At 61.3% G+C, this 40,460-nt stretch carries 38 protein-coding genes and 1 pseudogene; 19 read left to right on the top strand and 20 right to left on the bottom strand.

Annotated features, from left to right (window positions below; all coding sequences use genetic code 11):
* Nucleotides 1-428: 428 nt before the first annotated feature.
* The 4 genes from NKJ18_RS30165 (at nt 429) to NKJ18_RS30180 (ending at nt 3,615) form a co-directional block, all read left to right on the top strand.
* Nucleotides 429-944, top strand: coding sequence for an SLATT domain-containing protein (locus NKJ18_RS30165; RefSeq protein ID WP_352761175.1), 516 nt, complete (start codon nt 429-431; stop codon nt 942-944).
* Entirely contained in the window at nt 941-2,263 is a 1,323-nt protein-coding gene (locus tag NKJ18_RS30170) for a reverse transcriptase domain-containing protein (protein WP_352761177.1), read from the top strand. The genes NKJ18_RS30165 and NKJ18_RS30170 overlap by 4 nt, the downstream gene beginning before the upstream one ends.
* Nucleotides 2,264-2,389: 126 nt before the next feature.
* A complete protein-coding gene (locus NKJ18_RS30175) occupies nt 2,390-2,725 on the top strand; it encodes an antibiotic biosynthesis monooxygenase family protein (protein WP_031208674.1) in 336 nt (111 codons plus the stop codon).
* On the top strand, nt 2,725-3,615 hold the full coding sequence (locus tag NKJ18_RS30180) for an alpha/beta fold hydrolase (RefSeq protein WP_502906190.1): 891 nt from the start codon (nt 2,725-2,727) through the stop codon (nt 3,613-3,615). Before NKJ18_RS30175 ends, NKJ18_RS30180 begins: the two co-directional genes overlap by 1 nt.
* Nucleotides 3,616-3,660: 45 nt before the next feature.
* Here NKJ18_RS30180 and NKJ18_RS30185 read toward each other — a convergent pair whose 3' ends face one another.
* From NKJ18_RS30185 to NKJ18_RS30210, 6 genes are all read right to left on the bottom strand, one after another.
* On the bottom strand, nt 3,661-4,275 hold the full coding sequence (locus tag NKJ18_RS30185; RefSeq protein ID WP_352761182.1) for a LysE family translocator: 615 nt from the start codon (nt 4,273-4,275) through the stop codon (nt 3,661-3,663).
* A gap of 107 nt (nt 4,276-4,382) precedes the next feature.
* Nucleotides 4,383-5,189, bottom strand: coding sequence for an ABC transporter permease (locus NKJ18_RS30190; RefSeq protein WP_352761184.1), 807 nt, complete (start codon nt 5,187-5,189; stop codon nt 4,383-4,385).
* Complete coding sequence (locus NKJ18_RS30195) at nt 5,189-6,022, bottom strand: ABC transporter permease (RefSeq protein WP_023701874.1); 834 nt, start codon at nt 6,020-6,022, stop codon at nt 5,189-5,191. The genes NKJ18_RS30190 and NKJ18_RS30195 overlap by 1 nt, the downstream gene beginning before the upstream one ends.
* Nucleotides 6,023-6,043: 21 nt before the next feature.
* Nucleotides 6,044-7,159: an ABC transporter substrate-binding protein gene (locus tag NKJ18_RS30200; RefSeq protein WP_023689052.1), complete on the bottom strand. Its 1,116-nt coding sequence runs from the start codon at nt 7,157-7,159 to the stop codon at nt 6,044-6,046.
* 82 nt (nt 7,160-7,241) lie between these two features.
* Nucleotides 7,242-8,333, bottom strand: coding sequence for an ABC transporter ATP-binding protein (locus NKJ18_RS30205; RefSeq protein WP_352761186.1), 1,092 nt, complete (start codon nt 8,331-8,333; stop codon nt 7,242-7,244).
* Nucleotides 8,334-8,436: 103 nt separating this feature from the next.
* The gene (locus NKJ18_RS30210) at nt 8,437-9,333 is read right to left on the bottom strand and encodes a LysR substrate-binding domain-containing protein (RefSeq protein ID WP_023705214.1); all 897 of its coding nucleotides are present in this window, start codon (nt 9,331-9,333) and stop codon (nt 8,437-8,439) included.
* Nucleotides 9,334-9,416: 83 nt separating this feature from the next.
* On the opposite strand from NKJ18_RS30210, the gene NKJ18_RS30215 reads away from it, so the two are divergent.
* Entirely contained in the window at nt 9,417-11,018 is a 1,602-nt protein-coding gene (locus NKJ18_RS30215; protein WP_352761189.1) for a zinc-binding metallopeptidase family protein, read from the top strand.
* Between the two features lie 19 nt (nt 11,019-11,037).
* Nucleotides 11,038-11,970, top strand: coding sequence for a dimethylarginine dimethylaminohydrolase family protein (locus tag NKJ18_RS30220; protein WP_023711883.1), 933 nt, complete (start codon nt 11,038-11,040; stop codon nt 11,968-11,970).
* A gap of 323 nt (nt 11,971-12,293) precedes the next feature.
* Here the strand turns inward: NKJ18_RS30220 and NKJ18_RS30225 are convergent, their stop codons facing one another.
* The 3 genes from NKJ18_RS30225 to NKJ18_RS30235 all read right to left on the bottom strand — a co-directional run bounded on the left by NKJ18_RS30225 (nt 12,294) and on the right by NKJ18_RS30235 (nt 13,797).
* Nucleotides 12,294-12,455: an FCD domain-containing protein gene (locus tag NKJ18_RS30225; protein ID WP_352761191.1), complete on the bottom strand. Its 162-nt coding sequence runs from the start codon at nt 12,453-12,455 to the stop codon at nt 12,294-12,296.
* A gap of 237 nt (nt 12,456-12,692) precedes the next feature.
* The gene (locus NKJ18_RS30230) at nt 12,693-13,115 is read right to left on the bottom strand and encodes a hypothetical protein (RefSeq protein ID WP_352761193.1); all 423 of its coding nucleotides are present in this window, start codon (nt 13,113-13,115) and stop codon (nt 12,693-12,695) included.
* Nucleotides 13,116-13,245: 130 nt separating this feature from the next.
* The gene (locus NKJ18_RS30235) at nt 13,246-13,797 is read right to left on the bottom strand and encodes a cytochrome c (protein ID WP_352761195.1); all 552 of its coding nucleotides are present in this window, start codon (nt 13,795-13,797) and stop codon (nt 13,246-13,248) included.
* 531 nt (nt 13,798-14,328) lie between these two features.
* On the opposite strand from NKJ18_RS30235, the gene NKJ18_RS30240 reads away from it, so the two are divergent.
* The 9 genes and pseudogenes from NKJ18_RS30240 (at nt 14,329) to NKJ18_RS30280 (ending at nt 24,557) form a co-directional block, all read left to right on the top strand.
* A complete protein-coding gene (locus tag NKJ18_RS30240; RefSeq protein WP_352597538.1) occupies nt 14,329-15,843 on the top strand; it encodes a tlde1 domain-containing protein in 1,515 nt (504 codons plus the stop codon).
* A gap of 208 nt (nt 15,844-16,051) precedes the next feature.
* Nucleotides 16,052-16,631: pseudogene (locus tag NKJ18_RS30245) on the top strand (ThuA domain-containing protein).
* A gap of 103 nt (nt 16,632-16,734) precedes the next feature.
* Nucleotides 16,735-17,793 (top strand): Gfo/Idh/MocA family protein, encoded by a 1,059-nt coding sequence (locus NKJ18_RS30250; RefSeq protein WP_023831103.1) that lies wholly within the window; start codon nt 16,735-16,737, stop codon nt 17,791-17,793.
* Nucleotides 17,794-17,814: 21 nt separating this feature from the next.
* On the top strand, nt 17,815-18,216 hold the full coding sequence (locus NKJ18_RS30255) for a GFA family protein (RefSeq protein ID WP_023738664.1): 402 nt from the start codon (nt 17,815-17,817) through the stop codon (nt 18,214-18,216).
* Between the two features lie 197 nt (nt 18,217-18,413).
* Nucleotides 18,414-19,079, top strand: coding sequence for a hypothetical protein (locus NKJ18_RS30260; protein ID WP_023670314.1), 666 nt, complete (start codon nt 18,414-18,416; stop codon nt 19,077-19,079).
* Nucleotides 19,080-19,086: 7 nt separating this feature from the next.
* Nucleotides 19,087-21,765: an OmpA family protein gene (locus tag NKJ18_RS30265; protein WP_352761198.1), complete on the top strand. Its 2,679-nt coding sequence runs from the start codon at nt 19,087-19,089 to the stop codon at nt 21,763-21,765.
* 11 nt (nt 21,766-21,776) lie between these two features.
* A complete protein-coding gene (locus NKJ18_RS30270) occupies nt 21,777-22,271 on the top strand; it encodes a Rab family GTPase (protein WP_023670316.1) in 495 nt (164 codons plus the stop codon).
* A gap of 3 nt (nt 22,272-22,274) precedes the next feature.
* Nucleotides 22,275-23,345 (top strand): adenylate/guanylate cyclase domain-containing protein, encoded by a 1,071-nt coding sequence (locus NKJ18_RS30275; RefSeq protein WP_023670317.1) that lies wholly within the window; start codon nt 22,275-22,277, stop codon nt 23,343-23,345.
* 144 nt (nt 23,346-23,489) lie between these two features.
* Nucleotides 23,490-24,557 carry a cyclic nucleotide-gated potassium channel gene (locus tag NKJ18_RS30280; RefSeq protein ID WP_023684786.1) on the top strand — a complete coding sequence of 356 codons (1,068 nt, stop codon included), beginning with the start codon at nt 23,490-23,492 and terminating at the stop codon, nt 24,555-24,557.
* A 207-nt stretch (nt 24,558-24,764) separates the two neighbouring features.
* Here NKJ18_RS30280 and NKJ18_RS30285 read toward each other — a convergent pair whose 3' ends face one another.
* The 8 genes from NKJ18_RS30285 to NKJ18_RS30320 form a co-directional block, all read right to left on the bottom strand.
* A complete protein-coding gene (locus NKJ18_RS30285; RefSeq protein WP_023670319.1) occupies nt 24,765-25,493 on the bottom strand; it encodes an amino acid ABC transporter ATP-binding protein in 729 nt (242 codons plus the stop codon).
* A 70-nt stretch (nt 25,494-25,563) separates the two neighbouring features.
* Nucleotides 25,564-26,238: an amino acid ABC transporter permease gene (locus tag NKJ18_RS30290; RefSeq protein ID WP_023684787.1), complete on the bottom strand. Its 675-nt coding sequence runs from the start codon at nt 26,236-26,238 to the stop codon at nt 25,564-25,566.
* Entirely contained in the window at nt 26,235-26,912 is a 678-nt protein-coding gene (locus NKJ18_RS30295) for an amino acid ABC transporter permease (protein WP_023695534.1), read from the bottom strand. The genes NKJ18_RS30290 and NKJ18_RS30295 overlap by 4 nt, the downstream gene beginning before the upstream one ends.
* Before the next feature lie 136 nt (nt 26,913-27,048).
* A complete protein-coding gene (locus tag NKJ18_RS30300; RefSeq protein WP_023684789.1) occupies nt 27,049-27,837 on the bottom strand; it encodes an ABC transporter substrate-binding protein in 789 nt (262 codons plus the stop codon).
* Between the two features lie 108 nt (nt 27,838-27,945).
* Nucleotides 27,946-29,109: a saccharopine dehydrogenase family protein gene (locus NKJ18_RS30305; RefSeq protein ID WP_023733917.1), complete on the bottom strand. Its 1,164-nt coding sequence runs from the start codon at nt 29,107-29,109 to the stop codon at nt 27,946-27,948.
* Nucleotides 29,106-29,615, bottom strand: a complete 510-nt coding sequence (locus NKJ18_RS30310; protein ID WP_023670324.1) for an Lrp/AsnC family transcriptional regulator — start codon at nt 29,613-29,615, stop codon at nt 29,106-29,108. The genes NKJ18_RS30305 and NKJ18_RS30310 overlap by 4 nt, the downstream gene beginning before the upstream one ends.
* Before the next feature lie 199 nt (nt 29,616-29,814).
* Nucleotides 29,815-30,978, bottom strand: coding sequence for an acyltransferase family protein (locus NKJ18_RS30315; protein ID WP_352761200.1), 1,164 nt, complete (start codon nt 30,976-30,978; stop codon nt 29,815-29,817).
* Between the two features lie 171 nt (nt 30,979-31,149).
* Nucleotides 31,150-31,875: a 3-keto-5-aminohexanoate cleavage protein gene (locus NKJ18_RS30320; protein ID WP_352761203.1), complete on the bottom strand. Its 726-nt coding sequence runs from the start codon at nt 31,873-31,875 to the stop codon at nt 31,150-31,152.
* A gap of 201 nt (nt 31,876-32,076) precedes the next feature.
* On the opposite strand from NKJ18_RS30320, the gene NKJ18_RS30325 reads away from it, so the two are divergent.
* Both NKJ18_RS30325 and NKJ18_RS30330 read left to right on the top strand, forming a co-directional pair.
* Nucleotides 32,077-32,499 (top strand): OsmC family protein, encoded by a 423-nt coding sequence (locus NKJ18_RS30325; protein ID WP_023670326.1) that lies wholly within the window; start codon nt 32,077-32,079, stop codon nt 32,497-32,499.
* Between the two features lie 44 nt (nt 32,500-32,543).
* Entirely contained in the window at nt 32,544-33,083 is a 540-nt protein-coding gene (locus NKJ18_RS30330) for a carboxymuconolactone decarboxylase family protein (protein ID WP_023695530.1), read from the top strand.
* Between the two features lie 46 nt (nt 33,084-33,129).
* On the opposite strand, the gene NKJ18_RS30335 is transcribed toward NKJ18_RS30330, so the two are convergent.
* On the bottom strand, nt 33,130-33,588 hold the full coding sequence (locus tag NKJ18_RS30335) for a hypothetical protein (RefSeq protein ID WP_050586866.1): 459 nt from the start codon (nt 33,586-33,588) through the stop codon (nt 33,130-33,132).
* A 65-nt stretch (nt 33,589-33,653) separates the two neighbouring features.
* Between NKJ18_RS30335 and NKJ18_RS30340 the strand changes: the two genes are divergently transcribed.
* Both NKJ18_RS30340 and NKJ18_RS30345 read left to right on the top strand, forming a co-directional pair.
* Entirely contained in the window at nt 33,654-34,397 is a 744-nt protein-coding gene (locus tag NKJ18_RS30340) for a 2OG-Fe(II) oxygenase (protein WP_023805622.1), read from the top strand.
* Between the two features lie 378 nt (nt 34,398-34,775).
* Nucleotides 34,776-36,398, top strand: a complete 1,623-nt coding sequence (locus NKJ18_RS30345) for an ABC-F family ATP-binding cassette domain-containing protein (RefSeq protein ID WP_023689031.1) — start codon at nt 34,776-34,778, stop codon at nt 36,396-36,398.
* A gap of 45 nt (nt 36,399-36,443) precedes the next feature.
* On the opposite strand, the gene NKJ18_RS30350 is transcribed toward NKJ18_RS30345, so the two are convergent.
* Together NKJ18_RS30350 and NKJ18_RS30355 are read right to left on the bottom strand one after the other, a co-directional pair.
* Nucleotides 36,444-39,065: a bifunctional diguanylate cyclase/phosphodiesterase gene (locus NKJ18_RS30350; protein ID WP_023827696.1), complete on the bottom strand. Its 2,622-nt coding sequence runs from the start codon at nt 39,063-39,065 to the stop codon at nt 36,444-36,446.
* A gap of 262 nt (nt 39,066-39,327) precedes the next feature.
* Entirely contained in the window at nt 39,328-40,221 is an 894-nt protein-coding gene (locus NKJ18_RS30355) for a hypothetical protein (protein WP_352761205.1), read from the bottom strand.
* Nucleotides 40,222-40,460 lie beyond the last annotated feature (239 nt).

Raw genomic sequence — 40,460 nt, forward strand, 5'->3', positions numbered from 1 at the left:
ACACTCCTTCCAAGGCACCTTGCTCTCCTTGCAAAGGGCCGAAAGTGTAACCCATGTCTCCGGAATGAACTGTCACCCATCTCTCGGGAAGGGCACATTTTATGCTACAAGGGTCTCGCCGTCAGGCGTGACCCTCACTCACAAGGAATTTGCGCCCTGATCTTGCTTTGTGAGAGCTTTTGTAATCTATTTTCAGTGGGGTACGGACGGAGCAGGTGAAAGCTTGCTGGCTCGCGAGGGTCACTGTTACTAAGTGAGGCTTCGGCCTTAGCAATCAGCTGCATTCGGGCAACCGAGTGCTTAGTTATCCTTTGAGAAATTGCGTCCGTACCTCTTGGAGCTCTGATGTCGGAAGTAAGCCCCAAGACCGAAAATATAGAGGACAAGATCTGGATCACATCTCGCGTGAGATGATCTCAGAAGCGCGGATGCTGCGCAACAACAACTGGTCGCTATTTTTGCTAGCATATTATTCGGTTTTCACCGTCGTTCTTGCGGTATTCCCAAAATATTTCGAGGCGTATTTTGTTTATTTTGATGGCATATCCGTAGCTGCTTCGGTGGCCGTTCTGGTGGCGTCCCTGGTGGTTGGTGGGTTTCGCTTCGAACGAACGGCGTCGCTGTTTCGTGATTGCTACCTTGCCTTGCAAAAACTTACGGACAGCGACGTTGATACAAATGCGAAGCGGCAGAGATATTCCGACATTCTACAAATGTGCCCGAATCACTCCAATGGGGACTACTACGACTTTATGGTTAGCCATACCTATCTGAACGGAAAAAGGGTCTGGAGCGCGGGTGAAGAAGTGAAATTTACACCCAACATGGTAAGATCGTACTATTTTCGTCAAATGGTTTTTTGTGTTCTAATGCTTTGCTTGGTTGCCGTACCTTTGGCCTTCGTTCTAGCCCCCCTAATTGCACCGATGGCAAAGGTTGCATGACGCCGCGCGAGCACTTTAAGAAGCAATTTACACCGACCAGCCTCAAGGCGATTTTTGAGGATCGCATTGTCCACACTGGTACTACTGGCAAGGACGGAGTTTCTCCAGCCGCGTTCGGGCAAATTATTGACAGTGAGATCAGTCGCATATTAGCGAAGGTTGGAAGTCGTTCGTACCGATTCACGACGTATAGACAAAAGCTCGTCCTGAAAGGCGCAGGAAAAGCTCCTCGCGAAATTTCTATTGCTACCGTTCGCGATCGAATTGTGCTTCGCGCGATCAATAATATCCTGATTGAATGCTTTTCAGATAAACGGCAAGCTGCTCCGCACCACTTCATACATGAAATATCTCAACTTATTGGACCTCTTGGTGACGAATTTTCGTTTGTTCAAGTAGACGTGCGGGACTTCTATCCAAGTATTTTACACGAAAAACTAATGGCCAGGCTTCGGTCGCGAATAAGGACCGTAGATCTCTTGGAATTGATCGAAGGGGCTATCCGCACGCCGACGGGATCGGCCAATTCCTCGCAGGTCACGTTAGCGGGTGTTCCGCAGGGCCTTAGCATCTCTAACATCCTGTCAGCGATCTATATGACCCGCTTCGATGACATGATGCACTCTCGCCACTCGTATTTTCGATACGTAGATGACATCATTGTCGTCTGTAAAACAGATCAGGCAAAGAAGACGTTTTCGTTTGTTGCTAAGCACTTGGAAAGGATTGGCCTCCTTTGCCATGAGCCGGCCAAGAATAGCAAGAGTAAGATCGTACCTTTAAGCGTCGGCGTCGATTATCTCGGGTACTATATCCGCCCCAAAGCAGTTTCTGTTCGGAATTCATCTTATCGGCGCATGATGGAAAATATCATGGCTGTTTTGACGGCTGCGAAACACACTACCAACAGCATAAAAATATTAAGGCGCCTTAATATAAAGATTACTGGATGCGTTTTTGAGGAAAAACGACTTGGGTGGATGTTTTTCTTTTCCATGACCACCGACCTCAGGCAGTTGCGAAGATTGGACGAATTTGTCTCCCAGGCATGGGCGAAAGCCGGAATGGAAAAATTCGGAAGACCCAAGACATTCGTCAAGTCATACCACGAAATACGATACCGGCTTAATAAGACGAAATATATACCGAAGTTTGATGAATATACACAAGAGCAGAAAGCGGCACTGATAGCTGATATGGAGGGGAGAGAGGTAGAGGAAGTTCTCAGGTGGTCAAAAGAGCGTATAGATCGGACATTTGCGAAGCGAGTAAAAAAGGAGGCTTCGAAATTGGAGAAGGACATTACTCCATTTAGCTAGGACTTGGTAAATTTGTGAATTTACTAACGGAAAAGGCCTCAGGCATACGGCCTTTTCAGGCCGGTGGTTACAAGGTTCGAATCCTGTCGAGGTCGGAACGCCGCTCGTGTTCAAGCGTTACGGCTGATGGCACCGAAAACCCCGACCATTGCGCGCATCTGGCGCGGCAGGACCTCGCCCGACAGGGCCGACGCCTATGAGCGCTACAATTACGAGGCTGGTATCAAGCCGCTGATCGAGAAAGCGCTTGGCGTGCAGACTTTTCGCGAGGACACGCCGACGCATTCGGAATTCATCACCATCTCCTATTGGGAGAGCGTCGAGGCGATGGCCGCCTTTACCGGCGGCGATCCGCAAAGCATCCACCATCTCGACCGCGACAAGGAGTTCCTGATCGAATTGCCGAAGGGTGTCCAGGTGCTGCGAATCCGTTCCAGCCACGGACTGGTTGGCGGCAGCTGATGTTTGCGGGCTTTGACGCCAGGACCGTTCAAATGGAGGAGACATCGATCTTCGTCAGGGCCGGTGGCTCAGGGCCGCCGCTGCTGCTCCTGCATGGCTTTCCCGAAACGCATGTTATGTGGCGGGACATCGCCGTGGCATTGGCGCCGCACTTCAGCGTGGTTGCCGCCGATCTGAGAGGCTACGGCCAAAGTGGTTGTCCGGCTTCCGGAGCCGATCATGCCGCCTATTCCAAACGAGCGATGGCGCGCGACATGGTGCAGGTTATGGACGTTCTCGGCTTCGACCGCTTCACGGTTGCCGGCCATGACCGTGGCGGTCGCGTCGCCTACCGGCTGGCGCTCGACCATCCCGAAACCGCGTCGAAGGTCGCCGTTCTCGACGTCATCCCCACGGCCTCCGCCTGGGATCGGGCCGATGCCAGGCTGGCGCTGGCCTTCTGGCCGTGGAGCCTGCTCGCCCAGCCGGAACCGCTGCCTGAGCGCCTGTTGTCCGCAGCACCCGACGCAGTTGTCGACAATGCGATCGCCGGCTGGGGCTCGGCTCCAGATGCTTTTCCCGCTGAGGTCAGGGCCGCCTATATCGAGGCGCTGCGTGATCCCGCCCATGCCCACGCCATCTGCGAGGAATATCGCGCCGCCGCAGGCATCGACCGCGAGCACGACGCGCAGGACCAGGCTGATGGCTGTCGCATCAGATGCCCGCTGCTTGCGCTCTGGAGCGGCGAGGGCGGGTTGGAAAACTGGTATGCGGAGGAAGGTGGCCCGTTGGCGATCTGGCGGCAATGGGCTGATAACGTCGGAGGCGGCTCGGTCAAGGGTGGGCATTTCTTCCCGGAAGAGCACCCCGAAGACACGGCTGCAAGGCTGTCGAGATTCTTCGCAAGCTGACGGCGGACCGATTGCTAAATCCGGCCCTGTGTAGTCCTGTGTCGGCTATCTCAGATGCCCGAGGGATTGCAGGATCAAAGTGCTCGAATGACCAAGCAGGGCGATACCGTACAACCGGACGATCCACACGGCGTTTGGCCCAGCCAGAAGCCTTGCAGCCCGCGCGCCAAGGGCTGCGTAAAACGTCAGCACAAACACATCGGCAAGCGCGGCGATAATGGCCAGGATGCCATACTGGATCGCGATCGGCTCATCCACGCGGACAAAATGCGGCAGGATCGCGGGGAAAAGCAGCCAGGCCGCCGGATTTGTGACCGCCACCAGGAAGCAGCGCCCAATGAGTGCCTTGGCTGAATGGCGTGTTTCGGGAAGGTTAGGGTTGAACGAAGGTCGGGATGCGGTGCGCAGGGTACCGATGGCGACGAAAAGCAGATAGCCGGCGCCGAACATCCTGAGAGCCGAGAGATAGAATTCCGAAGCCAGCAGAAGAGCGCCGAAGCCCAGCGCGACGATGCTGATAAGAACGAAATCAGACAGTACGACGCCGGCCATGCCGAGAAACGCGCGTCGAAAACCGTAGCGGGAGCCGTTGGTGATGGCGAGCACGACGTCCGGTCCCGGAACGGCCATTCCGAGAACCGACACAAAGGCAAATGTCACCAGCGGCAGGTTTCCCATGACGCCGCGTAATGCACCCGGCGCTCACCGTCCGTAACGCCCTTCACACAGCGGCTTGGCTATCGCCGATTGTTGTTGGCCACCTTGGCTCAGTGCCCGCCGCGCATCTTCACCACCACAGTCCTCACCGCCAGGACCAGCACGGTGATGATGATCAGGATCACCGAAAGGGCTGCGATCGCCGGGTCGATGTTGTCGCGCAGGCCCATCCACATCAGCCGCGGCAGCGTGATGGCGTTGACCGAGGTGATGAACAGGGTCACGCCGATCTCTTCCCAGGACAGCACGAAGGAGAGAAGTGCAGCGGTGACGATGCCGAACTTGATGTTGGGCATGATGATGCGCGTCGCGCGTTCCCACACGCCGGCGCCAAGGCCGCGCGCGGCAAGGTCGATGCGGCGGTCGAGCTGGCTGAGCGAGACCAGGATCAGCACCGTGGCGAAAGGCACCGTCATCACCGAATGCGCCATGGCGACGCCGAGCCATGTGTCATAGCCAAAGAACGAGCTCATGCCCGAGATCGACGTCAGCAGGAAGTAGAGCGTGATCGCCGAGACCACCGGCGGCACCACCATCGGCAACAGCACGAAGCCGACAAGGGTGGCCGTGAAGCGCGGCTGGAACATCCAGACGCCAAGGCTGAAGCACAGCGCCAGCACGGTGGAGATGACGCTGCTGACGATGCCGATGCGGATCGACAGCAGGATGGCGTGGAGCCAGCGCGGATCCTCGATCAGCGCGCGGTAGTGGCGCAGCGACAGTTCGCCCGTCGGCATAGCCAGCATGCGGCTTGGCGTCAGCGACACCGGGATGACCGCCAGCAGCGGCAGCAGCAGGAACAGTGCCACCAGCACGGCGAGGATCAGCGAGACGGGACCGGGGCGATAGGTCGGCATCAGATCAGTTGCTTCGGTCTGACATAGCGGAACAGCAGCGCCATGAGCGCGCCGACGAACAGCACCAGCACGACGCTGATCGCCGCGCCCAGTCCCCAATCGGGACTCTGGAAGATGCGCAGATAGATCAGCTCGGCGATCATCACGCTGCGGCCGCCGCCGAGGATCGCCGGCGTGACGAAGAAGCCGAGCGAGAAGACGAACACGATCATCGCCGAACCGATGATGCCGGAGCGCGTCATCGGCACGAACACGGTCCAGAAGGTGCGCATACGGCTGGAGCCGAGCCCGCGCGCCGCGAGCAGCACGCGCTCGTCGAGGCTGCGCATGGCGGAGGCCAGCGGGAACACCGCGAAGGGAATGAGGAAATGCGTCATGCCGACGATGACGCCGAACTCGTTGCGCACCAGCGCCAGCGGCTCGGAGATGAAGTCGATCGATTGCAGCCAGGTGTTGATCAGGCCGCGGTTGGATAAAAGCGCCACCCAGCCGAAGGCGCGGGTCAGCACCGAGATCCAGAAGGGGACGAGAATGCAGAATTCAGCGATTATGCGCTGTGCCGGGCTGCCGCGCACCCACACCATGGTGATGGCGTATGCCGCCGCCACGGAAACCACGGTGACGATCAGCGCGATGCGCAGCGTGCGGATGAACACAGACTGCACCAGGGCATCGGTGGCGAGCGCGCCATACTGGCCGAGCCCCGGTGTCGGCAAGGTGACGCTCCACTTGACGACGCCGAGGAACGGCCAGGCGTAGGCCAGCACAAGGAACAGGAGCAGCGGCGCCATCAGCACCGCCGCGCCCATCCTGTCGGAGAGGGTGCCTCTCATCGAAGCTCGTGCCCGGCCTGGTCAGGCCGAGATGATCTTGGTGTATTCGTCGAGTGCTGCCCCGTAATTCTTGGCGTACCAGTCCATGTCGAGCGCGATCTGCTTCTTCATGTTTTCGGGATCGACCGGGTTGATGCGCTTCTTGTCGGCGGGGATCAGCGCATCGGCGGCCGGATTGGCCGGACCCTGTCCGAGCTTGTCGAACATCACCAGCTGCTTTTGCGGATCCTGGGCGCTGGCGATGAACTTCATCGCTGCGTCCTTGCCGCCGGGGTTGCCCTTGAGCACGGCCAGCGCGCCGGGCGAAATCAGGCCCTGATCCCAGATGAACTTGATCTTGCCGCCCGAGTCCTGCTCGATCAGCGAGGCGCGGGTCGACCACACGATCGCCATCGAGGCTTCGCCGTTGAGCAGCACGCTCTGGCTCTCGGCGCCGCCGCCCCAGTAAGCCACGACGTTTTCCTTGAAAGCGGCGATCTTGTCATGCGCTCGCTTCAGGTCGAGCGGGTAGAGCGAGGCCGGCGCGATGCCGTCTGCAAGCAGCGCTGCTTCCCAACTCGACACGCCCCATTTGTAGAGCGAGCGCTTGCCCGGAAACTTCTTCACGTCGAAGAAGTCGGCCATGCCGGTCGGCGCGTCCTTGCCGTATTTCTCGGAATCATAGGCGATGACATAGGAGAAGAAATAGGTCGACGCCGCGTATTCCCAGCCGAACCCCTCGCGCATCTTCTTCTTGTCGACGATGGCGTAGTCGATCGGCTCGAGCGCACCCTGCGCGCCGAGCGTGATGGCCGAGAACGGGTCGACGTCGACAAGGTCCCAGGTCGGCGCGCCGCTCTTGAACTGTGCGGCAATCGCGCCTTCGGTCGGGCCCGAACCGTCCATCTTGACGGTGATGCCGGTTTCCTTGGTGAAGGCCTGGCCGTAGGCGGCGTCATAAGCGGTAAGGGCATCGCCACCCCAGTTGACCAGCACCAGCTCCTTGGCCTGCGCAAAGGCACCGGTCGAGCGCAGCAGCATCGGTGTGCCGGCCAGCACGAGGGCTGCAAGCTGGGTGAATTGCCGGCGCGAAATCTCGCCGCGCACAGCCCGGGCGGTCAGCCCGTCCATGGCTTGTTTTTTGCTTTGGTTTGTCATTTTAGTTCCCCTTTTTCGTTTTGGTTCCGGTGGTTATGGCGCGCTCCAGATTCTTTGCTGGAAGACTTCGCCTTTCTCGTCGTCATCCTCCGTCCGGAAGGAGGAAACCCTTTTCCGCCGGCCATGTCAGCCAGACGGAATTGCCTTTGCTGAGTGCAGCCGCCGCGACCTCGTTCGGCACCGAGACGGTCACCTTGGCGCCCTGGCGTGTCGTCAGATCGAGTTTGGTCGCCGCACCCAGATAGGTCGAGCCGATGGCGGTGGCGGCAATGCCGTTCTCGCCGGCGGCGGCTTCGCGCGTGATCGACATATGTTCGGGCCGGATCGCCAATATGGCATCGCCACGGACTTTCTCGGCCTTGCAGAGCATGTTGACCGCGCGGTCCTCGCAGAGGCCCGTCGAGCCATTGTCGGCGGGCTTGACCCCCTTCAACGGCAGCATGTTGATCTCGCCCAGGAACTCAGCGACGAAACGATTGGCCGGCCGGTCATACACCTCGTCCGGTGCACCGACCTGCAGCAATTTGCCATGGTTGAAGATGGCGACGCGCGACGACAGCGCCAGCGCCTCGCTCTGGTCGTGGGTAACGAAGACGAAGGTGGTGCCGGTCTCCTGATGCAGCCGCTTCATCTCGGCCTGCATCTGGCCGCGCAGGCTCTTGTCGAGCGCTGAGAACGGCTCGTCGAGGAGCAGCACGCCGGGTTCGAACACCAAAGCGCGGGCCAACGCCACGCGCTGCTGCTGGCCGCCGGAAAGCTGCGCCGGCAGTTTCGTCTCATGGCCCTTGAGGCCGACGCGCTCGATCATCTCGGCAACGCGGCGCTTGATCTCGGAAGCCGATTTCTTGCGCACCTTGAGCGGGAAGGCGATGTTGGCCTCGACCGACATATGCGGAAACAGCGCATAGCCTTGGAACACCATGCCGGCGGCGCGCTGCTCTGCCGGCCGATCGGTGATGTCGAAACCGTCGCTGAAAAGCTTGCCGGCGGTCGGTTGCACGAAGCCTGCCAGGATCATCAGGAAGGTGGTCTTGCCGGAACCCGAGGGGCCGAGCAGCGTCAAAAACTCGCCGCGGCCGATATTGAGCGTCAGGTCGTCCAGCGCCCGGAACGAGCCGAAGCTCTTGCCGATCCCGATTGCCTTGATCTCTGCGGCCCGGCCGGGTTGCTGCATCCTGCCTCTTCCTTGATCGTGGCTTGAGCGTAGGGCAGTGCGCCGGCTCACCGCAACCGAATAGTTTTCGCCTGATCGGCAAATTTGATTCACGGATGGGAGGCTAGTACGGGCTGATCCGGTTCTCCGACAGCTTCGACCTCAACCACCCATTGAATGCTTCCAGCACCGGGTGGCTGGCCTTGGCATGTTCCGACACCAGGAAATACGAGCGCGGCGAGGGGATCGCGATGTCGAAGGGGCGCACCAGACGGCCTTCGCTGAGCGCGCGGCGGCTGGTCAGTTCGTCGCCCATTGCGATGCCTTGTCCGGCGATCGCCGCGGAGAAGACGAGGTTCATGTCCGAGAAGAAGATACCGCTTTCGGTGTCGGGGTTTTCCACCTTGGACAGCGCCAGCCAGCGCGCCCAGTCCTCGGTGTCGCCGAGATGCAGGAGATTGGCGCGCAGCACGTCGGCCGGTTTTGAAAAGCCACCGACCTTGTTGAGCAGTGTCGGGCTGCAAAGTGGCGTGAACGAGATTTCGCACAGCAACTCCACCGAGCGGTTCGGCCAGTTGCCGACGCCGAAGGCAATGAAGGCATCGGCGTCCGGATTGCTGACATCGTCCAGCCGCCGCGGCGTCAGGATCGACAGCGCCACGTCCGGATACATCTGCCGGAACTCGCCGATGTGCGTGCACAGGAACAGAGAGGCGAAGCCCGGCGTGCAGGAAACGGCGAACGAACCGCCGACGCCCGTGCCGGCCTGGCGCGTCACCGCATCGCCGAGCACCGTCAGCGCCTTTCTCACATCGGCGGCATAGCGCTGGCCGCGCGGTGTCAGCGCCACGCCCTTGCCGATGCGCTCCAGCAGGTCGAAGCCGAGGTCGCGTTCGAGCAGCCGCAACTGATGGCTGACGGCGCTGCGGGTCAAATGCAGTTCATCGGCTGCGCGCCAGACACTGCCGTGACGGGCAAAACTGTCGAGGGCGCGCAGCGCCTGTGTGGAAGGTATTCGCAAGAGGCCTCAGGTGAACCGAATTTGCATGAACCGGAAAAACATATCACTTTTTGCAATGCCGCTTCACTGCTTTCTTGGGCCGCATGGAGAAACCGGTGACGACCTCGGCGCAAGCCACCGCGCTTGCCTGTCTCGATAGCATCCAGCCGTCGCTGTCGGCGTGGACGCGCACCATTTTCGATTTCGGCGAAACAGCCTGGCGCGAATACCAGTCGGCGGCCTGGTATGTCGCGCGGCTGAAGCATGAGGGCTTTTCGGTCGAGGAAGGGTCGGCCGGCATGCCGACCGCCTTTTGCGCCCACTGGACGAATGGCCCGGGGCCGACCATCGGCATGTACGGCGAATACGACGCCGTGCCTGGCAACTGCCAGGACGCGGCAACGGTGAAGCGATCGCGGCCGGGCCTCGGCAGCGAGGCCGGCGGCCACACCGATCCGCATTCCGGGCTTGGCATTGCCGGCCTCGGCGGACTTCTCGCCACCAAGGCGGCAATGCAACGCCACGGCATCGAGGGGACGTTGCGCTTCACCGGCGAGCCGGCCGAGAAGGTCAGGGGCTCGAAGCCGATCCATGCGGCCAAGGGCTACTATGACGGCCTTGCCGGCATGATCTCCTTCCACCCCTTCTATATGCTGCCGCTCTGCAACACGGCGCGCTGGGACACGCATTGCGGCGCCGCCTATGCGATGATCTACCGTTTTGTCTGCGACGAACCCGAAAACTGGGTTCGCGCAAGCGATGGCGCGCCGATCCCGCAGGCGCATTCGGCGGTGCGGGCGCCCGGCGCCAACGACGCACTGATGACGATGTACATGGCCTCCAAGGCGCTGCGCGATTCCATGCTACCCCACCAGGGCGGCTGGTCGATCAGCGAGGCGATCCTCACCGCCGGGCAGGCGACCGCCGACAATCTGCCGGCGGGGCTGGCCGAGATCCAGTACATGATCCGCGTGCCGACCATTGCCATGGCAGAGCAAGTCACCGCGGTGCTCGACCGTAATGCGGCCGCGGCCGCGGCGATCAGCGGTTGTCGCTATGAGCGCCATTGGGTGACGAAGTCGCGGCCGGGCCTCGCCAATCACGTCATGGCGGGGATTGCCTATGAGGCGCTGTCCACCGTTGGCGCGCCGAGCTGGGACGAGGCGGCGAAAGCGATCGGTCGCGAGGTCCAGGTCAATGCCGGCGGCACCGCGACCGAAAACCCTTTCATCGACGAGATGGAGCGGCTGATTTCGCCGCAAGAGGCCGAGGCAATCCTGCGCCGCGATTTGCCTCCGTCGCAGATTAACTCGACCTCCGACGACTACACCGACATGTCGTGGCACACGCCGACCGCACGCTTCTATGTCGCCCGCCCGGCGCTGCGCTCCGCGAATGGCCATGCCTATCCATCCTGGGCGATGAACGCGCTGGGCGGTATCTCGGCCACCATCGACCCGATGGTCATCTGCGCCGCCAAGACGGTTGCGCTTGCAGCCCTCCGCCTGCTCGAGGACAAGGCCGCGCGCGATGCGGCCATGGACGAATTCGTCACCCGCACCTGCGGCGGCATTGGTGGCTCCAACTGGATCGCGCCGCTTTGCGACTATGACCCGCCGATCAATTTCCGCTGGCCGGAATATGTCACCACCGCGCGCGGACGCGATTGGTGGATTCCGAGCAGCCAATCCAATCAAGCTGCATAGTCAAATCGAGGAGAACCTTATGACCGTCCATGATCGCATCATCGCCGAACCGTTCTCGCTGCAGCGCCGCAATCCCGCCGGCGGCACCAAGCCGCTGACATCATGGGGCTTTGCCAACGAGACCGACGTGCTGACAGACGTGTTGCTCGGCTCGCCAAACTTCCTGCGCCACCTCTCGACCAGCTCGCTCTCGCGCAAGCATTTGCGCGAAGCGCCCTGCAACGTTCAGATCGCCCAGGCGCAGCACAAGGACCTCGTCGCCGCCTATGAGCATTTCGGCGTCAACATCCACTGGCACGAGCCGACGCCGGAACTGCCGATGCAGGTCTATTCCAGAGACTCCAGCGTCATGACGCCCTACGGCGCCTTCATCACCGCCATGGCCAATTGGTGGCGGCGCGGCGAGAACTATGCCGCCATCCGCACCTATGAAAAGCTCGGCATCCCCATCTACGACATGGTCACGGCTGGCACCTTCGAAGGCGGCGACTTCAACGTCATCGAGGAGGGCGTGGTGCTGATCGGCTGCGGCGGCGCCCGCACGCAGGAAGAGGGCGCCCGCCAGGTGCAGGACTGGTTCGAAAAGGAAGGCTGGGAAACGCGCCTCGCCTTCATCGACGAATATTACGTCCATATCGACCTGATGGTGGTGCCGATCGCCGAGAAGCTCACCGCGGTGTGCCTCGCCTGCACCGAGCCCGGCATCGTCGACTGGCTGAAGGGCAAGGGCCACGAGATCATCGACGTGCCCTTCCAGGACACGATGGCGCTCGGCTGCAACTTCATGTCGCTCGGCAAGGACAGGGTGATCGCGCCGACGTCGAGCCAGTCGCTGATCGGCCAACTCAAAGCGCGCGGCTTCGAGGTTGCTGCCGTCGACATGAGCGAGATTTCCAAGACCGGCGGCGGCATTCACTGCATGGCGCAGGCGCTGAAGCGCGAGCCGGCGTAACGGCACGAATCGCCGCCGGGACCTGTGACGGACTGCTGCCAGATTTGACAAAACAGGCCTGGCAGAGGAAATTGATGCCGTTAGAGGAGGGATTCTGTGAAGAAAACTTACGAAAAGCCGAGTCTGGCCAAAGCCGGCAAACTCGGATCGCTGGTCGCTTCAAACCCGTCGAAGCCCGCCCCCTGAGCGCAACCAGCCGCTGAGGCCGAAATTCGGTCGTCCTGGTTATCGACGACCGGATCGCGCTGTATGATTGAAGGGAGCCCGCCGGCTTTGAACGGCGGGCTTTTTGCTTTGCGCCAGAGCGCTGCCGCGTCTGCCGGCTAGTCCAATCTGCCCAAACCTGAATTGAACTTGCGCCGGGCGTTTTCCAGATGCGCCCGCATCGCCTGGCCGGCCGCTTCCGGGTCGCGGTGCTCGATCGCCTCGAACACCGCCTGGTGGCCGGCAAAACTCGTGCGGTTTTCGATCTCCGTATTGGCCACGTGGATGCGCGGATTAATCAGCCATTCGACCTAGCCGTTGATTTTGAAACCAAGCCAGCTTCCCCAAAAGATCATGCCCAAACAAAGCCATAGCGCGAAGACCACATGCGCGCGGTTCCCGCCCGCCCGGCGATCAGGGAGTGGCTGGCGTGAGATGGCCGCGCTGACGACGGAACGAGATCGCCTCGTCTGGCCGGCCGGACTCGCGACGGCGTGGTCCGGCCGGAATTCCATCTGCTATGCGGGTATCAATACGGCGATGCGATGCACGCCGACCTCCTTGCTTGTATTCGTCGCTTCATCGGTCTTGCCCTTGGAGCAGGTGTACATATCACCCGTCTTGAGCTTGAATTCCTTGTCCGCTTTCTTGATCGTGAATGCACCTGAGGTAATGGTGCACACCATGTCGTTGTCCATCACGGTTTGAGGAGCATGTGCTCCGGGCTGAAACACAACGTCGATAATTGCGATGCTCTTGTAGGCGGGAATGTCTGCATTGCCGGTGCCGACCTCCACCACCCTGACACCGGGCGCAATCTCCTTGCCCTCTTTCGGGCCGTATTTCTTGATTTTTGCCGATGCCGCCAAGGTGAACAAAGGCGATACCGCGGCGGTCGTCAGACCGAGGGCAATTGCAGACCTGCGATTCATGGTTTTCATTGCATCCTCCCGATGCTCGTCATGCATGGATATGCACGACCGGCGATATATTAGCACAAACGAATTTACTTGTATGCAAAGTGACTGTGGCGCAGGCCAGCAAGAAAATGCTCCGCCGGATAATGTCGCTTCACTGTACCTTTTGCCGGAATTTCGAATGACAGGTCGAGCAATCCTGCAGGATGAGATGCAGGATATGCTCCGCCGGCAGTTTGGTCGGATCGGCTTCCTCTGGAATCGAGCGCTTGCCGAGCAGGCTGCCGCCGCCCATCGCCAGGCCGGTGCCCATGCGCATGTCATCGGTGATGACGGCCGGCGCGCTTTCGGCCTTGGCGGCCAGAGCGTCGGCGAGCGTTCCGATATGATTTGCCAGGGCCTCGAATTCCGCCCGTGACTGATCGATCTCCAGCCTGGCCTGCGAAGGCGGTCCAAGCGAGCCGCTCGGAAATTCGGCAATCAGGGCAGGGCGGGTGCGCGCGCGCAGCGTGTCCGCTGCCGCCTTGAAGGCTGCGGCGTCATAGGGTTGCCTGCGGTCGAACATGCCGGCAATGGTTTTCGCAGCCGCCGCCATCTCCTTCATCGACGCCTGGCGGGCCGTGACGATCGGTCCGCTGCCGACGGAGGCGCCCATCGTAAGGGCACAGACCAGCCACAGCAGCGCCGCTTTCACAGTCCATCTCACGGCGCCATGTCCTTGCCCCATCCATCCGTGCTCAGCCAGCCGCAGCAGGGGTTCGACCTGCAGTCGGATTCTTCGGTCGTGATGCCGGTTCTCATCGGTAAATTTCCGTCGCCGGAGGTCTCCGTCTCTAATCAGATAGACCTTCCAGTCACCGGAAGGTCAACTGATTGAGAAGGCCGATCAGCGGGCAATCAGCACAGGCTTGCAGCAGGCTGACGCAGCGTTTCCTTGACTTGGATCGCAAAAACGGGCAGCAAGGCGGGGGTGAGGGAGAGCATTTCTACCGTGGCGCAGACCACGGAGTGCTCTTTTTTTCGTATCAGGCGCCGCATAATCGGTGGCTGATGGAGGAATTGGTTAACCAACTTTGTCCATCTTTTGATTCAATCGGCAACAGACGCGAAAGGTGCAGGGGGCACCAGCGAACTGTGGATGTCACGGATGCGAGGGTCGCAAGCCTGCATGCCGATTGAGAGTGGTTGTATGGCGTTTTTGCGTTTGAAAGACCGGGGCGACACTCCTGAACGGGGTTTGACTTCGAAGAGATCCGGCCAGCGCTGGGTGGTGGTGCCGGTTGTCGGCGCGGCCTTGGCGCTGTGGTCGGTGGCAACCATGGCCGGCCTCTATTCGCTCGGCACCTCGCTCACCGCAGCTTCCAACAGCCTTCCGCGCAGTCTGCTTCTGCCGAACGCAGCACTTGCCGATTCGCGCCGCAGCCTCGCCAATTCGTGGGCGCCTCGGCTTTCGGCGCAAAAATTACAGACCTCGCTGCTCAGCCAATGCGACGCCGGCTGCGCGCATGCCGCCGCGAACTTCGCGCATGACGGCAAGATGGCGCGGCTGAAGCCGGCCGCGCACGCTGTGGCCCCGAGCAGTGTCGCCTCAAACATTGCGCCAAACACCAGCGTCGCTCTCGCCACTTCGCGCGGCATGCGCTTCGACGGCGTGGTGGCCAAGGCAGAGCTGTCGCCGCAAAAGCTGGCTGCCGCCTTCGCCAAGGCCTCGAATGCGCCCTTCATGCTTGCCAGCCTTCCGGTCGCTGCCCGTTTCGCCGAAGTCCGGCTGCCCGATCAGCATGGCCCGGCCTCGGAACGCTTTGGGCCGGAAGTGGCTGAGATCGAACGCTCGTCGCGCCTGGCGCTGGCGCTGGCCAACAGCTTGCCGGAAGACGCTGACATGCTGGCCCCGCCGCCGGCCGTTGAAGCAATCGCCGGAGGTCAGGATCCTGAGCAGGCCGAGGTTCAGGTCGCTTCGCTGCCGCCGCAGGACGATCTGCCCGACAACATTGCGTTGCCCGGTTGGCGTCCACGCGCCGAAACCGCTCAGCCTGCCGAGGCTCGGCAAGCCAGCAAGCCCAGGGCAGCCAAGCCACAGACCGACAGGACGGCCGAGAGCCCCGCACCCCAGTCGCCGGGCAATTCGTCGCCGCGCTCGCCACGCAGTACTTCGGAGGTCGCCGCACTGCCTGGCGTGCCAGACAGCCAGAGCATCCAATCAAGCCGGATCAAGCCTGGCAAACGGTCGAAGACACAGGCCGGCGAGATGCTGGCCTATGCCAAGCCGGACGTCCCGGCGGGCGGTGTCGGTCGCGCCTTCAAGGATCTGTTCGCCACGCCCGGAATGGGCGGCGGCGTCGCCGTCTACGATATCTCGGCCAAGACCGTCTACATGCCGGACGGCTCGCGGCTGGAGGCCCATTCGGGGCTGGGTTCGATGGTCGACCAGCCGCGCTTCGTGCACAAGAAGAATGTCGGCCCGACGCCGCCCAACACCTATGATCTGCGGCTGCGCGAATCCCGCTTCCATGGCGTCGAGGCGCTCCGTCTCACTCCCGTCAGCGGCGGCAACAAATACGGCCGCGACGGCCTGCTCGCCCACACCTACATGCTGCGCGGCGGCCGTGCGGAATCCAATGGCTGCGTCGTCTTCAAGGACTACGCCCGCTTCCTTGCCGCCTACAAGAAAGGCAAGATCAAGCGCCTCGTCGTCGTGCCGCGCCTGACCAAGCCGCTGACGCGGGTCGCTCAGGAAGGCCGGGGAGCGTAAGGCAGTAGGCAGTAGGCAGTAGGCAGTAGGCAGTAGGCAGTAGGCAGTAGGCAGTAGGCAGTAGGCAGTAGGCAGTAGGGCCCAGGAGCGTCCATCGCCTGTTCCTTGTTTTTCTGCCCCTATTGCCTATTCCCCACTGCCTATTCCCTTTTGACCCCCAGGCAGATTATGACTGACCCCTGCGGGTCGGCTTCACCACGAGGACATCATGACAATACGCGCTGTCGTTTGGGGCGAGAACATCCATGAGCGGACCAATGAGGTGGTCGCAGCCCTCTATCCCGAGGGCATGCACACGACCATCGCCAAGGCGCTGAATGCCGACGAGGCGATCTCCGCCTCGACCGCCACGCTCGAAATGGCGCGAGGCGGGTGAGCGCGAGCGGCTCTGGGCGACCAGTCCCAGCCATCCGATCGCCGAAGGCGTCGGCGAATATTTCGAGCTCGAGAATGAAGAAATGTATGGCGAGCAGTTCGCCGTGCCCGAACCGCTGGAGACCGTCTTCATCTCCTGGTTCCAGGGCGGCGAGGTGTTCCGTTCTGGGCTGACCTATCGCCGCGGCGCCGGCAATGTCTTCTACTTCCGCCCGGGCCACGAGACCTATCCGACCTATCACGACGCCAATGTGCACAAGGTGCTGCGCAATGCGGTTAAGTGGGCGCACAATCCGCAGGGCACCAAGTCGGCGATCCTTGAGGCGCCGAACGTGCCGGTCGAAAAGGCGCTGGAGCCGATCGTCGAGCGCGGCGGCAAGCTGCACGTTTCGGGCGAGGCCGGCTACCGCTAAAGCAAAGTCCAGGAAAAAAGGCGTAGCGGCTTTCCGCATGGGTTTCCTAGACCGTATCTGCGCCATATGATTGAATCGAACCAATTCGCTCGGAGTGCAGAGAATGCGGCTTTTGATACTGGGTACAGGCTGGATGGCGCAGGAGCATGCCCGCCGTTTCGGCGGCATCGACGGCGTCGAGATCGTCGGTGCTGTCGACGTCGATGAAAAGCGCGTGGGCGAATTCGCCGACGGGTTCAAGATACCGAAGCGATTCACATCGCTGGAAGACGCGCTGGCGTGGGGCGAATTCGATGCGGTCGCCAACGTCACGCCGGACCGCATTCACCACCCGACCACCATGGCGTTGATCGCGGCCGGCAAGCCGGTGCTGTGCGAAAAGCCGCTGGCCGAAGACTTCGGCAAGGCAAGCGAGATGGCCAACGCGGCTGAGGCAGCCGGCATCGTCAACATGGTCAACCTCACCTATCGCAATGTCGCTGCCTTGCAGAAGGCGCGACAGATGGTGCTGGCCGGCGAGATCGGCACCGTCCGCCACGTCGAGTCCTCCTATCTGCAGAGCTGGCTGGTGTCGAAATTCTGGGGCGACTGGCGCACCGACCCGAAATGGCTGTGGCGGCTGTCGCGCGACCACGGCTCCAACGGCGTGCTCGGCGATGTCGGCATCCACATCCTCGATTTCGCCAGCTATGGCGCCGCACTCGACGTCGACCACGTGTTTTGCCGGCTGCGCACCTTCGACAAGGCGCCAGGCAACCGCATCGGCGAATACGACCTCGACGCCAATGACAGCTTCGCCATGACGCTGGATTTCTCCAACGGCGCCTTTGGCGTCGTTCACGCCAGCCGCTGGGCGACCGGCCACATCAACGAATTGCGCCTGCGCATCTATGGCGACAAGGGCGGCATCGAAGTCGTGCACAATCTCGAGGGTTCGGAACTGAAGGCGTGTGTCGGCGAGGATATCGAGAACGGCAAATGGCAGGTGCTCGACGCCGGCACGGTGCCCACCAATTACCAGCGCTTCGTCGATGCGGTTCGCAGCGGCGTGCAGGCCGAGCCTTCATTCCACCATGCCGCCGAACTGCAGAAGGTGCTGGATCTGGCCATGGTTTCGGAACAGAAGCGGACGGAACTGAGGGCCAGCGCCGATACGCAGTGATGTGAAGGGGAGGAAGAAACTATGGTCTCGCGCCGCGCGCAATGTCTCTGCGGCCAGCTTTCAGCCGTCTGTTCGGGCGAGCCGGTGCGCATCTCGGTCTGCCACTGCCTCGACTGCAAGCGCCGCACCGGCAGCGCCTTCAGCTACAATGTCCGGTTTGCGCAAGCTGATGTATCGATCGAGGGGCGGGCGAAGCAGTTCACGCGCGCCGGCGACGAGGGCGGCCGCGTCATCTACAATTTCTGTCCGGAGTGCGGCGCCGCCGTCCACTATCGCATCGACACGCAGCCCGGTGTGATCGCCATTCCCGTCGGCGCCTTCGCCGACCCGTCGTTCCCGCCGCCCTTCCAGTCTTTTTACCACGAAAGCCGTCGCTGTGAGTGGGTCGAGATCAACGCCGAGCCGCTGGCGACGTTCGACTGAAGGCCGCTTTTTGAATACCCGGAACCGTCCGCACGCTCCGCGCCTTTGAGAGGGCATCGCCCCCTGATTGCCATTGCCGAGCCGTTAGCCACCGCGCTCGGCTGCCCCATGAATAGGCATAAGTCAAGACGAATCCGGCTTGCGGCCCGATTGCTGACATGCTTACCTGACGGCATGTGTTCAATGGGGGTATATGGATGGCTAAGGAATCTTCGAATTCCGCTTCTTCAGAAAAGAAGGCGGACGTAAATCTGATAGGTAACACAGAAGGAAACGGGCTGAACTTCATGGGAGTTCAGGCCCGCGAAAACGGAACCGCCGGCGACGCCGTCGGTGTCGACAAGATCCGTGACCTGCTGTTCGGCAACCAGATGCAGGACTATGACCGCCGTTTTTCCAAGCTTGAAGAACGGGTGTTGCAGCGCTTCAAGGATGTCGAGTCCGAGGCCAAGCGCAATCTCGAAATGTACGAGTCGAATGCAAAGAAGCAGATCGATTCGCTTGCAGGGCAATTGCGGAGCGAAAAAGATTCACGAGCCGATGCCGACAAGGAGATCGACCGGAATCTTCGCGAGCAAAACCAGGCTCTTGAAAAGCAGGTGCGCACGTTGTCGGATCAGTTGAGCGCGCTCGAGCGCGACGTTTCGGACCGGATAAATCGAAACGATCATTTGCTGCGTGAGGAAATCAAGCAGAAGAATGAAGGCGTTCAGATGCTGATCGAGAAGATGTTTGCCGACCTCAGCAACGTCAAGACCGACCGAAATCTTTTGGCTGGCCTGTTTGTCGAGGTTGCAAAGTGTCTCAATCAGGATCCCGTCGGGAGCAAAAGCAACTCGGACCGCAGCTGGAAAGTGAGTTGATGGGACCTTGACGTCCACCGTCGACCCATTCAACCTTCCGCAAAGAACAGCCTCGAACGATACAGAGATTGATCGCGAGGCTCTGGCTCGTCTTTTGATCGAAATTGCCCGGAACGTTGATCCGGACTACCGTGCGCAGTTCGAGGCGGTTCCAACCGCCGATCCGCGCATGGAAACGCTGCGGCAGTTGCTGGTCAGCCGCGAAATCTCCGAGCTTTCACGCGTCACGCATCTGCTCGACGAACCCGAGCAGCTTGCGGCGGCCGTGGGCGACGTTCTTCCCAGTGCTGCCGGACGAGCGCCTTACGCGCAACTCGGCGAGGCGCTTGCGCCAGCTGTCGAACGGGCTGTGCAACGGTCGATCCAGAAGAGCCCGCGCACGCTGACGGACATATTGTACCCGGTGTTTTTGCCGGCAATTCGCAAGTCGATCGGGGAAAAGATCGACCAGACCTTTCAGTCGCTGAATGAAACTCTAAGGCACATATTCACCTGGCACGGGCTCAAGTGGAGACTTGAAGCCTGGAGAACAGGGGCAAGCTTCTCGGCAGTTGTTCTGAAGCATTCCCTTGTCTACCGTGTGGAACATGCCTTTCTCATTCATCGGAATTCCGGCCTTTTGATAGCGCATGTAACTGCCGACAATGCGACGAGCGAAGATCCTCAGCTCATTTCTTCGATGCTCAGTGCGATTCAGGATTTTGTAAAAGACTCATTTAACGAGAAAGAGCAGAGCGGCCTGGACACAATCCGTTTCGGCGAGCTTCGTCTCTGGTCGGAAGTTGGACCGTTTGCGACCCTGGTTTCGGTGATCCGGGGAAATCCGCCGGAGGAATTGCATGAAATCGTTCGCGATGTGTTGCTTCGCATCCATGAGCAATCCTCAGAGGCTTTAGAGCAGTTCGACGGCGACGGTTCGCAACTGGCCTCCGTAGAGGCGCAGTTGCAGACCTGCGTCGAGCTCAAGCAAGAGGAATCAAACGACGGATTTCCGTGGCTGGTGGCGGCCGTTGCCCTGCTGCTTTTGAGTCTGGCAGGCGGTTGGTACTTTCTTTCCTGGCAGTCAGCGCAGCGCTGGCAGGCTTACGTGTCGCGCTGGCAGGCTTACGTGTCGCGAGTGGAGGCCCAGCCGGGCATCATCGTTGCCGAACAGCGGGTACGCGATGGCCAGTTCTATATTGCCGGCCTGAGGGACCCGCTTGCCGTCGACCCGCAGTCGCTGTTGTCAGGCACGGGAGTCGATCCGGCCGGGGTTCATTCGCAATGGCAATTTTATCAGAGCCTTGAGCCGGAGTTCGTGCTGAAGCGGCTGACGGCGTCGCTGGCTCCGCCGGATTCAGTGCGACTTTCGATTGTCGATGGCCGCATCGTCGCCGAGGGTGAGGCTCCCGACACCTGGATCAGCCGGGCGCGCGCGGCGGCCCAGCAGCTTTCGGCAGGCGGGCCGGTCTTCGATATCTCGGGGGTTCGTGACGTAAGTCCCCAAGTGCGCGAGGCGGAGCGCTGGCACGCCTATGTGTCGCGACTGGAGACCCAGCCGGGCATCATCGTTGCAGACCAAAAGATAAGCGACGGCCAATTCTATATTGCCGGCCTGCGAGACCCGCTTGGCGCCGATCCGCAGTCGCTGTTGTCGGGAACAGAGGTCGATCGCGCCCGGGTTCATGCGCAGTGGCAGTTCTATCAGAGCCTTGAGCCGGAGTTCGTGCTGAAGCGGCTGACGGCGTCACTGTATCCGCCGGATACAGTACGACTTTCGATCGTCGATGATCGCATCGTTGCCGAGGGTGAGGCTCCCGACACCTGGATCGATCGCGCGCGCGCGGCGGCCCGGCAGCTTTCGGCAGGCGGACCCGAATTCGACATCTCCAAGGTTCGTGACGTGAGCCCCGAAGCACGCGCGGCGGAGCACTGGCAGTATTATGTGTCGCGACTTGAGGCCCAACCGGGAATCATCGTCGCCCAACAAAGCGCGAGGGGCGGACATTTCTACATTTCCGGCTTGAGAGACCCACTTGCCGCCGACCCGCAAGCCCTGCTCTCCGGAACGGACGTTGATCCTGCCCGCGTTCATGCACAGTGGCAATTCTATCAGAGCCTTGATCCGAAGTTTGTGGTGAAGCGGCTGACGGCGGCGCTGTCCCCGCCGAAAACCGTTCAGCTCTCGATCATCCAGGGTCGCATCGTGGCCGTGGGTGAGGCTCCTGCCGGCTGGATCAACCGCGCGCGGGCCGCCGCTGAACAACTTTCGGCGGACGGAGTGGTTCTGGATGTCTCGCAGCTGCGTGAACTGAACCTTGCAGAACTTAATCATTTGAGGCAGGCCATCCAGACGACCGATATTTTCTTCTCTTCCGGCAAGGTTGTGCCGGGACCGGAGCAGACGCCGGTTCTCGACAGGTTGGCGGATCAAATAAAGGAATTCGCCCAGAGTGCCCGCAATTCCGGCGTAACGGCGCGGTTCATGTTGACCGGGCATTCGGACACCACGGGCCGTGAGACGGCCAACGCGTCGATCAGCGCCGCCCGCGCCGAGACAGTTCGTGCGCTTCTCAACAAGCGGGGCGTCGCTCCCGAATTGCTGCTGGTTCGGGGCGCGGGCACTTTTGAGCCGGCTGTACCTGAAAACAGTCTAACCGGTAGCTCCACCAATCGCCGGGTTTCGATTACCGTAAACCTGGACTAGCGGAGCCCAACATGTTGCAAAAAAAGATCTGCATGCTGGGCGGTTTCGCTGTCGGAAAGACGAGTCTGGTCCGCAGGTTTGTGCAGAGCATCTTCTCAGAAACCTACTTGACCACCGTCGGAGTGAAAATCGACAAGAAGAGCGTCGCGCTCCCGGACAAAACCGTGGATCTGATTTTGTGGGATTTGGCCGGCGAGGACGATATCGGCTCATTCCGCGTCAGCTATGTTCGCGGTGCAACCGGGCTCGTGCTTGTCGTCGATGGAACCCGCGCCGCTACTCTTGCCGTGGCACTCACGCTGCGCGAACGGGTCGAGGCCGAATTCGGCGCCATGCCGTTCGTATTGCTGTTCAACAAGTCCGATCTGGCCGATCGGTGGGCGATATCGGATGGTGAGATCAACGAGTTGAGGCAACGTGGATGGCAAATCTATCTAACAAGTGCGCTTTCGGGCGAGCAGGTCGATGACGCCTTTCGTCAACTTGCCTTGATGGTCACCAAATAGACCATGCACGAATTGCCAAAAGAAGTCAGAAATTGGTTTTTCAATTTCTTCTTCGACGGGCACGCTGTCGCTTATCTGAAAATCGACCCTGAGCTTTGCATAGCTGCCAAGGGCGGTAATGTTGAACATTACGGGCTGTCATCGCTTCGCATCGGCAAGCCTGTTGCCGAGCAGCTTGAATTCATGGAGGGTTTGCTGCCTTGCCCGGAGCTTCCGTTTCGCATGGACATGGTTGAACTGCCCGGCGGGCGTGTCGCCGACCTCCATTTTTTTGCTGACAATGCGTTCGTGTGGCTGCTTTTTCTGGACGCCACTGCCGAACGAGACAACAGGCAGCGGCTTCAACAGAAGGCCTATGAAATGACGCTCCTGCAAGAGAGGGAGCGTCAACTCAACGAAAAATTGCAATCGACGAACGAGGCGTTGAGGAAGAGCCAGGAGGGATTGGCGCGTGAATATCAGCGCGCCGAAAACCTGCTCCTCAACATTCTCCCGGCCTCGATCGCGGAGCGATTGAAAGCGCAAAAGAAAATTGCCGACAACCACGCAGAGGTGAGTGTGCTTTTTGCCGACATCGTCGGTTTTACGGAACGAGCGCGCAGCGTCGGAGCGGTGACGACGCTCGCTATTTTAAACTACTTCTTCAAGGCGGCGGATCGGCTCTCGGAGCGATACGGCTGCGAAAAGATCAAAACAATTGGCGATTGTGTGATGGTGGTCGCCGGCCTGCCCACGGCGCGATCCGATCATGCAAGGGCCCTCACGCGCTATGCGATTGAGCTGCGCAAAGCGGTCAAGCGGGAACGCTTCGCAGGAGAACCGATAAGGCTGAGAATTGGAATTCACTCAGGACCGATCGTCGCCGGCGTCATAGGCAAGAGGCGGTTCGCCTATGACCTGTGGGGTGAGACCGTTAATCTCGCCTCACGTATTCAAACGTCCGCGGAGCCCGATGAAATTCGTATTTCCGATGCAACTTGCCAACTGCTTGGACCGAAATTTGCTTGCGACCCACTCGAGGAAACGGAATTGCGTGGTGCGGGTCGTGTGCGAATGTGGCGGCTCCCGAGCTGATCCGTCGCCTGCGGTGCGACCCTGGAGCGCCGATAGCGGCGCCCGACAGGCGTTGGCGTGACCTGATCTTGCGATCGGAAAGCACCCTTTGCGCTTGCCCGGAAGGCCTCTATTCTGGAGCACAGTGGCCGCTGGTGGGATAGAATGTCGGTACTGCCTTTCCTGAGAATCTACGCGCCGCTAAACGCGGTGCTGGCTGCGCCTGGGCTTCTGGCGGTGGCTGCGCTCACGATGCCGAACATGTCCGGACGAAGCAGACTGGCTCTGGCTGCCGTGCTTGCTGTCATTTGGGCCGCCTATCTTCTGCAGATGGCCGAGACCCTGCTCAAGCGCTGGGCGGGAGACCTCAGGGACAGGACGCCGGCAATCGCGATCGATGTGCTCGCGGTTTTGGTTCCAGTCGCCGCATTTCTGCTCGACGGCACGCCCGACCGGAGCCTCTACTGTGCTGTCTGGCTGCTGAAGCCGCTGCGCGACTCGACCTTCTTCCCGCTGCTTGGCAGGGTTCTGGCCAACGAAGCGCGCAACCTGGTCGGCGTCACCACGGTCTTCGGCCTGGTTCTGTTCGGTGTCGCACTCGCGGCCTATGTCATCGAGCGCGACGTCCAACCGGAAAAGTTCGGCAGCATCCCCGAGACAATGTGGTGGGCGGTGGTCACGCTGTCCACTACCGGCTATGGCGACGACATTCCGCAAAGCTTCGCCGGCCGCGTCCTTGCCGGGGCTGTCATGATGTGTGGCATCGGCATCTTCGGGCTCTGGGCCGGCATTCTTGCCTCCGGCTTTTATCAAGAAGTCCGTCGCGAGGATTTCGTCCGCAATTGGCAATTGATTGCCGGCGTTCCGTTGTTTCAGAAGCTTGGCCCGGCCACGCTGGTCGAGATCGTGCGCGCGTTAAGGCCTCGCACGGTGCCGGCGGGCGCCGTGATCTGCCGCAGTGGCGAGACCGGTGATCGGATGTTCTTCGTCGTGGAGGGCCGCGTCAGCGTCGCGACGCCCAACCCGGTGGAGCTTGGCCCTGGCGCCTTCTTCGGCGAGATGGCGCTGATCAGCGGCGAACCGCGTATGGCGACCGTCACTGCCGCGACTTCTGTCTCACTCCTGTCGCTGCACGCGGCGGATTTCCAGATGCTGTGCAGCAGTAGCCCGGAAATCGCGGAAATCATCCGCAGGACCGCGCTCGAGCGGCGCGGCGCGGCGCCGGTGGCTTGACCGTACAGCCGATGGTGGCCCGGCTGGAACTGGATGGTACGGCTCTATCGACCACGCGCTGAGGTTATGGACGGCACGTGGAAGTTCCCAGAGGCGTAGCCGGAGACCTAAACGTAGCCGATCCACTCTACCGCGGCTCGTTGTTTGGCGCTGTGCGTCGACAGTTCCTGCCCCGCGGCCTTTCGGACGACCGGCTTTGGCTAAACTCTAATGCCTTAGAATCTTGCTTAGAAAAGCCCGGCTGCGGTCGGTCTTCGGGTCGGAGAAAAACGCCTCCGGCGTGCCGCTTTCGACGATGGCGCCGGCGTCCATGAACACCACGCGCTGCGCCACCTTGCGGGCAAAGCCCATTTCGTGCGTCACCACCATCATGGTCATGCCTTCCTCGGCCACCGCGACCATGACGTCGAGCACTTCGGAGATCATCTCGGGATCGAGCGCGGAGGTCGGCTCGTCGAACAGCATGATCTTGGGCCGCATGCCGAGGCAGCGCGCGATGGCCACACGCTGCTGCTGGCCGCCGGACAGCTGTGACGGGTAGGCGTTGACCTTGTCAGCGAGGCCGACCTTGGCCAGCAAGTCGCGCCCGGCCTGCTCGGCCTCGGCGCGGGGGATCTTGCGCACATGGATCGGCGCCAGCGTGACGTTTTCCAGCGCCGTCTTGTGCGGGTAGAGGTTGAACGACTGGAAGACGAAGCCGATCTCGGTGCGCAGCTGCGTCATGTTGGTGGCGGGGTCGCCGAGGCGCTGGCCGTCGACGACGAGGTCGCCATCCTTGATCGCTTCCAGGCCGTTGATGCAGCGGATCAGCGTCGACTTGCCCGAACCACTTGGGCCGCAGACGACGACCACTTCGCGCGGCTCGACGCTGAGCGTGATGTCCTTCAGCACATTGAGCGAGCCGAACCATTTGTTGACGCCGCGAAAGTCGATCATGCCCGTTTTGGTCAGGTTTGTCTTGATCGGGCTTGGATTGGTCATGGCGGTCAGCCCTTTGGGTTCGATGTCACAGCTGCACCTCGCCATGCGCCGCGCCCATGCGGCGCTCCAGCCGGCGGGCGAGCATGATCAGCGGATAGCAGACGACGAAATAGCCGACGCCGACCAGGAAGAAGACCAGCAGGCCGTTGGGCACACGCTGCACCACCAGCCAGCCGACGCGGGTGAGGTCGGTCAGCCCGATCGCCGAGACGACGGAGGAATCCTTGATCAAGAGTACATATTGCCCGACCAGCGGCGGCAGCACGATGCGCATTGCCTGCGGCAGCACCACCTGGCGCATGCGTTGCCAGCGCGACAGGCCGGACGCCAGAGCTGCCTCAACCTGGCCGGTCGGCACCGAGCGGATGCCGGCGGCGACGATCTCGCAGATGAAGCACGCGGCGAGGTTGGTGAGCGCGATGATGCCGGCCGTGAAGGCATCGAGCTCGATGCCGAATTCCGGCAGGATGAAGAAGATCAGGAAGATCTGCACCAGGAACGGCGTGCCGCGGATCAGGTCGACCCAGGCGCCGATCACGCTCGAGATCAGCCGGTTGCCGCCGGTGCGCAATATGCCGAGGCCGAAGCCAAGCAGCGTGCCCAGCACCAGGCTGATCGCCGACAGCATCACGGTCATGCCAAGGCCGCGCAAGGCGAGGGGGTAGCTGCCGGCCAGGCTTTGCAGCTGTTGCCAGATCATGTGCTGCTCCTTGCCGGCTGCAGACCGAGCCACCGACTGGACAGCCCCGCCAGTCCTTTGAGGCAGTAATAGAGCAGCAGATAGAAAGCGGCGATGGTGAGAAAGCCTTCCGCCGGCATGAAGCGGTCGGACGCCAGCAACTGGCCGGCGCGCGTCAGTTCGGAAACCGAGATCAGCGACAAAAGCGCGGAATCCTTGACCAGCACGATCGCCTGGCCGAGCAGCGGCGGGATCGTCACCTTGAAGGCTTGCGGCAGGATGACCAGGCGCATGCGCTGGACATAGGTCATTCCCGAGGCAACCCCGGCCTCGACCTGGCCGCGCGGGATCGACAGGATGCCGGCGCGGATGATTTCCGCGACATAGGCGCCGCTGTTCAGCGACAAAGCGATGATGCCGACGACGAGCTCGGGCAGGACGAAGCCGAGACGCGGCAGGCCGAAATAGAGGAAGTAGAGCTGCGCCAGCAACGGCGTGGCGCGCACGGCATCGATATAGCCCTTGGCCAGCACGCGAAACAGCTGGCCGCGCTGCAGGTTCATGGCGGCGAGCACGATGCCGACGGCCAGCGCGCCCGCAAAAGACAGCGCCGACAGCCACACGGTCGTGATCAGACCCTGCCCGAACAGCGGCAGATATTCGACGATGGTGCGGAAGCTGAAATTTTCGAGCATGGCGGTGAATTGTGAATGGTGAATGGGCAGTAGTGAGTAGTGAGTGGTGAGCAGTGAAGGGCGTCCGGAATGGCCGTTCACCATTCACCATTCACCATTCACTACTTCCTACTCACTACTCCCTGCTTACCTCTGCTTAGTGATCCTTCTTCCAGGCGTCGGAATTGACCCAGTAGTCGAGGTTCTTCTGCAAGCGGCCGTCGATGCTGACCTGGTTGAGGAACAGGTTCATCCAGATCAACAGGTCCGGCTCGTCGTAGCGGGTGGCGAAGGCAAGCGGCTCCTTCGACAACAGGTCCGGCATGATGGTGAAGGTGCCGGCGGGATAGGCTGTCGACTGACCCTTGACCGCCGAGACGTCGTTGACGCCGCAATCGGCTTGGCCGTTGTTGACCGCGTCGAGCAGCAGCGGGCCGCCGCCCTTGTAGCTCTTGATGTCGGCATCCGGGAAGGCGTTCTTGGCTTCCTTTTCGCCGGTGGCGCCTAACAGCACGGCGATCTTGGTGCCCTTGGCCTTGCAGTCCTCGGTTGTCTTGAACTTGCTGTCGGCCTTGGTGAAGACGGTGCTGCCCGTATACATGTAAGGTGTGGTGAAGGCGACCTTCATGCCGCGCGCCAGCGTCGGCGTCATGTCGGCGACGAGCAGGTCGGCCTTGCCCGAAAGCAGCGCCGGGATCAGCCCGTCCCAATCATAGTCGAGGAAGGTGATCTTGACGCCCATTTCCTTGGCCATCAGTTCGGCGAGTTCGACCGAACTGCCGGTGCGCTCGCCGGCCGCGCCGACCAGCGAGAAGGGAGGTCCTTGCGTCTGTACCGCGACGCGCAGTTCGCCGCGCTTGGTGATCTCGTCGAGCGTTCCGGCACTGGCAGCAGCGGTCAGGCCCGCAAGCGCAAGTCCGGCGATGAAAAGCTTGGCAATCTTCATTTGGCATTCCTCCTGTTATCGTTGTTGTTCCACTTTGTTATTCCACCCTTTCGGGTGTTTTTTGAGCGGCGGCACCGTTTGCCGGCGGCAGCCACCGTTCGAAAATCCTCAGTCCCAGGCCACCGTCTCGGCAACCTTGATGCCACGCCTGGCCAGCTCGTCGAAGAACGGCCCGTCCGGCACATGCAGCAGCGGGTTCAAAAGCCCTGGTGTGGCGATCTCGCGCCGCGCCAGCATCTGCGCCACGATGCTGGCGGGATAGCCGACGCCAAGGCTCATGCCGAACAGGCCTGATGCCAGGTCGCGTTCGATGATCAGGTCCGACGTCACCGTTTTGGCGCGGCCGCCTTCGAGACCGGAAAAGACATTGCGCATCACGCAAAGGTCCTTCTCGTCGGCGCCATATTGCAGTTGCGGGCCGAGCAGACGGCCGAGAAATTCGCGTGGGCTGGCGCCGGTGCCGGGCACCTTGTCTTCGGAGAGGAAGCCGAGTTCCTTCAGTGGCGCCCAGAACGCCGACCATCCCGGCCAGCGCAGCGTATAGCGGCCCGAGCGTTGCAATCCCTTGGCGGCTGCCAGCATCTCGACATAGTGCAGAGCGTCGCCATTGGGGAAAGCTTCCAGCCGGCCGAGGCCCGCGACCTCGATCTCGTGGATGAAGGCATTGTCGTGCTGTCGGCCGGCCGGCACTTCGACGCGCTTGCCATGCTCGATCATCACGCTGTCGCGGTTCTGGCTGACCAGAACCATGTCGAAATTCCAGCTTACCTTGTAGCAAAGCGGCTTCGCCATCGCCTTCGGTTCGGGGATGCCGCCGCAATAGGAATCGATCGAGGAGATCGTAGAGAACTGCTTTGCGGCGCGCGCATAGAGCACGAGGTCGATGCCGGGATCGAGCCCACATTCGGTCATGATCGAAACGCCGGCCTGTTCAGCCTCCGGCGCCAGATCGGCAATCGCCTTGCCGTAATTGGTAGTGACCAGCGGCGTGCGCGTTGCGATCGCGGCCTGCACCGCCTCGCGCATCAATGGCTGCGGCAACAGATCGATGGCGGCGTCGACATCCGCCAGCACGGTGGCAAGCGCCGGACCGATCGCGCCCTCGGGCATGACGAAACGCACGCGGGAAAGGTCGGTCAGCCCGGCAAGCCGGGCAGGGCCGTCAGCCGACGTATCGACGCAGACGACTTCCTCGACACCGGCGCTGGCGACGAGATCGGCGATGGCCGCCCGTCCCTGCAGGCCGAGGCCGCCGAGAACAGCTATTCTCATGCCGGCTCCTTGCGTGACGGTGTTTCTTCCGACCAGCAGCCTTCGGGAAGGCTGACCCATTTGTTGCATGAAGCCATGACGACGAAGGTTTCGCTGCGCACGACTTCCCCGGGAATGCCGGCGCCCGGAATCAGCTCGCTGGTGATGCGGTAGAGGTCGGCGACATCGCCGGCGACGGTCACGTCGACGATGATGTCGAAGCGCCCGGTAACCACCGAGGCCGAGTTGACGAAAGGCAGTTCGGCAATGCGCTGCGCCAGTTCCCGGGCGCGGCCACGTCCCTGAGCGTTGATGCCGACAATGGCCGAGATCAACTCGGGGCGTTCGGTCAGATTGAGCAGCCCGACGATCTTCAAGAGGTTGCGGTCGAGCAGATTGCGCAACCTTGAGCGCACCGTCGGCACCGAGATCGCCATCGTCTCGGCGAGCCGGTTGATGCCGGGCTGGGCATCCTGCGACAACAGCTTTACCAGCCGTCGATCGGTTTGATCGAGATGCTCACGCAAAGGCAAGGCTTTCATAATGGGAAAGAAACGATCGGATTTTCTGTCGGATATGAAAAATACCTTATGGGGAATTTTTAATAGCAGCAAGAGCTATGTCATCCCTCTGTGTCAGTTCCCGTGTGCGTTCAGGCAAGACAGGATGCATGTCGTCCCAAAACCGCTGCACATTTTGGGGCAGTCGAGGATGTGCGCGACAGCACTAGGTGAGGGAGTTCGAAGACGATCTTGCCGCGGCCGTGGTCGCTTGAACGCGACGGTAGGTCGTAGTGAGCAACGCACCCGAATGGCAGGCCGACCGAGCTGCGGCGTAGCCGCAACTCACGCCTTCACCTGATAGGCGGAGAGGCTCATTCGCGACATGGCCAAAAGCCGGCCTTTCGATAAAACTATAACTCGCCAGGGACACGGCGATGCAGGCGGTGACAATAGCTATGCTTGCAAGCCATGGTGACACATTGGCGGTTGCAACGACAGGAGCGATCGCGAGCAGCACGATAGGATGGGTCAGATAGAGAGAGTAGGAAGCATCTCCCAGCCTTGCCAGCACGCGAGGAGCAAAAAGTCGGAAGTAGCTCTCCAGGCTGATGCAACCCGCGACAAGGATCAGCGCCGGGATACCTTGAGCAAGGGTTCGCGGCAAGTTGAAGCCAAGTACCATCACCAGTGTGGACACAATAGCGAACCCGACAGCCGAGGCGCCCAGGAAAGCCGGCAAACGCACCAGTCTGCCGACCAGATGGCCGACAGCCATGCCGGCAAGGAACTCAAACAGGATTGGCGTGGTATAGAAAAACAGCACAGTGTCGGCGGCGGGTTTGAAGATAATGCGTGCGGCTACGGCGATTGCAAAGACAACGCCAATCGTGGCCATTTGCGTCAGCGCACCAAAACCCATAGTCGCCGCGAACAGAATGTAAAACAGGATTTCCAGATTGAGCGTCCAACCCACGCCAAGCACTGGCTGGACATAGCCTGTGGCCGTATCGAGATAGGGCACGAAAAGCAGGCTATTGGTAATCTGCTCAAAGGACACTCCACGACCGGCAAACAGCCAAAGTGCGGCGACCATGAGGAAGGTCATGACCCAATAGAACGGAACGACGCGCGTGAACCGCTGCATCAAAAAAGCACGGTGGTCGCGATGTCTGTTCTCCGTCGAGAGAACCATGACAAAACCGCTGATGACGAAAAACAGGTCGACGCCGCTGTTTAGAATGGGAATAGGCAAATCGAGCACGCCTAGTGCGGCCGGAAGATGATAGATAACAACCATTAGGGCTGCTAGCCCCCGCAGGGTCTGTATCGATGTATATTGTTGGATCCGACGCGGCGCAGCGTGATCATTATCCGGAATGACGTTCATTAAAAAAGTCCCCGATGCGGGAGAATATTAACATAGATGAGACCGTTGATGCGACTATTAACTGCCGGTTTAATTAATACATAAAATTTGAATAGCTTCCACCGACTTTCGCGGCCCGGGCCTTGCGATCGCCATCGTCTCGGCGATGCCTTGGCGCGCTGCTTGTATGCGCTATCGCCCGGCCTGGAAGATCGCCACCGCTGCCGCCGTCAGCGCGGCATTGCCGGCCGCAACCGTGCCATCCGGCAGATGCTTCCCATCCTCCAGCCCGACGCGCGTCGACCAGTTGCGATCCGCCGCACGGCGCACGAACGGCCACACCGTCGCGTTCTCGCCATGCAGCAGGATGGCACGGCGAATGCCGGCGCGCTCCAGGACCTGTTCGATGCCGTCGGCGACCGCAAAAGCCTCGTCTAGCGTCTGCTCGGAAATCTCGATCAGGACGCGCAGCACGCGCCCGCCATGGTCGAGGCTGACGAGGCGCTCGGCGTCGGCGACCGAGGCCAGACCCGCCTCGATGCCGATGCCGCGCTGGCGCAGGCTCTCCATGACGATGGGTGCCTCCGCCTCGCTGAGATTGACAGAGGCATAGTCCGGCAATTCGCGCCAGCCGGCGATGGCGACCAGCGTGCTTGTATCGTCATTCTCGATCCAGGCGCCGGTGGAGACGCCGATCAGCGTACCAGGGCAGGCACGGCGCAGCCCTGCGATCGTCAGGTCCATCGCTGCCGGCGCAAGGCTCTCGCGGCGGTCCGCTCCGCGGGCATGGACATGCAGCTCAGCTGCGCCCGCGGCAATCGAAGCCGCCCCGTCGCGCGCCATAGCGTCGGAGTCGAGCGGCAGTGTGGGGTGAAAATCGGCGGCGCGCGCGCCATTGATGCAGGCCTGGACGATCATGGCTCTCGCGATCCTGTTGCGGATCGCGCGAGCCTACCGCAGGGCAGGGCGGAGAGGGAACGGGCGTGGTGAAGATTGCTGACAGGGTGCCGCTTCTGCGGAGGTTGCGGTATCGGCCCAGGACATACCATATAGCGGGACAGGACACGCCACGGGCGATCCTTACCCCTTTGCCGGACTGCCGGCTGAAAGGTTTTTGCGATGGCTGAGTTGAAGGTCAGAACCCGCGTCACCGGCGCGACGGCGACGCTGCAGCCCGGCGGCTTGCCTTCCATCACCACTCCGACCGGCGGTGCAGTCGATGTCGTCACCGGCGTCAGCGCGCCGGGCTTCAATCCGCTCGACCTGCTCTACGCCTCGCTCGCCGCCTGCATGGTGCTGAGTGCGCGCATCGCCGCCTCCCGCCTCGGGGTTGCCGCCGCGCTTGGCGAGGTGCGCGCCGAGGTCAGCGGCGAGAAGGCCAAGGACGAGCCGTCGCGCGTCGAAAGGCTCAACATCAGGCTCGACATCTCAGGCGATCTCGACGCTGCGACCAAGCAGCGGATCGTCGAGGACGCCGAAGCGATCTGCACGGTGTCCAACACGCTGCGCGCCGCGCCGCAATTGCATACGACGCTTGGGTGAGGGCTTCGCAGAATGCCTCGCTGCCACCAACCAAGGACCGTCCCATGGCCATGATCCCGCCGATCGACTACGCCTCGGCATCGCAAGACATCCGCGCCGAGCACGACAGGGAGCTTGGCCTGCGCGGACGCATGACCAACATGAAGCGCATCCTGCTGCATTCACCGGCGGCCCACCGCATCTATGCCGAATGGTTCACCCTGCGCGATCTGCTCAAGCCCGCACTCGACGACCGCGCTGTCTGGCTGTTGTCGCTGGCGATCTCCGAGAGATGCCGCGCCGAGATACCGCTTACCTTCTTCCGCCGCGCGCTGATCGACAGCGGTCTTGATCCCGAGGCGATCGAGCCCAGCGCTGAAGAAGCTTTGCTGATCGAATTCGGCAAGGCAGTCGCTGCCGATACCAACGCCGTTCCCGACGATGTCTGGGCGGCACTCAAGGCTAGCTACGACGACACACTGCTGGTCAACCTCGTCGCCTTCGCCGGCATCATGGTGGCGACCTGCCTGTTCACAAACGCGGTGAGGGTCGATCTGGACCCTGAGTTGGAGGCGTATCGCCGCAAGGGTGCCGATCCGGTCTGATGCGATCGATACGCAGTCGATCTGCAGTGGATATCGCCCGGAAGGATCAGCCGTAGTAGCCGGCTCCAAACAGCAAAAGTGTTTCCACCTGGGAGTCCGCTTCTTTTCCTATGGCTGTCCAGATGCTGATGCCGAGAGCATTCGAAATCGCGCTATCGATCTCGACCTTCACATTGGGGTCGGTTTGTCTCAAGAACCTCAGCGCAACCTCCATGGAAATCGGAAACAGCGACGCGCCACCCAGTTCCAAGATCGCAGGCGAGGTGAATTCTAGCGCTTCGAGTGCGCCATCGGCCTTGTAATAGGCGAATACTCCAAGGTCCGGCCAATAGTCGGCCGGAACGCTGGTTGGGCTCCGCCGAAAGACCTTGAGCTCTCCTGAAAAGAAGGATCTGACAGTCGCCTTAGACGATCCGAGAGGAAGCCCTTTGACGCCATTTAGCGGTTCGATCGAAAGATGCATGTACACAGTTAATCGCTGCCGGCAGCAGATGACAATGTTCATCGCAGGAATCGGGTGGCCCAGGCGCCTCGTTCGCCCCACTTTGACCGCAAGCAAAGGAGGCATCCATGACCATCCATTCGATAAGCACCAAACGCGCAGCCCATTCGGCCGAAGCGCGCGTCGCAGCGCAGGACTGGAGTGCTCTGGTCGGCGAACTGAACAGCCACGGCAGCACCGTCATGCCGGCGCTGCTTTCACCCGAGGAGTGCACCGAGATCGCCGGTCTCTATCCGCATGAGGACCATTTCCGCAGCCATGTGGTGATGGCCCGCCATGGCTTCGGCAAGGGCGAGTACCGCTATTTCCGCTATCCGCTGCCGGATCTGGTCGGTGGCCTGCGCACCGCGCTCTATCCCAGGCTCGCCGGCGTCGCCAACGACTGGAACGAACGCATGGGCGCGGCACGGCGCTATCCCGATGACCACGCCGCCTTCCTCCAGCTTTGCCACGAAAGCGGCCAAACGCGGCCGACGCCGCTTCTCCTGCAATATGGCCCCGGCGACTTCAACTGCCTCCATCAGGACCTCTATGGCGATCTCGCTTTTCCCCTGCAGGTGGCGATCCTGTTGTCGCAGCCCGGCGAGGATTTCACCGGCGGCGAATTCGTCCTGACCGAACAGCGCCCGCGCATGCAAAGCCGTGCCGAAGTGGTGCCGCTGACCCGGGGCGATGCGGTGATCTTTGCTGTCCACAACCGCCCGGTGCAAGGCACGAAAGGCCATTACCGCGTCAACCTCAGGCACGGCGTCAGCCGCCTGCGCTCCGGCAGGCGGCATACAGTGGGGATCATTTTCCACGACGCGAAGTGACAATTCGTCGGACACAGCCAAAGCACCTCACTACCGCTGCTTATTGACATGGCGAGTTCGGCGGAACAGTCTCCGCTTGTGTAAGAGAGGGGCATTTATGAAACGATCCTATGAGAAGCCGACACTCGTCAGACGGGGCAAGCTCGCCTCGCTCGCCGCCCAGCAGGTGCCGTCAATAGAAGCGGAAGTGCCCGCACCGAACTGAGTACAGAAGCTGGTTCAAAAACAGCCCGTTGCGCAAAATCGCGCGGCGGGCTGTTTTGCATTCTGGAGGTGCGGACCGCAGCGGCTTTTGCGCGCGGCGTCAAATGGGCGCTTCCTCTGGCGCGGCCGATCGCGTAAGGGCCGGGGAAAATCCTCCAAGGTTCTTCCAGTCGCATGATCCGTCTTGAAAGCATCAGCAAACAGAACGGCCGCCAGCTTGTCTTCATCGAGGCCTCGGCCTCGCTACAGAAGGGCGAGAAGATCGGCCTTGTCGGTCCGAACGGCGCCGGCAAGACGACTTTGTTTCGCATGATTACCGGCCAGGAGCAGCCCGACGAGGGCCAGGTGCAGGTCGATCGCGGCGTCACCATCGGCTATTTCAGCCAGGATGTCGGCGACATGGCCGGCCACAGTGCTGTGGCCGAAGTGATGAACGGCGCCGGGCCGGTCAGCGACGTGGCGGCCGAAATGGCCGAACTCGAGGCGGCCATGGCCGATCCCGAGCAGGCCGACCGGATGGATGAGATCATCGAGAAATATGGCGAGGCGCAGCACCGTTTCGAGGAACTCGACGGCTATGCGCTCGATGGCCGCGCCCGCGAAGTGCTGGACGGCCTGGGCTTCAGCCAGGAAATGATGGACGGCGATGTCGGCAAACTGTCCGGCGGCTGGAAGATGCGCGTGGCGCTGGCCCGCATCCTGTTGATGCGGCCCGATGTCATGCTGCTCGACGAACCGTCCAACCATCTCGATCTCGAAAGCCTGATCTGGCTGGAGCAGTTCCTGAAAGGTTATGAGGGCGCGCTGCTGATGACCTCGCACGACCGCGAGTTCATGAACCGCATCGTCAACAAGGTGGTCGAGATCGACGCCGGTTCGCTCACCGCCTATTCCGGCAATTACGAATTCTACCAGCAGCAGCGGGCGATCGCCGACAAGCAGCAGCAGGCGCAGTTCGAGCGCCAGCAGGCCATGCTGGCCAAGGAGATCGCTTTCATCGAGCGCTTCAAGGCGCGGGCGTCACACGCCGCCCAGGTGCAGAGCCGGGTGAAGAAGCTCGACAAGATCGATCGTGTCGAGCCGCCCAAGCGCCGTCAGATCGTGAATTTCGATTTTCAGCCGGCGCCGCGCTGCGGCGAGGATGTCGTGACGCTGAAGAACGTCCACAAGGGCTATGGCAGCCGCTCGATCTATGAGGGGCTGGACTTCCAGGTCCGCCGCCGCGAGCGCTGGTGCATCATGGGCGTCAACGGCGCCGGCAAGTCGACACTGCTGAAGCTGGTGGCCGGCGCGTCTGACCCGGATGCCGGCACAGTTGCTCGGGGGCCGAGTGTGAAAATGGGCTATTTCGCCCAGCACGCCATGGAGGTGCTGGAGGGCGAACGCACCGTGTTCCAGACGCTGGAGGACGCGTTTCCGCAAGCCGGCCAGGCGCCGCTCAGGGCACTCGCCGGCTGCTTCGGCTTTTCCGGCGACGAGATCGAGAAGAAATGCCGGGTGCTGTCGGGCGGCGAAAAGGCGCGCCTGGTGATGGCGTTGATGCTGTTCGACCCGCCCAATCTTCTGGTGCTCGACGAGCCGACCAACCACCTCGACATCGCGACGAAGGAGATGCTGATCACGGCGCTGTCGCAGTACGAAGGCACCATGCTGTTCGTCTCGCACGACCGCCATTTCCTGGCCGCACTCTCCAACCGCGTGCTGGAACTGACGCCCGAAGGCATCCACACCTATGGCGGCGGCTATACCGAATATGTGGAGAGGACCGGGCACGAGGCGCCGGGGCTGCGGACCTGACGCAGGTCCTGCGTCCGCATTTGCGTCGAGCAAAGCCAGGATTTGTCAGCTCGCCGCCAGCCATTTGCGCGACTGCGCGAAGGCCTTGAAGGCTTTGGCGTCCATCGGGTAGCCGAACAGGAAGCCTTGCAAGATGTCGCAGCCAAGCTCTTTCAGGATGCGCGCGTGCTCCATCGTCTCGACGCCCTCGGCGATCACTTCGATCCCGAGCGACTTGCCGATGTCGATGATGGACGACACAAGCTGCCGCTGTGCGGTTGAGCTGGTGATGGGGGTGACCAGTTGGCGGTCGATCTTGAGGCGACGGGGCCGCAACTTCAACAGCGAGACGATCGAGGCATGCCCGGTGCCGAAATCGTCGATCTCGACGTCGATGCCGAGCCCCTTGATGTGTTCGATGTTCCAGCTGACCAGCTCGTCGTTTTCGTCGAGGAAAATCGACTCCACCAGTTCGAACGACACGGTCCCTTCCTTGATGGGAAGCTTGCGCAAACCCTTGATCAGGTCCCTGTCTTCCAGGCGCCGTGCGGAAACGTTGACCGAGACGCGCGGGATGTTGAGGTGGCTGCGCGACCAACGCTCGAAATTATCGAGCGCCTGCTCCAGGACGGTGCGGTCGATAAGCGCCACGACATTGAGTTCTTCAGCCACCTTGATGTAGGCGTCGGGGGTCAGCATGCCGCGTTGCGGGTGATCCCAACGCGACAGCGCCTCGACGCCGACGATCTCCAGCGTCTTGGCGTCGAACTGCGGCTGATAGTAGACGATGAATTCGTTCCGCTCGAGCCCGCCCAGAATCTCGTCGGCGGTCTGCTTGGTCCGCACGATCTCGCTCTGCAGCTCTTCGTTGAAAAACTCGTAGCGGTTGCGGCCGCGGCCTTTCGCCCGGTACAGCGCCAGATCGGCATTGACAAGCAACTGCCTTGCATCGACGCCGCTATTGGCCGCAATGCCGATGCTGACGCCGAACCGGCACTGGTGACCCAGATAGTCGACCGGCTGGCGCATCGCATCGATAATGTGGTCGGCCAGCGCGGCGAGTTCCTTGTCGTCGCGTCCATGGCTCAGCACGACAAACTCGTCGCCGCCGATGCGCGCAACGAAATCGGCACTGCCGACGCTGGCCTTGATGACTTTCGAAGCATGCACCAGCAATGCATCGCCCGCTGCATGGCCGAGCGTGTCGTTGATCTGCTTGAACCGGTCAAGGTCGAGATGCAGCAACGCCGCACGGCCGTCGGCTTCGCGGTTTTCGGCAAGCATCTCGTCCAGATACCGACGGTTGGGCAGACCGGTCAGCGAATCATGCATCGCGACATGCTCGATGCGGGCTTTGGCCAGGTTCAGTTCGGCATTTTTCGATTCTGAAAGGCGACGTTCACGCACGAGATTCTCGTTGAGCAGCACGTCGCCTGTCACATCCCATTCGGCGCCGATCATTTTTGGCGTGCCGTCGATGTCCCGGAAGAAACTGGCGCGGGTGCGCACATGGCGAATGGTGCCGTCCGGCCGCAGGAGCCGATACTGCGAAGAGTAGGGGCCTTGTGTTGCAACAGCCGAATCGAAATCTGCTTTAGCCCGTTCGAAGTCTTGGGGATGGATCGCCAGCGCCCAGTCGTCATAGCTACGGGTCTTGCCGCCGCCGGGTTTGCCATAGATTTCGTTGATGCGGTCGTCCCATACGAGTTCGTTGCTGACGGTATCGTGCTCCCACACGCCTATAGCAGAGGCTTCCAACGCCAGCTCCAGCCGCCGGGACAGGCGCCTCAACTCGGCGTCACTTTTCTGCCGCTCACCGAAAAGACGTCCTGCCACGAGGATCGGCAGCACCACCAGCGCGCCGGCAAGCGCCATGAGCAGACGCAACAGCCACTCATTTTTCGGAGCGGTCGGCCAGCCGCCCTTCGGTATGGCTGAAATTTGCCAGGAGCCTGAAGGCAATTGCACCTCTGCCATCACCGGATTGCCGGACACGACATTATCGCCGCCGAAGAACAGTTCCCCGCCGCCGCCGAGCGCATCCTTGCCGATAAGCGCCACATCGATATCCAGATCAGGGTCGGTCAGTCCGCTGGCAGCGTAGAGCCGATCGACATCGATCACGGCCGAGACGATACCCCAGAAACGGTCGCCGCCACCCGCCGTCGGCACGAAGACCGGGATACGGCCGATGAAGCCACGTCCGCCTTGCGCCAGTTTGACCGGCCCGGCGAGCACCAGCGCGCGCTGGTCACGGGCGCGAAGCGCGGCCATGCGTTGCGTATCGCTCTTGCGGTAGTCCAGCCCGATGGCTTTTTCATTGCCTTCCAGCGGATACATCAGCGCGATGACGAGGTCGGGGGCGCCGGCAATATCGCGCAACTGCGATTTTTGCTCGAACAGATTACGGGCGAGTGCCGCAAATCTTTGCTGGCCCATATAAGGCTCGGTAACGATTGTCGAAACGAGACCCTGAACCAGCTGGAGATTGCCGCCTATGTTGCCTTCGAGCTTGGCGCGTATGATGTTGACCTTCGCCAGGACGTCGGCGCGCGCCAGCTGATCGGAGACCTCTCTGTTCCTCTGGTCGGCAACCAGGGCGCAGACGAGAAGCACGACAAAGGCAATCGCCGCCGGCAAGTTGGCGGAAGAAAAAACGGCCCGTTTCAACCGGCCGGAATTGAGCATTGCACCTGCCAACTCGATCCGAAGACCTTTCCAGGACAGTAGTCCTTCGGTCGACCATAGTAGCTAAAGCTTAAGTTTGAGCTTCGAGACGAATCCGAGAACAAACGGTAAGCTTTTGGCTGCCAGGGTCCAGCCGAAATCTGAATGAGTGTCCGAAAGTAGGACGCCAGGTTGCAGCGTTCTGCAACCCAGCGGCGAAGTCATATTCGCCTCAGATTGCAACAAGCCGCCTGATCTTGCCGCGCGGGCCCTTGCGGGAGGCTTACTTCCCAGCCATTTGATCGGCCAGCGCCTGCGCCTGGGCGAGCAGCGCCGGGAAAGCCGGGTCAGCCGGCAGGCGCTGCGCCATGCAGGCCCGGTAGTCGCTGTCGCCCTTGTCCCAGGCGGCGTTGGAGGACTCGAACGCTTTTTCGTCCTTCAGGTCCGATGCCTGGTAGGCCTCCTGGAATTTCTGCGCGGCGGCGTCCGCAGCAGCCCACACGGCGTCGCAGGCGGCGATCTTCGGAACGGCAGGGGCTGCCGGCGCTGCGATAATTCTCACGCTGTTGCCTTTGACGATCGTAACGATGACTTCCTGCTCATAGATCGGCCCGACGTCCTGCGTCCAGCCGCCGAGCCGTGCGAAGGCGATGTCGGCGCCTTCGGGTTTCTTCAATGGAAAGTCGAGCGTTCCCTCGAAGGCGGCGTCGCTGTTGATCGCCTGGGTATAGAAGGCATCCAGCTTAAGCGCCTCATCGATGCCGGCGGGCAGTTTGAAACTTTCGTCGGTCTCGGCGGTTCTGGACTGGAGCCAGCGCTCCAGCAGCCCTCGCGTCGTTGCCACCAGGCTGGGGCCGTCGTCGCCCTTGGTGTATCGCAGCCCATCGAGCATGCCATAGCCGATATCGGAGTCGCTGAGGCTTTCGATATTGATTGTGCCGGTTGGCGGAAAGTCCTTGACCGCCAGCGGCCCGATAATGCCGGCAAGACGCTGCTGGAGGTCGGCCAGCGCCTTCTCGTTCTCAGCGTCGATGGTCTCGATTGCCGCGTTCGCACTGTTCAGCGCTGCGATATCAGCAATCGCCTTGTCACGCGCGGCCACATAGTCGTCCTCCGGCGAGGCCGCGAAAGCCACGCTGCTCACCAGTGCAAACAGAAACGTCCAGACCCACCGCATGATATAAACCCTGCTCTACGTTCGATTCCAAGGATACATGACAACATTGGGCTGAAAAAAGACGCCGTTGGAGCTGCAGATCTCCCCACATGAGGGGGAGATGGCCGGCAGGCCAGAGGGGGTCGCCGCGCGTGAAGCGCTGACTCCTTTTGCAGCGCGGGAAGACGTTAGCGCGTCACGCGGAACGACCCCCACTTTAGCCATAGGCGACATCTCCCCCTCGAGGGGGGGGGTTGGGG

The organism is Mesorhizobium sp. M0217 (assembly GCF_040321955.1).
Classification (GTDB): domain Bacteria; phylum Pseudomonadota; class Alphaproteobacteria; order Rhizobiales; family Rhizobiaceae; genus Mesorhizobium.

What these genes read in the sequence shown, in the direction of transcription:
- NKJ18_RS30200 (WP_023689052.1), bottom strand. Translation starts at nt 7,159, where the DNA reads ATGACAAACCAAAGCAAAAAACAAGCCATGGACGGGCTGACCGCCCGG.
- NKJ18_RS30260 (WP_023670314.1), top strand. Translation starts at nt 18,414, where the DNA reads ATGGCTAAGGAATCTTCGAATTCCGCTTCTTCAGAAAAGAAGGCGGAC.
- NKJ18_RS30335 (WP_050586866.1), bottom strand. Translation starts at nt 33,588, where the DNA reads ATGAACATTGTCATCTGCTGCCGGCAGCGATTAACTGTGTACATGCAT.
- NKJ18_RS30330 (WP_023695530.1), top strand. Translation starts at nt 32,544, where the DNA reads ATGGCCATGATCCCGCCGATCGACTACGCCTCGGCATCGCAAGACATC.
- NKJ18_RS30205 (WP_352761186.1), bottom strand. Translation starts at nt 8,333, where the DNA reads ATGCAGCAACCCGGCCGGGCCGCAGAGATCAAGGCAATCGGGATCGGC.
- NKJ18_RS30250 (WP_023831103.1), top strand. Translation starts at nt 16,735, where the DNA reads ATGCGGCTTTTGATACTGGGTACAGGCTGGATGGCGCAGGAGCATGCC.
- NKJ18_RS30320 (WP_352761203.1), bottom strand. Translation starts at nt 31,875, where the DNA reads ATGATCGTCCAGGCCTGCATCAATGGCGCGCGCGCCGCCGATTTTCAC.
- NKJ18_RS30315 (WP_352761200.1), bottom strand. Translation starts at nt 30,978, where the DNA reads ATGAACGTCATTCCGGATAATGATCACGCTGCGCCGCGTCGGATCCAA.
- NKJ18_RS30175 (WP_031208674.1), top strand. Translation starts at nt 2,390, where the DNA reads ATGGCACCGAAAACCCCGACCATTGCGCGCATCTGGCGCGGCAGGACC.
- NKJ18_RS30190 (WP_352761184.1), bottom strand. Translation starts at nt 5,189, where the DNA reads ATGCCGACCTATCGCCCCGGTCCCGTCTCGCTGATCCTCGCCGTGCTG.
- NKJ18_RS30355 (WP_352761205.1), bottom strand. Translation starts at nt 40,221, where the DNA reads ATGCGGTGGGTCTGGACGTTTCTGTTTGCACTGGTGAGCAGCGTGGCT.
- NKJ18_RS30285 (WP_023670319.1), bottom strand. Translation starts at nt 25,493, where the DNA reads ATGATCGACTTTCGCGGCGTCAACAAATGGTTCGGCTCGCTCAATGTG.
- NKJ18_RS30350 (WP_023827696.1), bottom strand. Translation starts at nt 39,065, where the DNA reads ATGCTCAATTCCGGCCGGTTGAAACGGGCCGTTTTTTCTTCCGCCAAC.
- NKJ18_RS30295 (WP_023695534.1), bottom strand. Translation starts at nt 26,912, where the DNA reads ATGCTCGAAAATTTCAGCTTCCGCACCATCGTCGAATATCTGCCGCTG.
- NKJ18_RS30300 (WP_023684789.1), bottom strand. Translation starts at nt 27,837, where the DNA reads ATGAAGATTGCCAAGCTTTTCATCGCCGGACTTGCGCTTGCGGGCCTG.
- NKJ18_RS30345 (WP_023689031.1), top strand. Translation starts at nt 34,776, where the DNA reads ATGATCCGTCTTGAAAGCATCAGCAAACAGAACGGCCGCCAGCTTGTC.
- NKJ18_RS30165 (WP_352761175.1), top strand. Translation starts at nt 429, where the DNA reads ATGCTGCGCAACAACAACTGGTCGCTATTTTTGCTAGCATATTATTCG.
- NKJ18_RS30180 (WP_502906190.1), top strand. Translation starts at nt 2,725, where the DNA reads ATGTTTGCGGGCTTTGACGCCAGGACCGTTCAAATGGAGGAGACATCG.
- NKJ18_RS30275 (WP_023670317.1), top strand. Translation starts at nt 22,275, where the DNA reads ATGCACGAATTGCCAAAAGAAGTCAGAAATTGGTTTTTCAATTTCTTC.
- NKJ18_RS30230 (WP_352761193.1), bottom strand. Translation starts at nt 13,115, where the DNA reads ATGAAAACCATGAATCGCAGGTCTGCAATTGCCCTCGGTCTGACGACC.
- NKJ18_RS30195 (WP_023701874.1), bottom strand. Translation starts at nt 6,022, where the DNA reads ATGAGAGGCACCCTCTCCGACAGGATGGGCGCGGCGGTGCTGATGGCG.
- NKJ18_RS30325 (WP_023670326.1), top strand. Translation starts at nt 32,077, where the DNA reads ATGGCTGAGTTGAAGGTCAGAACCCGCGTCACCGGCGCGACGGCGACG.
- NKJ18_RS30255 (WP_023738664.1), top strand. Translation starts at nt 17,815, where the DNA reads ATGGTCTCGCGCCGCGCGCAATGTCTCTGCGGCCAGCTTTCAGCCGTC.
- NKJ18_RS30170 (WP_352761177.1), top strand. Translation starts at nt 941, where the DNA reads ATGACGCCGCGCGAGCACTTTAAGAAGCAATTTACACCGACCAGCCTC.
- NKJ18_RS30270 (WP_023670316.1), top strand. Translation starts at nt 21,777, where the DNA reads ATGTTGCAAAAAAAGATCTGCATGCTGGGCGGTTTCGCTGTCGGAAAG.
- NKJ18_RS30340 (WP_023805622.1), top strand. Translation starts at nt 33,654, where the DNA reads ATGACCATCCATTCGATAAGCACCAAACGCGCAGCCCATTCGGCCGAA.
- NKJ18_RS30215 (WP_352761189.1), top strand. Translation starts at nt 9,417, where the DNA reads ATGGAGAAACCGGTGACGACCTCGGCGCAAGCCACCGCGCTTGCCTGT.
- NKJ18_RS30305 (WP_023733917.1), bottom strand. Translation starts at nt 29,109, where the DNA reads ATGAGAATAGCTGTTCTCGGCGGCCTCGGCCTGCAGGGACGGGCGGCC.
- NKJ18_RS30280 (WP_023684786.1), top strand. Translation starts at nt 23,490, where the DNA reads ATGTCGGTACTGCCTTTCCTGAGAATCTACGCGCCGCTAAACGCGGTG.
- NKJ18_RS30220 (WP_023711883.1), top strand. Translation starts at nt 11,038, where the DNA reads ATGACCGTCCATGATCGCATCATCGCCGAACCGTTCTCGCTGCAGCGC.
- NKJ18_RS30290 (WP_023684787.1), bottom strand. Translation starts at nt 26,238, where the DNA reads ATGATCTGGCAACAGCTGCAAAGCCTGGCCGGCAGCTACCCCCTCGCC.